Raw genomic sequence first — 57,324 nt, forward strand, 5'->3', positions numbered from 1 at the left:
GGATGCGCCCAGGAGACCATCCACCGCCGTGAGCAGCGCTGTCGCGCTACTCACGAGCGTGGTGGTTTCCCCTGAATCCATAGCTTTATTCTACCGTGATAGAACAGTCCACGGAAGACGAATTCTATTGTGATATAAAGCTATTCAGAAGGAATAGCCTTTCATTGGAATGGGTTTTCGGCTACTTGCTGCTTGCCGTCAAGGTCTCGTCGAGTTCGGCGAGAAGTCTGGCCTTGGATCGGACGCCGATCATGGTTCGGATGGGTTCACCGTTGCGGAAGAGGATCAGCGTCGGTGCCGACATGATTTGGTAATCGCGTGCGGTGCTGGGGTTTTCGTCGGTGTTCAGTTTGCGGATGGTGATGAGGCCGTCTCGTTCGGCGGCGATGGCATCCAGGATGGGGGCGATCATTCGGCAGGGCGGGCACCATTCTGCCCAGAAATCCACCAGAACTGCGCCTTCGCGGTTCAGGACCTCCTGCTCGAAGGTTTCGTCGGTCAGAGCGGTGACATTCACAGCGGGTTCTCCTTCAGCCAGGAAAGTACTTGCTCGGCATGGTGATTCGGAGGAAAGACAGGGTAGAAGACGTGCTCGATCGCGCCGTCGCGGATGATCAGGGTCAGGCGTCTGTACAGGCGGGTGCCGTCGGCTTCGAATGTCGGTAGCGACAGCGCATCGGCCAGGCGTAGCGACGGGTCGGACAGCATGGTGAAGGGCAGATGCAGTCGGGCGACGACCTCGCGTTGATAGTCGGAATCCTGGCTCGAGAGACCGAATACGCGATCGACGCCCGCGGCGATCAGATCAGCGTGATGGTCGCGAAAACCACACGCCTGCACCGTGCATCCGCGAGCGCCGGGAATGGTGTCCCACCCGGCGGGCAGGTCGGTGTCGGGACGACCGGTCATCGGAAAGAGGTAGACGACCGTTCGCCGATCACCCGATGCGGCGAGATCGATTCTCGCGCCGTCGGTATCGGGCATCGCGAACTCGAGCATCCGCATACCGGGCAGATGTGCGGCCGCCCCGTCATCCTCGGGCTCGACCAGATCATTCGGCAGCGCCAAGAGATTTGGCGCGGAAGGTGCTGCCGGGACCGCCGTATTGCGTTGGGCGGCATCGCGCAGCCGACGAACGAGCTCGTCCCGGCGCGCCGTCAGCGTCTCGATCTGGCCGGTCAAATCGTGTATAGCCCTGCGGTATTCGGCCAGTGAGGCGGGGCAGTCGTCCACATGCTCGCTGCCCGACGACAGGCATTCCAGGAATGGCCGCGTCTCCTCCACCGCGATCCCGAGGCGATTCAGCGCTCGGATCTCGCGGACCAGGCGCACGGTGTCCTCGTCGTATTCGCGATAACCATTGGGGTGGCGCGCGGGCGTGACCAGCCCCAGCGCCTCATACCGCCGAATCGCCTTCGGGCTCACCTCGGCCAGTTGGGCGAGTTGACCAATCCTCATCGATCGAATGTAAACGCTGCCCCCGGGGGCAAGGTCAAGCCGATCTGCGCGGTGAATCCGCGCGATCAGAGCTGATTGTCCAGGAACAGCGGTTGAAGAGGTCGGTGTTCAACCGCGTCCCGGCGGCGGCCCACAGATGGGCGTTCTACTGGTCCTGGGACAGGCGATAGACGACTTCGGAACCGTTCTGGCAGGCGTAGCCCTCACCGGTCTTCACCTGGTAGCCCGATTCGGTGGTCTCGGCACCGCACCCGTCGAGGTTGCGCCACATATCGCGATTGGATTCGGCGTCGGTCTGCCAGGTCAGCGGATCGTTGGCGGCCAGTATGACGCCGAAGGAGATATCGCGGCTCGAAGTGCAGTCGAAGCCGCCGGGAAAGTAGGAGGCGTAGGTGGCCGCGGGGGCCACCATATTGGCGGAGTCGCATGCCATTCGGGAGGTCATCTGACCACCGTTCGCGTGACCGACGAAATGCACGCGGTGGGGAGCGACGGAGCGATTTGGAAAGTGAAATGCTCACGTGCGCAATCGAAGCGGGCGATATCGCACCCAATCTCGACCCGGACGCGACTCTCGATGCACTCTTCGGCCCGATCCTCTACCGTGCCCTGATGGGTTCCGGCATCCCCCGAGGGCTACTGGACACCCTGTACGAAGAGCTGCTCAACCCGTAAGTCAGCGCACGCCGTCGGCCAGTGCGTTGCGCTCGACGCTGAAATAGGTTCGGTCGGCGGGCAATTGCCAGTCCGGACCGACGAAGTAGCTCTTGGCGGTCTCATCGCCGAATCCGAGATAGCGCAGCCACGCCACCGCCGTACCGGCCGAGAGGTAGTTGTCGATTCCATCGACCACCGAGAAATGGCTCACCCCACGGGCATTCGCGATCCACGCGGGCGCGTTGCAGGTCAGGTTGTACTGCCACCAGCGCACCCAGGCGAAGTCCGGCACCACGAAATCGTTGTAGCCGGTGAGGAACAGCGTCGGCACATTGATCAGCGCGCCCACCGCCAGCGGACCGGGCTGAATGGCCAGCACACCCGCCACGTGCAGTTCGGGATCGATGGCCCGCGCCACCGGCGGCAGCAGTGCGGCGATCTGCAGCGAAGCCTGCCCACCACCGGAGTGCCCGGCAAAGAGGGTGTGCGACAGATCGATTCGCCGATACAGCGGTGAGGCCGGATCGCGATCGGCCAGCATGGCCGCCGCCAACGCCGCGCCGGGCACATACGCCAGTGAGTTGAACCATTCATAGGCGATCACCACGACGAAACCATTACCGGCCCACTGCCGCGCCAGCCGGTCGTACTGGCCCGGATTGGATTCGAAGCCGCCGGTCAGCACGATCAGCGGCGCACGGCCGAGGTCGGCGATATCGGCCGGGTAATAGGTGTTCACGCCCGCCGGGGACTCCAGTCCATTGGGGAACGCCCGCGTGCAGGTCAGATCGTCGCGATTGCCGAACAGGTGCACGGCGATGTGCTGGAACATGCCGTACACCGAGTCCTGGCAGGGGTTGGTGCGCACCGTGGTCGCGACCGGATGCGGTCCTTCGCCGCCGAAGACGGTCTGTGCGGTGGCGGTGGGCGCGGGTGCATCCGCCGCGGCCACCGCCGTCCAGGATCCGGCGAGCAGGGTCGCCGCCGCCAGTACCGTCGTGACCGCACGCGGCGGTGCCATAACCCTCATCGTCGAGGTCCTTCTCCGTCTCAGCCAGGCAGAGTGAAACCGTCTGGTCTCAGAGGAGAGTAACGAAAAGTGGCCTACGACACAATGGCTTGTCGGGCGTATCGATGGGTGGTGCGAGTCCGTTCGCTGACGCGCTGCATCAGAAGTGGTTGTGGCACAGGGGTTCTCCTCGTTGGAATGGGCTCGGCCCCACGATGCCGGAGCGAATGCCCGGATTGCCTCAGACGGATTGACTGGCGGCGAGAGCCAACGTCCCGGCGGTCGCGACCGGGTGCGCGGCGCGGATTGTGCGCGCCCCCTTTGAATTCCGCGCGCCGAAAACGGTGAAAGTGAATGACGGGCCAATTTTGCTTTTCAGTGGCCTGGCACACAGTGAAAGATGCACGAACATCCCGTTAACCATTTGTTTGCGAGTCTGTGTATTGCGAAGTGCGCGAAACGGTGGTGTTCTTGGTTCGCGCCCGTTTCGGCGCCATTCCCGGCAGCGTCGCCGCCGCTCTCTCAAACTGCTCGTCAGCCCGGCCGTCGTTTCGGCGCACCGCTACACACTGATGAAGGTTCGAAAGGAATTCAGGCCATGAACGGACATATCGTCACCCGGGTTGCCGCCGTATGCACCGGCGCCGCACTGACATTCATCGCGCCTGCCCTGGCTACCGCCGCACCGGCGGGAGACGGCTCCTCGTCTCCCGCCGGTGCGGGCAATACCGGCGCTCAGTCCCTGTTACCGCAGCTCGGCACAGGTTCCGCCGCCGTCGGCACCGGGAGTGCGACGGGCGCGGGCGTGCTGGGCGCGCTCGGCACCGGCAGTTCGGCCGCGGGATCGCTGGCCGGACTCGTCCCCGGACCGGGCTCCATTCTCGGCCTGCTCGGCACCGGCAGCGGCGCGGCCAGCGGGTCGGCGCAGGCGGGCGGCACGCTCGCCCAGGCACTCGGATCGGGCAGCGCCGCCGCGGGCGCCGGCTCCTCCGGTGCGAACTAGCCAATAGCTTCCAATTCGCTCGAGGTGAACGGAAGGGTTGCGAAATTTTACGAAATACGTACGCCCCGACCGTCGAGCATTAATTCGATGAGGACATCGATATGGAATATACGCACCTATCCGAATTCGCACTGCGCCCGGGAACATTGACGCTCTGGCGGCCCGAGCTCGCCCCGGACCACGACTGGACCGCCGACCCACGACCCTTCACCAGCGTTCATATCCGGCATTGCCTGGCCACCGACCCGGACGATCCCCGCCCCGGCCGCGGGCGCTGGATCGGCACCATCTTCGAAATGGATTCGCCCTTCCAGGCCGAGCATTGGCGCGAAACCGTGCGCCGCTGGCACGCCCGGCACGAAGGGCTGCGCACCACCCTCGATACCGCGAGCGAATCGGAACCGCGCCGGATGAGCTGCGCGCCGGAGGCGGTCGAGGTGGCCGACGAGCCGGTGCCGGGCATCACCGACGCCGGGGCGATCAGCGAATACCTGTGCGACACCCTGGAACAGCGGCTCTCCGCACTGGTGTGGCCACACTGCCTGCTCGCCACGGTCGAGCACGGGACCGCGGATTTCACGGTGCTGATCGCCGCCGACCACTCCGTCCTGGACGCCTACTCGCAGGCAATCGTGATTCTCGAGCTGCGCACCCTCTACCGCTCGATTGTCAACGGCGAACCGGTGCGCGAGTCCGAGACCTTCGGCAGCGCAGCGGATTTCGCCGTCTGGGAACGCAATGCCGCGGCCGCGCTCATCCCCGGCTGCGAGGCGGTGCGACTGTGGCAGAACTTCCTGGACGGCTCCGGCGGCATGCTTCCGCGCTTCGAGCCCGCCATCACCAAGGGCAGCGGGACGTCGTCGGCGCTACCGCAGACCAGCGTCTCGCGAAAACTGCTGCCGCTCGATGAACTCGAACACATCGAGACCATGGTCACCGCGCGCGGGCATCGGCTCTCGGTGGCGGTCTTCACCGCATTGGCCATCGCCTACCGGCGGGCGTACGGCTACATCTCCATGCGGGCGATCATGCCGATCGCCACCCGCCCGGATCTGCGCTGGCTCGAATCCATGGGCTGGTTCGTGAATGTCGTGCCCATCGACATCACCCTGGACCCGGATCTGAATCTGGACAACGCATTGGAGTCCACCCGCAAGACGCTGCGCCGCTCCCGGGTCGCCAATGACGCCACCTGGACTCGAGCGCTGGAACTGCTGAACTGCACCGATCATCCGCGCTTCGGCATCTCCTTCCTGGATATCCGGGTGCTGCCCGATTACGAACTGGTGGAATCCCTGCGCGGGCACACCCTGCGCGCCGAGTCGTACTCCGGTGACGAGGTGTTCTTCTGGATCGTCCGGGCGGCCGACGGGCTGCGGTTGTCCACCCGCTTTCCGGCCGCCTTCCCGGAGTATGAGATGGACCGCTTCCTCACCGAATTCACCCGCGCCATGCGGGAATTCGCCGCCGCGGACGCGATTGTCGGTGAGCCTGACGCCTTGGTGGTCACCGCGCCCGGCGTCTCGGCGGAGGGCTTCTCGGTCGCCAGCGGCCAGGTAGCGGTCGCCCTCACCGGTTCGGCGCGGGAGACCGGTGCCACGGTCACCGCGACGGACGAACCGGAATGTGCGGTTGTTCCCGCCGAGACCGCGAACAGCGCGGCCTTGCACCGGGTTCCGGTCGCGGCGCAGGGCTGAGCCATGAAGGTGCTGCTGGCCTTCGCGGGCAGTCGGGGTGATGCGCAGCCCGGGGCGCTGCTGGGCCGGGAGCTGGCCGCTCGCGGGCATCGGGTGACGGTGGCGGTATCACCGAATCTCGTGGAATTCGCTGCCGGATATGGTGTTTCGGCGGTGCCCTGCGGGGTGGACACCGGTGAGCTGCTGCGGGCGCAGCAGCTCGACCGCCGATTCGCGAGCTGGAATCCGGTGCAGCGCATGCGCGCCCTGGTGGATCTGCAACGTCGCGGATTCGCCGAGGCGGCCCGGGATCTGCGCGCTCTGGCCGGGGACGCGGAGGTGCTCGTCACCGGTATGGCCTGCGAAGAGCTGGCCGCCGAGATCGCCCGCTCCCGGGGAATTCCCCTGGCGGCCATGCACTTCTTCCCGATTCGGCCGAATCGATCGGTGCCGGTGGTACCCGCCCCGTGGGGGCGACGGGTGCCGGACGCGATGAACCGGCTGGGCTGGCGGACGCTCACCAAGGTGCGGGCCTGGTCGCTGGCCCGGGAGATCGCGGCACTCGAGGGGGAACTCCGGGACGACAGCCGCGCCGATAGCGGCGCGGAGTTCCCGGCCCGCACGGCGATCCAGGCGTACGACATCGAGTTGTTCCCGGGTCTGGCGGAGGAATTGGCCGGTGCGCCGGTGACCGGATTCCCGGTTGTTCCCGGTGCGGACGCGGATGATCGGACGTCGCACATTCCGGCCGATGCCGTCCCGCGCCTGCTGGCGGAGTGGCTGCGGGCCGGGGACGCGCCCGTCTACGCGGGATTCGGGTCCATGCCCGTGGCCGATCCGGTCGCGGTGGAGCGCCTGGTGCGCGAGGTGTGCCGCAGTCAAGGCCGGCGAGTGCTGTTGACCGGCAGTATGTTTCCCGCCGAGATCAGCCCGCGGGCGGCGGTGCTGCCGCAGGTCGATCATCGGGCCGTGCTGCCGCGCTGCGCGGTGGCCATCCACCACGGCGGGGCCGGAACCACCGCCGCGGCGTTGCGGGCCGGGGTGCCCTCGGTGATCTGCTCGGTACAGGCCGATCAACCGTTCTGGGGACGCCAGCTGGAAACCCTCGGCCTCGGTGCGACCCTCCCGTTCGCACAGCTGACGGCGGATCGCCTGGAGCGGGCGCTGATTCGCGCCACCGAGCCCACCGTCATGCTGCGGGCCTCGGCTTACGGTCTGCGCTTCCACGACGACGGCGTCGCGCGGGCCGCCGACGTCATCGAATCCCTGCCGAGCACGGCGGAGCGGGATTCGGCTACACCACAAGCGAATTCAGTATCGCCCGAGACCGCTCCGGCAGCGCAGCCGAGCGATGTGGCGACCCTCAGGATCGGAGGTACTCGATGAGTACCGAGCTGGCTATCGAAACGCAGTCGCTGGGAAAGACTTTCGGAGCACTCACCGCCGTCGACACGGTGGACCTGCGGGTCACCGCGGGTACGGTCTTCGGACTGCTCGGCCCGAACGGCGCGGGCAAGACCACCATCGTGCGCATGCTCGCCACCCTGTTGCGCCCGGACTCCGGTCGCGCCACCGTCTTCGGGCACGATGTGGTGCGCGAGGCGATCGCCGTCCGCTCCATGATCGGACTCACCGGTCAGTACGCCGCGGTGGACGAGAACCTCACCGCGGTGGAGAATCTGCGCCTGTTCGGCCAACTGCTCGGCCTCACCCGAAGAGCCGCCGCCCGGCGGGCGGACGAACTCCTCGAACAGTTCGAGCTGACCACCGCCGCGCGCCGCCGAGTCGGCTCCTTCTCCGGCGGTATGCGCCGCCGCCTGGACCTGGCGGCGACGCTGATCACGCTGCCGCCCTTGATCTTCCTGGACGAGCCCACCACCGGCCTGGACCCGCACACCCGCGAGCGCATGTGGTCGGTGGTGCGCGAACTGGTCGATCGCGGCGCGACCATCCTGCTCACCACCCAGTACCTGGAAGAGGCCGACGCGCTGGCGGACCGCATCGCGGTCATCGATCACGGCAGCGTGGTCGCGGAAGGCACCGCGGTGGAACTGAAGTCGTCCCTCGGCGAGGAGATGCTCCGTATCGACCTCGTCGAGGCGGCCCAGCGCCCCCTCGCGGACGCGGCGGTTGAGCGCATTGTCGGGAGCACTCCGCTGCACGGGGATACGCCCACCACCCTCACGGTGCCGCTGCGCGATATGGACAGCGCCGCCGATGTCATCACCGCATGCCGCGCCAGCGGAATTCGCCTGCGCGGCTTCGCGGTCGACCGCCCCGACCTGAACTCGGTCTTCCTGGCCCTGACCCGGCATTCCGCGGACCGAAAGGTATCGGCATGACCGTCCTCGTCGAGACCTCCGTGGTCACCGAATCGCGACCGCGCATCGAGCGCAAGCCCACGGTCCATCACATCGGACCCGGTGCGGCGCTGCGGCAGTCGCTCACCATGGCCAAACGCGGCATGCTGACATTCCGGCACAGTCCGCAATTGCTGTATGACGCGGTGCTTTTGCCGATCATCGGACCGCTGCTGTTCGGCAATGTGTTCGGCACCGCCATCGCGGGGAGTCTGCACGCGTATCTGCCGACCCTGGTGCCGGGCGTGCTGGTGCAGATCGTGCTCACCTCGTCGGTGGCGACGGGAGTGCAACTGTCCGAGGACATTCGGTCGGGGGTGTTCGATCGGTTCGTCGCCATGCCGATCGCCCGCTCCGCCCCGGTCACCGGTGCGCTGGTCGCGGGCGCGACCCGGTATGTGATCGCCGCGCTCATGGTGCTGCTGGTCGGCTTCGGAATGGGTTACCGCCCTGAGCATCCCGTCGGTCTGGTGCTCGGCGCACTGCTGGTCGTCCTCGCCACCACCGCTATGAGCTGGATCTTCGCCTTCATCGGCGTCACCGTGGCCCGCCCGGCCGCCGTACAGGGCATGTCCATGCTGGTGCTGACCTTCCTGAGTTTCGCCTCCAATGCCCTGGTTCCGGTCGCGGCCATGCCCAGCTGGCTGCGGCACGTCTCGGACTACAACCCGGTCTCGCATCTGGTGGCCGCCGTGCGCACCCTCGCCGATGAGGGGCGAGCGGGCAGCGACCTGGTGTGGTCGGTGGCGGCCGCGCTGCTGGTCGCGATCGTCTTCGCCCCCTTGACCGTTCGCACCCTGCGCAATCGCTGATTGGAAGGACCGGACATGTCCACCACCGCAACCGCTCGCCCGATCCGCTTCGCCACCCCCACGCCGGTCCGAATGAACCGGCTGACGGCCGATGACGACCTGTTCCTGAAACTGCACTCGCTCTACGGCAACGCCCTGGTCAACCAGTTGGCCTGGCGTTTCGACGAGCCGGTGGATTCCGCTGTGCTGGAACGCTTGCACGCGCATCTGGCGCACGGCTTCCTGTCCCGCCGGGTGCGGACCACCGCCGTCCCGTTCGCCCGGCCCTGGTGGGTGCCCGCCACCGGATCGATCCCACTGGATATCGCGCCCGAGCCGGTACCGGAAGACGGTGTGCTGGACTGGTTCTTCGACCAGAGCCGCGTCGACTTCGATCCCGCCAGCGGCCGGGTCTGGCGACTCTCCGCCGCCCCGACCGCCGCCGGGGGCATGCTGCTGTCGCTGGTGACCTCCCATGTCGGCGCGGATGGGGGAGCGGTGCTGTACGCGGTCGGCGATGCCCTGGACCGCTTGGATTCCGGTGCGCCGGTGGACAGCACCGCCAGCTCCGGTCGCCTGGTCGGCGGCACGCCTCGAAAAGGACTGTACCGCAGGCACTTCGCCGACGCCGCGGGCCAATTGCGCGCGGCCGCGACCGGTATCCGCGCCGCCATCGATGCCCGCGCGGTGCGGGAACCGGCCCGCAATCCGCGCCCGGCCGCGCCCGCGCTGGAACTGCCCGATCGGCACACCGCCGCCAGTCTGGTGGTGGAAGTCGGGCTGGCCGAATGGAATTCGGTGGCCGCCGCGCACCGAGGCACCGCGAACGGCCTGATGGTCGGTGTGGCCGTGGGCATTCTGGGCCGCTCCGGCCGGATCGCCGACGGCTCCGAGGTGAGGGTGGATATCCCGCACTCGATGCGGGTCGCCGATGATCCGCGTGGCAATGCCACCACCGGATTGCCCATCGCCGTTCCCTACCGTGCCGGCGAACTCACCGATCTGGCGCAGGTCCGCGCGGCCGTCAAACAGGCGGCCCGTGCGTATGCCGATCCGGTCACCACCCCCGCGCTGCAACATCTGCAACCGGTGCAGATGATGCTGCCCCGCTTCGTGCTGGACCGTTTCTCCCGCACGGCGAAGGCCCCGGAATGCCTGTGCACCAATCTCGGTGAGACCGGTCAGTCGGTGGCCAATTTCGCCGGTGTCCGCGCCCGCTCGGTCCTCATGCGTCCGGTCGTCTGCGTCAATGACACCGATCTGTTCCGCCGGGTGGAGGTCGGCCTCAATCTCTCCTGGTCCAGCGATGGCGAGACCGTCACCCTCGCGGTCACCGGCGCCGATCCGGACCGCTTCCCCACCCGCGAGGCGCTGCGCGAGTGCGTGGCAAGGGAATTCGCGGCCTGGGGCCTGTCGCCGTCCTTCTGGCGGTAGTGATCTCCTGTTGACGCCTTGCCAATCTAGATGTAACCATGGGGTACAGTTATTTTGGTCACTCCCCGAGAGGCTCTGACAATGGCGTCAGCAACCACCACGACGGCATCCGTGAAGACCGATCCGGAGCTCGCGCTCGCCCAGCGGTACGCCGAGAAACTCCTGCTGCTCTCGCAGGGCTCGGTCGACAGGCATTTCGATCCGTTCACCGATATCGATTGGGACCACCCCGATTTCGCGGTCGATCCGAGCGATGGGCGCTGGATTCTGCCGAAGGCGGGCGATATCTTCGCCCGGCATCCCTGGTATCAGGCGCTGCCGCGGGCGCGCAAGATCGAGATCGGGCTGTGGCGGCAGGCCAATATCGCCAAGGTGGGCCTGCAGTTCGAGACCCTGCTCATCGGCGGCATGGTGCAGCACACCTTCAAACTCGCCAATGGTGATCCGGAGTTCCGGTACTGCACCCACGAGGTGATCGAGGAGTGCAATCACACCCTGATGTTCCAGGAGATGGTGAATCGCATCGGGCGCGATGTTCCCGGTATGGGACCGATCCTGAAGAAGCTCACCTATGTGGTGCCGCTGGCGGCCGCGACCTTCCCGAATCTGTTCTTCATCGCGGTGCTCTCGGGTGAGGAGCCGATCGACCATATTCAGAAGTCGATCCTGCGCGCGGGCGAGCAGGTGCACCCGATCATGCGGGGCGTCATGGCGATTCATATCGCCGAGGAGGCCCGGCACATCTCCTTCGCCCACGAGTTCCTGGAACACCATGTTCCGCAGGTGAATCCGCTGAACAAGTTCGTGCTGTCGCTGGCGTTCCCGATCGTCATGTGGATCGGCGGGCGGGCCATCATCATTCCGCCGCGCGCCTTCTTCCGTGAGTTCGACATCCCGGACCGGGTGCGCAAGGACGTCTTCTTCGGTCTGCCCGACTCGAAGGAGACCTTCGCCGGGTACTACGCCGATGTGCGGACCCTGGCCAAGCGCATCGGCCTGATGAATCCCATCGCCAAGACCGTCTGGAAGGTGCTCGGCATCGACGGTCCGACCGCCCGCTACCGCTCGGAACCGCAGCGTAAGGCCGCGTGAGTAGACGTTACTGTAGATAACAGATAAACTTCGGCGAACCCGGACGACGGAGCCCGGGCGCGAACAGACGAAGCGAGTACCCCAATGACGCGGCATGTCGACGTACTGATCATCGGCGCGGGCCTCTCCGGTATCGGCATGGCCTGCCATCTGACCAGGGAGAATACCGGGCGCAGCTATCTGATCCTGGAGCGTCGCACCGCCATCGGCGGCACCTGGGACCTGTTCCGCTACCCGGGCATCCGCTCGGACTCCGATATGTACACCTTCGGCTACGGCTTCCGCCCGTGGATCGGCACCAAGGTCCTCGCCGACGGACCGCACATCCGCCAGTACGTCGAGGACACCGCCGCCGAATACGGCGTCACCGACCACATTCGCTTCGGCCGCAAGATGACCACGGCCCGCTGGGACAGTGCCGCCGGGGTCTGGACCGTCGAGGCCCTGGACGAGCGCACCGGTGAGACCGAGATCTACACCAGCGATTTCCTGGTCGGCTGCACCGGCTATTACGACTATGACAAGGGCTACCGCCCCGAGTTCCCGGGCGAGGAGAAGTTCACCGGGCAGATCGTGCATCCGCAGCACTGGCCGGAGGATCTGGACTACACGGGTAAGCGCGTGGTGGTCATCGGCAGTGGCGCGACCGCCATCACGCTGATTCCGGCCATGAGCGATAAGGCCGCGCATGTCACCATGCTGCAGCGCTCGCCCACGTACATCGCCGCCCTTCCCGCCGACGATCCGGTCGCGGTCGGACTGAAGTTCGCGAGGGTGCCCGCGTCCATCGCCTACCGGGCCGGGCGGGCGCGCAATATCGCGTTGCAGCGCGCGAGTTACCAACTGTCGCGGACCAATCCGAAGCTTTCCGCCAAACTGATGTTGGCGGCGGTGCGGGCGCAGGTCGGTCCCGGTATCGATATGCGGCACTTCACCCCGTCGTACAACCCGTGGGATCAGCGGCTCTGCGTGGTGCCCAATGGCGATCTGTTCAAGACGCTGCGCGCTGGAAAAGCCTCCATCGCAACCGATCACATCGAGACCTTCACCGAGACCGGCATTCGGCTGCGCTCGGGTGAGGAGCTCGAGGCCGATATCGTGGTCAGCGCAACGGGTTTGACCGTGCAGATGCTCGGCGGCGCGACCCTCGAGGTGGACGGCGAACAGCTCGCGACGCGAGATCTGGTGGCGTACAAGGGCGCACTGCTGAGCAATGTGCCGAATCTGATGGTGATCCTGGGCTACACCAATGCCTCGTGGACCCTCAAGGCGGATCTGGCCGCGGAGTACTTCTGCCGCCTGCTGAACCATATGAAGGCCAAGGGGTACACCGAGGTCGTCGCGGTGCCGCAGGAGGGCGACCGTTCCGAGGCCTCGCTCATGGGCGGTGCGCTCACCTCCGGCTACATCCAGCGCGGTGACACCGTCATGCCGCGTCAGGGCACTCGCGGTCCGTGGCTGGTGATCAACAATTACTTCCGTGATCGCGCGATGCTGCGCAAGGGCGCGATCGAGGACGGCATCCTGCGCTTCGGTCGCGGAGCTCGTCAGGCCGAGTCGGTCCCGGCGACGGAAACACTGTCCGCCTGAACGGAATCGAGTAGCCGGGCGGTCCGGTCGGTGGCCCGACCGCCGGTCGATGGCGATGTCCCCTCCGCGCCGCCATCGACCGGCGATCAGCCCGGGGTGGTGCCGATCAACAGCGCCACCAAGACCAGACAGGTCGCGGCGGTCATGGAAGACAGGGCCCAGCGGCTGATATGTCTGCTGCCGGTGCGGATATTGGTGACGGTGGAGGCGCGGAACTCTCCCGAGCGACTCTCGTGCCCCTCGGCGAAGGCCGGATCGCCGAGATGCAGATCGGTGCCGAACGAGGGCAGGAAGTGCAGTGTCCACTGTGCGCCGGCGTCATCGGTGATGCCCAGCCGCATGCCCGTACGCCACCGAATAGGCGCGAACGCCCGCGCCGCACGCGACATCGGCCCGATGTGCGCGTTCGCCACCAGGTGGACCAGCAGCGCCGTCGCCGCGACCGCGCCGAGCGTGCCGGACATGACCTCTCGGGACAGCGGCGGCATACCCTCGAGGAGCAGCGCGGCGGCGGCGAGCAGAAACCAGAACGGTTGCAGCACCGGCATTTCCATCGGACGCGGATCCGCGGTGACGGTGCCGATCAGGCTCGACCGGCGGTAGCCGGAGGTCGGCATTGGCAGTGCCGCGATCCGTGGCAGCGGCCGTGCGCAGCCGCGGCAAAGCTCGGCATTGCCGCGGCCGGCCCAGCCGCACCGGTGACATCGGAGTGTGGCGTCGGAATGCACAGGTTCTCCTGACTGCGGAGCGTGTCGCGCTGCGCCAACCGAATCGACAGGCGCACAACGACTTCCCGGAGGGTGGTGCCCAGCTCACCGGCGCGGATGGCGGCCAGCTCCAGGGCGATGTCGCCGTCGGCCGGGGCGGGATCGCTCAGGATCTCGTCCAGCACCATCCCGCTGACGGCCTGCTCGAAGGTCAACTTCCGGTCCGGCAGCCAGCTCAATTCCCATTCGTGCTCGGAAGCGGTGGAGCGGAGGGCGATTTCGGGTGTCACATCACTGGTGATCAACCATGTGGTGAATGCGAGGGCCATGGGTGCGAACACCTCCTCGGGAGCTGCAGGCACCCTCGCGGCTGAAAGTGCCTGTGCCATAGAGGATATGTGATGTCACTCATGGCAAAAAGCGAGATGTTGTGGTGTCAGAAGCTGAATCGAATCCAGTGCAGATACTGAATAAGCATCATGCTCAACAAGTATCTGAAATCTGCTCGCAGTTAGGCGTTATCGCTTGAATTTCGAGGCGAGTCTGCCTGTCGCAGAGCATGCGTGATTGCCACACACGCTCGAAGTAGCCGCTGCCGAAGGCGATTTCGGGCACTGCAACCTTGCAAATCGAAAACTCCGTGGACACGTCTGGCACACATGACACATCGTGCTTACTATGGGTGCCGCATGGCACGTGGTGGCACGGCAATGGAAAGAGGCAGCATGTCTCGCTCAGCCGCGGACGGCGAGCAGGTCGGTGAACTGGTCCGCCGACTCCGCAAGGAACGCGATCTCACGCAGTTGCAACTGGCCGAACAGGTCGGTTGTTCGCGCAGTCTGATCCAGCAGATCGAGAACGGCACCCGCATACCGCCCCTCGCCCTACGGGAACGGCTGAGTTCGGTACTGGGCGAACGCATGCCGGTGGTCGGCACCGAGACCGCCGCCGACCTGGTCAGCAGCGATCTGCGCATGCAGTTCAATATTCTGCTCGGCAAGGATCCCGAGGCGGTGGCGCGCGTGCTGGCCATCGCGCAGAGTCTGATCGATGTGAGCGCGGCCCGCGGTGAGGTGAAACCGCTCGGCTTCATCGCCAAGCGTCAGCTCGAACGCGCCGAGGAACTTCTGACCCAGATTCCTTCGGGTAGTGCCACGGTATGGGAATGGAACACCATCAATGACTGGTTGACGGTGCTGGGCAACGCCTCTCGGGCGATCTGCGCCATTCACACCGCCGACCTCGGCGCCATCGGCGGAGACCTGGGCGACGAATACCACCTGGAGATCATGCGGCTGGCCCGCGCCGGGGTCTCGGTGCGGCGGCTCTATGTCATCGACGAGATATCCGATGTGGTGCCGTACGAGGACAAGATCTGGCAACAGGTGCGCGCGGGCGTCGAAACGGTGCTGGTGGACCGCCTGCACGCCAGCAACGCGCAGAGCATGCTCATAGTTGACGAGAGCTATGTGACCACGGGCGAATACGATTACGCGCGGCGCGAACGCGTCGCTACCCGCTTCTCCGCGCTCAAACACGATGTCCAGTTCGCGCAGAGCAGGTTCGACAAACTCTACGAACTCAGGAGTGCCGGAATGGCCCTCGTGGTCAACGAAATCATGGCGCAGCCGGCGCTGGCGCGATTCGCGCGACTCGGCCCGGAGGACAGCCGCGCGCTGTTCCGCGCCGCGCTCGCGCAATCGTGGTCCGACGGCCCCGGCGCGAGCGGGGAAGGCGGGTACCGGTGACCGAACGCACGGCAGTGCTGTGCCCGGACCCGGTGCGCCTCACCAATCGCTCCGATGAGCGCAAGCAGGCCGCCCGCGCCTACCTCGGCCCCGATCCCTGGTTCCCCGGGACGCGGGACCGGACCTATCGCGGGATCATCGACGCCTACCACGGCGAGACCGGGCTGCGGATGGACGACGCCACGGCCGAGGCGTTGAATACCGCATGGCGCGAGGTGATGACCCGCACCCAGCCCGACGAGTACCGTGATGGGCGGCTGTACGACAAGAAGCAACCCCTGGTGCTGCGAAAGCTGGCGGCGGAGCGGCTGTTTCAGCGTCTGTGCGCACCGGTGCCGGAGGTGGCCGGGGTGCTGGTCGATCCTGGCGAGGTGCTGGTGTGCCCGTACTCCAGCACGGTGCTGTTGGAGGAGGCAATCGCCACCATCGCGCGGCCCGGCGGGGTGCTGGTGTGCCCGGAGGGGTACTACAAGAGCGCCAGCGTGCATATCGCCAAGTACGGGCTGCGCATGGTCTCCAGCGGGGCGACGGCGGATCGGGACTTCAAGATCGATCCGACCGAATTGGCCCGGACGCTGGAACACCATGCCGCACAGGGGAATCTGTGCGGGGTCATGCTGACGCTGCCCGGCAATCCGGTGGTCGCGGAATACACCGTGGCCGAGCTGACCGAGATCGGCCGGGTACTGGTGGCGGCCGCGGTCCCGGTCATCTGCGATATGTCCTTCGATCTGCTCGTCGACGATCACCTACCGATCGCCGCGCTCACCGTGCCCACCCCGGACGGGCCGGTGCGGCTCTACGACCGGGTGCTGAGCATTACTGGAAACTCCAAGGCGTACAACGCCTTCGGCCCGAACAAGATCGGTGCGGCCTGCACCGGGAATACCGTGTGGCTGGAGCGGATCCGGGCGCGGCTCTGTGTCTCGTTCCAGCGCGAGACCACACACCTGGCCCGCGCCACCATCGAGCACATCCGCGCGGAACAGTTGGCGCACAACCGAACCCTGCTCCGCGAACAGGTCGAGACCGCGTGCGCGCTGCTCGCCGGAATCAATGATCGATTCGGCACGGAGCTGCTGCGACCGCTCGGCAGCCGCCAGGGCATGTTCCTGACCGTCGAATTCGACACCGAGCTGCTGGCGAACGCCGGTGTGCGCACCAGCCCCGAGCTGGAGGACCTGCTGCTCACCATGGCCGGGATCGACAGTGTCGCCCTGGGCCGCACCGGATCCCATCGGCTCGGCGTCCGCCTCAATGTGGCCGCGCCCCGCTATGGAGCCGGGCAGGAGGACGGCGCCGTCGAACTGCTGCACGAACTTTTCGACCGGCTGGAATGCCTGCTGCGACGACTGCGCGGCGGGATGACCTACGGAGATGCTTTGTCGGAGCGGCGGATTCCCGCCATCGCGTCATGATCGTCGGCGTGCCGCGGGAAACGGCCGCCCGGGAGCGGCGGGTGGCACTGACCCCGGCCGATGTCGCGCGGCTGCGGGCCCGCGATGTCCGGGTGCGCGTCCAACAGGGAGCGGGCTGGCGGGCCGATTTCACCGACCGCGCCTATGCCGAGGCCGGAGCCACGCTTGTGGCGCACCGTGCGCAGGTATTCGCCGACGCGGACGTCATAGCCTGGGTGAAGCCGCCGGCCTATGACCTGGACACCGTACCGTTGCACGCGGGCCAGTCCCTGCTCGGCTTCCAGGATCCGGTGCAGCGCGCGGCGCGCATCCGCTCGCTCGAGGCGCGCGGTGTGCACTCGGTGTCCTTCGAGCGGATCTCCGCCGAACCCGGTGCCGCGCAGCTGGATCCGCTCTCGGCCATGAGCATGATCGCGGGCGATGTCGCCTACCGCGCCGGCCGGGCGCTGCTGCCCGAGCGCGTTCGGGTGCGCCCGGTCCGCTCGCTCGTGATCGGGTGCGGCCGAGCCGGACTGGCCGCCATCGGCGCCGCGGTGCGCTGCGGTGACGATCGGCCCACCGCGATCGGCATCCGCGCCGCACAGCGGGAATCCGCGATCGCAGGTGGCGCAGCGCATTTCCTCATATCGCCGACCCCCGGCGCGATCGTCGACCTCATTACCGCCACCGATCCGGAGCTCATCGTCTGCGCGGCGGGGCATCGCGGCGACCAGGCCCCGATCCTGCTCGACCACTCGGCCCTGAACTCGCTCACGGCCGGTGCCGTGGTGGTCGATCTCACCGCCAAGGCGGGCGGCAATTGCGTTGCCACCGTGGCCAACTCGACGGTGCGGCTGCCAACCGGGATCACCGTCGCGCATCGCTCCAACTATCCGGCCGATCGCCCGCATGCCGCCAGTCGCGCCTACGGTGCGGCCACCGCGGCCGAGATCCTGCGTCTCGCGGCGGATTTCAACCGGCCGCAGTCGACTGCTCCACTCCCGTGAGGAATCGGTCTTACCGGCCGCTTGCGTGCCCGGGCGCTCAGCTTGCGTCGCCGGATATCGCGGGCGGGTCGAAGGTCAAGACCTCGTGCAGCGGGCGGCGCAGCGCGCGGGCCGAGGGTGGGGCGGCGTGGGCGAGGCGGAAGAGCAGGACCTCGGCGCGATTGGCGGGGGCCTCGAAAAGGGCGCGGTAGCGCTTACGCAGCGTCCGGAGCTGATCGCGTTCCTCGTCGGCGAGGCCGAGGCCGCCACCGCGTTCCAGGCGGGCGAAGAGCAGGGGCAGGGCCGTCATGGGTTGCAGGGCTATGCCCTCGCGGGTCGCGGTGAGCCAGAGGCGCTGCATGATTCGGCCGCCGTGCAAATAGCTTTCGCGGGACTGGCGCGGCACGGTCAGCAGGCCGACGGCCGAGGCCGCGGCCACCGCGCCGCGGGACAGATCCTCCAGGGCGCGGCCGCCGCCGATCTCGCGCAGGCAGCGCATGACGGACCAGTCGCGCATGAGGGCCAGGGCGGTGCGTTCGGCGGCGGTCAGCTCGGCGGTGGCCAGGTCCAGGCCGTGCCGGTGGGCGCGGACCTCCTCGGCGGTCCAGCGGTAACCGCGCATGGTCTCGTGATGCATAGCCTCGTTCAGCAGGGTGAGGCGATCGGCCGCGCCTATCAACGCGCCGATTTCATCGAGTTCCTTTGCGGTATCCAGCAATTGCAGTCTGCCGCCCGCTTTCGCGGCCATCCGGGTGAGCTGTTCGGCAATGGCGGGCTCGAGTTCGCGGCGTTCCTGGCGCACCCGATTGGTGACCCGGGAGGTGAGGTGGGTGGCCAACCGGTCGGAGCTGGATGAGCCCGCGGCAGGACGCAATTCGACCGTGGCGATCAGGGCGTCGTCGGCGGGATCTGGCCAGGGCCGGATATCGGCCCGCACGCCGAGCTGTGCGGCGGCGAGATCCACGTTCTCGAGCAGGGCCCCGAAACCCACCCAGGTCGCACAGTTCTCGAAATCCAGCGCCGGGAGATCGCGGGCGGGGTTGTGGCGGCACTCCAGGCGGGCATGGTCGCGCCGCCAGCGCAGTGCCCACGGCTGCGCATTGTGGGCGGAGGGGGCGAGGGTGCCCATGGCGGCTATCCAGCGCACCGCCTCCTCCGAGAGCGTGTCGCGGTCGGGGAGATACACGCGCGTGCCGGGATGCGGCGGCAGTGCGGGGATAGCGCGGGCCTCCGGGGCGATGGTGAATGGCGTTGCGGCGGTTGCGGGTTCACCGATACGGCGGTGCTCCGCGGTCACCAGCTCACCCGGATCGACGTGGTAGCGGCCGGACGGGACCGATTCGCCGAGCAGCAGTCGGCGGGCGGTGTCGGTGATTATCGCACCGCCGAGGGCCACGGCCGAGGCCAATTGCGGCCAGCCGCCGATGGTTCGGCCCACCTCCGGGAGCGAGGCGGCGGCGCGCACGCTGGGTTCGCCGAGAATCGCCATGATGTGCGGCATCTTGTCCTGTGCGGACAGTCCCCGAAGCTGTTTCGCGCGAACGGCTCCCAGTAACCCGTGCAGCAGTGGCCGATCCGGCTCCAGATCGAAGCGTTCGACATCGAGCATGCCGCGATCGCTGGTCCCCATGAGCACCGGAATACCGTGCGCGCGTGCGCGTTCCCGGAGCAGTACCTTGGTGTGCAGATCGTCGCACTCCTCCACCAGCAGATCCAGCCGACCGCCGCCGAGTAGGAAGTCGTCGACCAGTAGATCCCGGATTCCCATGCTGTGCAGTTCTATTCGCACGAAGGGATCGATCTCGAGCAGTTGCCGTGCGGTCAGCACCGTTTTGTCGACACCGAGGTCCGCTACTCGCGCCCGCAGCCGGTTCAAATCGGTGAGGCCGATCCGGTCGAAATCGGCGAGTTTGAACACCCCGCCGATGCCTTCGGTGGCGAGGGCGATCGCGGCCGCGTTGCCGACCGAGAGTCCGACCACGCCGATACGCGTTCCGGCCAGTCGCCGCTGCTCCTCGGCGGTGATCCGGTAGCGATTGCGATCGGTTCGGACCGCGCGAAAGTCCTGTTCCGGCAGCAGATGTACCAAATCCCCGGTCCATGGATACCAGACCCACACCCCGTATTCCGCCAGATCGCAATTCGGACCGGGGCCGCGCTCAATTCCGAGTTGTCGTAATTGTCCGGTAATTGTGTCGTGTACGCGAGGATTCACCGTATCCCGAAGCTCGGCGAGCGCCTCCCGGTCTTTCGCACTGGCCGCATTGAAATGAACCGGCCGCCATTCAGAATTGTCCCCACCGTTCCGGGTCCGCATGGAAAAGGTGTACACCCCGGACCGGCGATCATGGCGGGGATTGGCGCAGGATCAGGGTGAATCGAACCGGAAACCATGTCAGTTCCTGTGCCGGTGGATATTTCACAGCGCCCGGGGCGCGCCCACACTGGGAATATGACCGGTGTGCCCGCCCCCCGAGACGCTGGAAGCGGCTCCGCACGGCGCGGGTGATCGGGGCCGTGCGCGCCGGGCGGTTGCGGCTGGGCTGCCATCTCTACAACACCGAGGCCGATATCGACCGGCGCTGAATGTGCTGACCGGACACTGATTCACGAGCGCCGCAAGCCTCAGATGGGCTGGAAGCCCGAGCCGATGTCATCGGTCGCGTCCACGGCCGCCCGCACCGCGTCGAAGGAGACCGCGACCACCGGCGAGTGCAGCGGATTCATCGGACTCGTACAGCTGAATCGCAGTCCCACCGTGTCATTGATGAGCGGCCTGGAGACCAGCCCGACCAGTTGGTCGCCGATGGTCAGCGGCCCACCCGAATCGCCGTAACCCGAACACGCCTGATCGAGGAAGCCGCCCGGTCCCGCCGACCACACCGTGCCGCAGGCGAATCCGCTGGTGCGACCGTTCTGGCAGGCCACATCCCAGGCCGCGGGCAGTTCGCCGACGCCGGTGATGGTGGTCGCGCCGACCGTGCGCAGCGGGGTCACCGCGGTCGGATCGAATTCGATGACGGCGTAATCCAATTCGGCATCGGAGGTGCGCACCACGCCGATCACCCCGGCGTCCGGGAAACGCTCACCGTGCACCGGGGTGCCGGCCTCCCCGCAGTGTCCGGCGGTGAAGCCGACCAGTCGCCCGGCGGCATCGTGGCCGATGGTGGTGAGACTGCATTTGGTGGAGCTACCCAATACGATCCCGGATCCGCCGCCGAGCGCCGCCCGGGTGTCACCCGGCTCCGCCTGCGCCTGCGCGGCGGGCAGACTCAGCGTGGCCACGACTACGGCGGGCGCGACCCACCGGCGAAATCCGAGCATAGGGAACCACCCATCCGTCCCGACACCTCCGATTCGGAGTTGCCATCAGTTTGCCGTTGTCGTACACGAACGGTGGCATACCCGGTACGCGGCCCGGTAACGCTCGCCGGTGGATATTCGTCGCGGGCGGGGGTTTCGGTTGGTGGCCGGTTATCGCGGCCGCCGATGAGCGCTCAGCGTAGCCACAACGCGCGCTGAGCGGCGAAGGGATCGGCCTGGACCCGCGGTGATTCGGACCAGATCATGGTCTGCCGCCGCTCGGCGGTGTAGCGCGGCCAGTCGCCGCCCGGATCGCCATGGGTGACGAAGGACACCCATGACCGGTGCACCGCATCCGCCAGCGATTGCGGCGGATTGTCACCCGCCACCGCCGTCACGCCCTGCGCCTTCAGGCAGTCGAAGGCGAACGGCACATCCAGGCAGTGGAACGAGGTGCCCTGGAACTTCGGCGCTTTCGAGGCCCAGGTGAATTCGTAGAACCAGGTCGGCTGATCGCGCTTGGCGCGATCCTCGGCCAGCTTGTACGAGGGTGCGCGCAACAGCAAGTCGCTCTGAGCCTGGCCGAGCAACTGCGCGGCATTGTCTGCCGGATACGCGGCGCGGAAAGCGTCGACGGCGTCGGGCGGCAGGCCCATCGCGGCGAAGGCGGCGGGCAGGGCCGCATCGGTGACCGGCTGGTCCTGGGCCATGGCATTGAATTCGTCGCGGGTGAAGCCGAGCAGCAGCGGAACATTGGTCGCCCCACCGGATTTCAACAGCTCGGCGGTATCGAGCGGAATCGTGTCGCCGTCGGCGAAGGGCGCCAGGGCCAGCGCCGAACCGCTGTCCGGGCCGATCGCACGCAACGTGTCCTCCAGATCCTGAATCCGGTCGCCGGACAGGTCACCGAGCGCGGCGGCGGTGGCGGGCAGACCGCTGCGCTTGGTGAACAGCTCCGCGAGCGCCACGGCGGTGGCCCGGTCATTGGGCTGGGACACCGCACCGGAGGCCGAAATGCCCGCGCGGAAAAGACCTTTCGCCGCGGGCGCGGCCATGAGGGCCCAGACCGCACCGCCGCCGGCGGACTGACCCGCGACGGTGACCCGGTCCGGATCGCCGCCGAAGGCCGCGATATTGTCGCGCACCCATTCGAGCGCCGCGATCCAGTCCAGCACCCCGCGATTGTCCGGTGCGCCGTCGAGGTGCAGGAAGCCCTCGATGCCGAGCCGGTAGCCGATCGACACCACGATCACACCGTCGCGATTGAAGGCCGCGCCGTCATACCAGGGGCTGGCCGCACTGCCCGCTACGAAGCCGCCGCCGTGAATCCACACCAGTACGGGCAGTTTCGCGTTCTCACCGGTATCGGGGCTGAAGACGTTCAGGTTCAGCACGCCGTCGCCCGGAATGCTGGGCTCCGGTATCGCGGTCACCTCGGAGAGCTGTTTGCGCTGCGCCGTCGGCCCGTACCGGGTGCAGTCGAGCGTTTCGCGCCACGGCGTCGGCGGTACGGGGGCCGCGAATCGCAGCCGGCCGACCGGGGGCTGGGCGTAGGGGATGCCGAGGTACGCCGTCCCGGTATCCCGCCGGACGCCTCGCACCGGACCGTAGGCGGTGGTGACGGTCTCTGCCGAGGTGGCGCTCCCCTTCCCGGGTCCGCCGGTGGAACAGGCCGTACCCAACGCCAGTACGCCCGCTCCGAGCAGTAGGGTGCGGCGGCCGATATGCGGTACTGGCATGCGAAACCTCTGCTCCAATATATAAGTCAACTGTTGAAATAATTCAGGGCCAGCATAATGTCGAGCTGTGGATCATGCACACGTGGGCAGCCCCCAGGACTCCGCCGCCGTGCGCCGTCGCAATCTCGGCCTGGTGCTCCGGCATATCGCCGCGGCCGGGCCGTGCGCGCGCACGGAGATCGCGGCGGCCACGGGGCTGGCGCACGGGTCGGTGACCGCGCTCGTCGGCGATCTGGTCGAGCGGGGGCTGGTGCGCGAGGACGATGCGGTGCGCGGCGGCGGGCGCGGCCGGCCGGGCCGGCCACTGCGCTTGGCTCCGCGGCGGGCGCTGTCGGTGGCCGTGCAGATCACCTCCGAGCAGTTGCGCGTGGTGGTGGCCGATCTCGCGGGCGAGATCGTATGGCGTGAATCGGCCGCGCACCACGCCGTGCCCGGCCGGCCCGAGAGTATGGCCGATGCCGTGGCGGCCGCCGTCCGGCGGGCCGAAAATGCCTCCGAGTCAATGGCTTCGCCGGGCCGGCCCGCCGGGGTTCCGACCGCGCTGGCCGGTCCGGCGGCGAACTCCGTACTGGTGCGAATCGTCATCGCCATGGCCGGGCCGGTGCGCGATGACGCCGCGCAGACGGTCATGGCGGCGGCGGACTTCGGATGGTTGGGGCCGGTTCGGCTGGGGGAGTTGGTCGGGGAGCGGCTGCCCGGGGTGGATTGTCCGATCGATGTGGTGAACGACGGGAATGCCGCCGCGTTCGCCGAGTATCACGCGCGGGAGCGAAGGCGCGGACTGGTGCTGATCGAGGCCGGGACCGGCATCGGCGGTGGGGTGGTGTTGCACGGGCGAATTCAGGTCGGCAGCCACGGGATCGCGGGGGAGCCCGGGCATATGCCGGTGGCCCTCGACGGTCCGCTGTGCCTGTGCGGTGCGCGCGGATGCCTGGTGCTCTATGCCGGACCGGAGGCTGTACTGGGTGCGGCGGGGTTCGGGGAAGTGCTCGCTCGCGAGGGGCTCGAGGCCGCGTCGGGGCGACTGGTCGAGGCGCTCACCGCCGGTGACGCGCGGGCGCTGGCCGCCGTCGCGACGGCGGCGCGGGCGCTGGGCGCGGTGATCACCGCCATCACCGCGCTGCTGGATGTGGACGAGATCGTGCTGGGCGGACTGCTCGCGCAGTGGTTTCCCTGGTTGTCGCCGACCATCGAAGCTCGCCTGGCGGGGCGGCGGGCACTGGCCAGGGGGCTGGATATCGGGATCGCGCCGGGGGTGCTCGGCGCCGAGGCCATGCTGGTCGGCGCGATCGAATTCGCCAGGCGCACAGTGCTTTCCGATCCGGCCACGGTACCGCAGCTGGCGGTCGGCGGACGGCGCGCGAACACGCCTGCGGGCGCTTGACGTCGCGGTTCAGTAAAGATCGCCGTAGATTCGCTGATCTCACTACGCGGGGTGGTTCTATAGCGTAATGGATCTGCGTCAGGACCTGCGTGGCACTGTCGGCGACCTCATGCCCGAGCTGAAAGACCTGCTCGAGCAGCTCGTCGCAATCCCGTCCATCGCCTTTCCGGATTATCCGAAAGAGAACGTGCGGCGGGCGCACGATCTCGTAGCGGAAGAATTGCGGAAGTCCGGTGTCGACGATATTTCGGTATTGGACCTGCCCGATACCTCCCCGGTCATCTACGGCCGCATCCCCGCGCCACCCGGTGCGCCGACCGTACTGCTGTACGGGCACTACGACGTTCAGCCTTCCGGTGATGAAAGCCTCTGGAACACACCGCCGTTCACGCCGACCGAGAAGGACGGTGCGATCTACGGTCGCGGCGCGGCGGACTGCAAGGCCAATGTGGTCGCGCACATCGGCGCACTGCGGGCCTACGGCGGTAAGCCGCCGGTCGGGGTCACCATCGTCATCGAGGGGCAGGAGGAGTACGGCTCCAGCTTCGACGATTATCCGGGCGAGAAGCCGGATCTCTTCCAGGCCGACGCCCTGCTCATCTGCGATGCGGGCAATATCCGGGCGGGCACCCCCACCCTGGTCACCGCATTGCGCGGTGTCGCGGACGTTTTCGTCGAGGTGCGCACGCTCGCGGCCCCGGTGCACTCCGGTCAGTTCGGCGGTGCGGCCCCCGACGCCCTGCTCGCGCTGGTGGCCGGGCTCGCGACCCTGCACGATGCCGACGGCAATGTGGCGGTCCAGGGTCTGCGGCGGGACACATGGACCGGCGCGAACTACACCGATGCGGAATTCGCCGAAATCACCGGTATGGCACCGGGAATGCCGCTGCTGGGCACCGGGCCGATCGGTGAGCGGATCTGGTACGGACCCGCCGTCACGGTCATAGGATTGGACGCGCCGCCGGTGAAAACCGCTGCGTCGGCGGTGGTTCCGTACGCCAAGGCGTATCTGAACGTCCGCGTGCATCCGGAACAGGATCCGGCCGAGGGTCAGCGCGCGGTGATCGAACACCTGAAGAAGGTCAAGCCCTACGGCATCGAACTCACCGTCACCGGTGGTGATGTCGGGGCCGGATTCGCCGCGGGCACCAGCGGTCCCGCGTATGCCGCCATGCGCGAGGCCATGGGTAAGGCGTGGAATACCGAGGTGGTGGACTCGGCCATGGGCGGTTCGATTCCGCTCACCAACTCCATGGCCGCCGCCAATCCGAACTCCGAGGTGATCATGATCGGCGCGGAGGACTCGAAGTGCAATATGCACGGCTTCAATGAGCGAGTCCTGTTGAGCGAGTTGAGCAATACCGCCCTCGCCGAGGCCGAATTCTTCCAACTGTTCGCGAACAGGATGCGCAAATGAGCGACACCACGGTGGCCGATCCGGCATCCGCGCCCAAGCCCGCGCAGCATAAGAAGAAACGCGGCTTCCCCTCCACCTACACGATTCTCGCGGGCGTCACGGTGGCGGTGTGGTTGGCCGCCTTCGTGATTCCGCCGGGCGCGTATCAGGTGGACGACAAGGGCCACACCATCGCGGGGTCCTATCACCGCATCGAGGGTGCGAAGAACATCGGCGAGCGGATGCGTGATCTGTTCCTCGCCCCGATCAACGGCCTCTACGGTATCCGGGGTGAGAACGGTCAGGTCGCGCCCGACAGCTCCGGTGCGCTCTACGGCGCCGCGGCGGTCTTCCTCTTCGTGCTCGCGGTCGGCGCGTTCATCACCGTCGCCTTCGCCACCGGCGCGCTGGACAGCGGAATCGGGCGGCTGGCATACAAACTGCGCAGCCGGTCGTTCCTGCTCATCGTCGGCATCATGGTGGTCTTCGCCGTCGCGGGCACGGTCGAGGGGTTCGCGGAGGAGACCCTCGGTTTCTACGCGCTGCTGGTCCCCCTGACCCTGGCGCTCGGCTACGACCGCATGACCGCGGTCGGTGCGATCATCGCCGGGGCGGGTGTGGGCGTGCTGTGTTCCACGGTCAACCCGTTCGCCACCGGTACCGCCTCCTCGGCCGCGGATGTGCCGATCGGTGACGGCATCGTGCTGCGCCTGGCCATGCTGGTCGTGCTCACCGCGGTCACCGTCGCCTATGTGCTCTGGTACGCGCGCCGGGTCAAGAACGATCCCGAGAAGTCTTGGTCCGGTTGGCAACCCGGCGATCGGGAGGTGAAAGCCGATGAGCACGAACCGGATCCGCTGACCAAGCGGCAGATTCTGGTGCTGTGGCTGGTCGGTCTCACCTTCGCCTTCATGATCTTCGCGATCATTCCCTGGGCCACGGTCATCAATGGCCCGGACGCGAAATCCTTCGGCTGGGAACTGGATTGGTACTTCCCGGAGCTGACCGCGCTGTTCCTGGTCGGCGCGGTGGTGATCGGACTGGTCGGTGGCCTCGGCGAGAGCAGCATGTCCGAGGCGGTGGGCAAGGGCTTCGGCGATTTCGTCGGCGCGGGCATTGTCATCGTGCTGGCCCGCGGCGTCACCGTGATCATGAACAACACCCAGATCACCGCCACCGTGCTGCATGCCCTCGAAGGCGTGGTGACCGGCACCTCCTCGGCCGTCTTCGCCGTCGCGGTCTTCCTGGTGAATGTGCCGCTGGCATTCCTGATCCCCTCCACCTCGGGCCACGCCACCCTCGCCATGCCGATTATGGCCCCGCTCGCCGATTTCGCGAATGTGCCGCGCTCCCTGGTGGTTACGGCTTGGCAGTCGGCCTCGGGCTGGGCGAACCTGGTCACCCCCACCACGGCCGTGGTCACCGGCGGCATCGCCCTGGCCAAGGTGCGCTACGACCGCTACGTCAAGTTCATCGCCCCCCTCATGGGCATCCTGTTCGTCCTGATCTGCGCCTTCCTGGCCATCGCCGCCTGGATCGGCTGATCAGCGAATCAGATTGCCCCGGTACCGCTCCAGCTGCGCCGTCATATCGAAGCTCGGATCGATGAGCCAACGCGATTGCAGGCCGTCGGCCAGGGCGAAGAGCGTGACGGCGGCGGCAGCGGGATCGACATGTGCGGGTAGCCTTCCGGCATCGCGCATGTCGCGCAGCGATGCCGAGAAGCCCTCGACGCCAATGCGATAACGCTCCCGCATATAGCTCTCAGCGAGTCCTGCGCGGCCCCGGATCGGGCAGGTCGGCGGGGGCGAGCACCTTGGTGAGCGCGGCGGCGACCGTCTCCAGTTCACCCCGCTCCAGCTGTCCGCCGAAGCGCCGCTCGATACCGGAGAGGTAGTGGGGGGCGGCCTCGCGGAACCGTTCCCGGCCCCGGTCGGTAATGCTCACGAAGGCCGAGCGCCCGTCGTCGGGATTCGATTCGCGGCGCACCAGGCCCTGTGCTTCCAGTTCGGTGACCAGGCGGCTCACCCGGGTGCGGCTCAGCACCACCCGCTCGCCCAGATCGCTCATCCGCAGGCGTTGCGGCCCATCCAGTTCCAGCAGGACGTCGTACCAGCTCAGCGGAAGTCCGGTGCTGCGCCGCAGTTCGGCGTCCAGCTCCGGGACCAGTCTGGCGTGCACCTGGAGCAGGGCGGCCCAGGCGGAGACGGCGGGGTGGGGTTTCGGTGCCACCTGTTCAGCATAACCGGTTGCGTGCGGGCGCACATAAGTAGTAGCGTGCACACGCACATACTTTTGTGCTCGGGAAAGGAAAACCCATGACCACGTTGATCACTCGCGAAGAACTCCGCAAAGAGATCGAGGCCGGAACGGTGACGGTGCTGGACGCCCTCGGCGGCCAGTACTACGCCAAGGCGCATCTCCCGGGTGCGCTGCCGTTGATCGAATCCGAAGTCGACGCCCGCGCACCGGAACTGCTCCCCGACAAGGCGGCCGCCATCGTCACCTACTGCTCCAACGCGGCCTGCGGCAACAGCCAGAATGTCGCCACCGCACTGGAGCGACTCGGCTACACCAATGTCCGCAAATACCGTGACGGCATTCAGGATTGGAGTGAGGCGGGCCTGCCAATCGAGAGCTAAGCCCGGAGAAATCGTCCCAGACGCATTAAGATCCGCAGCAGTCATCATTCGGTGTTCGCAGACTGCGGAGGGGGCTCGTCGATGAGCTCAATGCAACTGGACGCGCCCGACGGGCCCATCGAGGCCTACCTCGCCACACCCTCCGGGGAGGGGCCGTGGCCCGGGGTGGTGGTACTGCACGACATGCTCGGAATCGGCAGCGCCGTGCGGGAATCCGCCCGCATGCTCGCCGATCACGGTTACCTCGCCATCGCACCGGACCTGTTCTCGCGCGGAGCGGTCCGGTGCGTGCCGGGGATGATTCGCGATCTCATGGGCAATAAACGCGACAGCCGCGCGGTACGCGATATCCTCGCCGCCCGCGCGCAGCTGACCGGCGATCCGCGCTGTACCGGCAAGGTCGCGGTGGCGGGCTTCTGTCTGGGCGGTGCGTTCGCGCTACTGGCCGCCACCGAGGGGTTCGACGCCGCCGCGCCGTTCTATCCGGCGGGCCGTGGCAATTACGACGAGATACTGCGCGGGTCGTGCCCGGTCGTGGCCAGTTACGGTAGTCGTGATCCGCAGAATATCGGCCGCGGGCCGAAACTCGAGCGCACGCTGACCGAGGCCGGAGTGCCGCACGATGTGAAAACCTATCCGAAATCAGGACATTCGTTCGCCGACAACCATCCCGGCCAGCCGCTGCTGAAGGTGCTGGGCCTGGGCTACAACGCCGAGGCCACTTCCGATGCCTGGCAGCGCATCTTCGCCTTCTTCGACACCCATCTCTCGTCGGGCGAGCCGCAGGTATAGTCGAACAGCCGGATCTCAGCCGCGGCGGCAGCGCGCGACCAGCGCCAGACAGCCTGCCGCCGCCACCGCCACGACGGCGAACATGGCCGGGTAGCCGATGCCTGTGCCGTCGTGCGTCATCGCCATGACGACCGGGACGCCGAAGCCGAGATAGCTGACCGCGTAGAAGACCGCGGTCAGACCCGCGAGATCGTCGGGCCGGGCCATGCGCTCGATCTCCAGGAGTCCCGCGACCAGGCCGATGCCGAAGCCCATACCGAGAACGGCGGCCGTGGCAATGGTGAGCCAGAGCGTGAGCGTGCTGGAAGCCGCTGCGGCCGAACCCATTCCTGTGATGACCAGGAGCAACGCCAGCACCGGCAGTCGGATGGTGCCGGGCCGATCCAGGCGGCGCGCCACCGACTGGATGGCGAAACCGCAGCCCAGTGTGATGACGGTGATGAGCGCCGAGAAGGCGATGGGCGCACCGTGCACCCGCGGCATCATGAGCGTCGGCATGATGGCGTAGGCGGTCGCCGACGAGGTGAACAGCCAGAGCGAGATCGGCAGCGCGACCAGCCGGAAGCGTCGATGCGCGGCGGCCGGGACCTTCAAGTCATCCAGCAGTCGGGCCGTGGTCCGCTCCGGCGCAAGGGTTTCCGGGGTACGTGCCAGCGCCGCCGCGGCCGCCAGGCACAGCCCGACATTGATCAGATAGGGGAGCACACCCGGGAGCGGCCCCCACTGCGCCATGACACCCGCCACGCCCGCACCCACGCCGAAGCCGCCGGTAAGGCTCATGGCCGAGCGGCGCGCACCCGCCCCCGACGCGGTCTCCGGCGCGAAGGGCGGCTGCGACAACTCCTTGAGCCAACTGCTGCCCACCGCCATGGCCAAGCCGATGGCGACACCGCTCAGTACGCGGCCCGCGGAAAGCATTGGGACAGAGGAGGATCCGAACGCCAGCAGCAGCGACCCCGCCGCCGCGACGAGCGGAGCAGGTCGCATGAGCGGCCGCCGTCCATACCGGTCCGAGAGCGGCCCGCCGATCAACAGCGCGGGCACGATCCCCAGTACGTATTCGAACAGCAGCAGATCAACCGTGGTGACCGGCAACCCGTCCCGCTTGTACATCACCAGCAGCGGTGTGAATTCGTTTCCGCCCCAGGCGATCGCGAAGATGGCGGCGGACACGGCCGGCCAGGCGCGGGGGTGCGTCGCGGTGATCGCCGCCGGGCGGTCCAGGACCGCGGCCGCGGCTTCGCGTTCGCCGCCGGTGGCCGGGTTCGCCATCACAGTCCTCTCAATGTCACGCCGTGCACGTCCATCAGGTGCTGGGCGAGGGCGGCGGCGAAGCCCGCGGTGTCGCCGGATTCGATGAGGTCCGCGAGGCGGGCGTGCTGGGCGATGATGCGATCGGTTTCGATCGCGCCATGGCGCAGCGCGACGCTGTTCATGCGGCGCTGGCGTTCGCGTAGGGAGTCGTAGAAGCCCGCGAGCAGCGGGTTGCCCGCGGCCACCACGTATTCGCGATGGAAGTCGGCGTCCACCACGGCGAATTCGTCGAGGTCACCGGAGGCGGCCAGGGCCCGCTGGCGTTCGAGGGAGGCGCGCAGTCGGGTCATGAGCGCCGACCGGTCGGTCTCGGCGAGGGCTCGCACGGCCCCGGTCTCCACGACGTAGCGCGCCTGCGTCACGTGTTCGGCCTCATGCGAGGGCACCGGCACCACCAGCGCACCGCGCTTGGGGTACAGCTTCATCCATCCTTCGGTCTCCAACCGCAGGAAGGCCTCGCGGACCGGGGTGCGCGAGGTGCCGAGCGCGGTGGCGATCTCGCCCTCGCTGATCAGCTCGCCCCCGGGCAGTTCCCCGTTCAGGATGCGTTCCTTGACCTCGCGGTAGGCCCGTTCGGCGGATGAATACGTCATAGACACAAGTCGCATCCTAGGTATCCGACCGGTCGGATTTGCTGGGGTGTGGCCGGTCTCACCGCCGCGCCGACGGCGGGACTTGCGCGCGCCGAACCTTTACCCCGATGATTTGTCCTGTTGGCATGCTGCCAGTAAGTGAGACATGGAGGTCCCGCATGGCGAATGACGCCACCCCGCCGCTGAACGAGATCGTGAACGGCGCGCTCGAATTCACGATTCCGATCGCGTACAAGATGGGCGTCCAGGTCACCGAGGTTCGCCCCGGCTACGCCGCCACCAAGGTCCCGGTCGAGGGCAATGGCAACCATTTCGGCGTCATGTACGCCGGAGTGCTCTTCACCGTCGCGGAGATTCTGGGCGGCGCGCTGGCCGTCGCCAGCTTCGACAGCGCCCTGTACTACCCGCTGGTCAAGGATCTGCACATCTATTTCCGCAAGCCCGCCGCCACCGATGTCACCGCGGTGGCCGAGCTGTCGGAGTCCGAGATCGCCCGCATCGCGGAGGAGGCTGAACACAAGGGCAAGTCCGACTTCGTGCTCGAGGCGGTCGTCACCGATGCCAACGGCGTGGTGGTCGCGGAGACCGAGGGGCTGTATCAGCTTCGCGCCCACCGCAAGTGACCGGGCGCGAATAACCGAATCGGCCCGGCATCGATCCTCGATGCCGGGTCGATCGGTATTGCCTGTGAACCGTTATCCGTTGTGCGGCAACCGAACCAGCATCTTGCCGGTATTCGCGCCGCTCATCATGGCGGTGAAGGCATCCAGCGCCTGATCGATGCCGTCGACCACCGTCTCCTCCGCGTGCAGTGCGCCCTCGGCCAGCCAGCCCGCCGCCTTGCCGATCCACTCCGGGGCCTGGTGCAGATGATCGCCGACATTCATTCCGCGCAGGGTGATCCGCTTACCGATGGCCAGCGGCAGCGAGGACGGGCCGGGGGCCGGTTCGGTGTCGTTGTACACCGAGATGGCACCGCACAGCGCGATGCGCCCGCGCAGATTCATGGTGCGCAGCGCGGCGTCGAGGTGATCGCCGCCGACATTGTCGAAGTACACGTCGATGCCCTCGGGCGCGGCGGCGGACAACTGCCCCACCAAATCTCCCGCGCGGTAATCGATGGCGTGATCGAAGCCGAACTCCTCGAGCAGCCGGGCGGTCTTGGCCGGACCACCCGCCGAGCCGATCACCTTGGCCGCACCGAGCCGCTTGGCCACCTGTCCCGCAATGGAACCCACCGCACCCGCCGCGCCGGAGATGAACACGACATCACCCGGTTTGACCGGGGCGACCTCGGTGAGGCCCGCGTACGCGGTGATGCCGGTGGTGCCCAGCACACCCAAATACGCCTGGGCGGGCGCGATCTCGGTATTCACCACCTGGACGGCGGCGGCATCGAGCACGGCGTACTCGCGCCAGCCGTAGAAGTGGCTGACCACCGCGCCGACCGGCACGGTGTCGGCGGCGGAGGCGATGACGGTGCCGACCGCACCGCCGGTCATGGCCTCACCGAGACCGAAAGGGGGGATATAGGATTCGACATCGTTCATGCGCCCGCGCATGTACGGGTCCACCGACAGCCAGTCATTGCGTACCAGCACCTGTCCAGGTGCGGGATCGGGCGGCGTCACGGTGGCGAGTTCGAAATCCGCGGGCTCGGGCTCGCCGTGCGGGCGGGCGATCAGACGCCATTCACGGCTGTCGACGGTCATTGCTGTTCTCCTTCAAGTCTTTTCGTTCCGAGCCCGGTGAGCAGGGCATCGGTCGCGGTGCGCAGTAGATCGGTGCGGCCCACCGCAAGCAGGCCGATGGTGGTGGCGAGAATGATTCCGGCGGCCTCGGCGGGGCGTTCCCGGCCCGCCTCGGCGAGGACGGCGGTGAGCAGTCCGTGCAGATCCTCGGTGAAGGTGCGGCAGATATCCCCGCAGAGCCGGGCCTGCTCGTCGATGAGCTCGGCGGCGTGCGGTGAGTCCGCGAAAGGCCCCGAGGCCAGTAGCACTTTCGCGGAGGCGATGCCGAAGACCCTGTCCGCCAGCGGAACCGGTGCGGCGGCCGCCTCCCGCGCGGCGGCCATCGCCTCCGCGTGCAGGCGATCGGCGAGCCGCCGCACGGCATCGTCCTTATTGCGTACGTACTGGTAGACCGCCGACCTGGAAACCCCTGTCTCGGAGGCGATATCGTCCATGGTCGTACGACGTGCCCCGTACCGCAGCAGGCAGCGCAGGGTGGCGTCGAGTACGTCGACGGTCCGGTCGGCCATCGGCTCAGAGCGCCTTCAGCAGCTCCGCCGCCAGCGGGGCGGAGGAGGCCGGGTTCTGCCCGGTGTAGAGATTGCGATCCACCTCGGTATGCGGGGCCCACGGATCACCGGCCCGGAAGTCCAGACCCAGGGCGACGAGTCGATCCTCCAGCAGCCACTTGGCCTTGTCCGCGAAGCCGGCCTGGGTCTCCTCGGCATTGGTGAAGCCGGTGATCCGGTAGCCCGCGAACGGCGATTTCCCGTCGGCATCGGCGGTGGCCAGCAGGGCGGCCGGGGCATGGCACACCACCCCGAGCGGTTTGCCCGAAGCCAGTGCGGCATTGAGCAATTCGCCGGAGACGGAATTGACGGCCAGATCCTCCATGGGACCGTGCCCGCCCGGGTAGTAGACCGCGTCGTAGTCGGCCAGATCGACCGCGCCGAGGTCGATGGGATGGCTCAATTCGGTTGCCTTGCGCAGGGTTTCGGCGACCCTCTCCGCGCCCTCCGGCCCGCCGTTGGCCTCGGGGGCGAGGCTGCCGCGGTCGACGGGCGGCACCACCGCGCCGGGGGTGGCGACCACGATGTCGTGCCCGGCCGCGGTGAATGCCTCATAGGGTGCGGCGAACTCTTCGGCCCAGTACCCGGTGGGGTGCTGGGTACCGTCGGCCAGCGTCCAATGGTCGACGCCGGTCATGACGAACAAGACCTTGGCCATGATGCTCCTCGCTCAGAACGTGCTGTTTCCGATGAACTGACACTCCGTATGCGAAATGTCAGGTTGTCGGGTTCAACCGTATGTACGCGAACATAGATCGACCAATAGACTCGCCTATATGAGACATAGACAGATCGATGGCTCTGTGGATTTGGCGCAGCTCCGCACGTTTCTCGCCGTCTACCGGGCCGGATCGCTGACCGCGGGTGCGAATCAGGTCGGCCTGTCCCAGCCCACTGTGACGACGCAGCTACAGGCGCTGGAGCGCAAGCTGGGTCCGCTCTTCGAACGACTGCCGCGCGGGGTCGCCCCGACCGCCGCCGCCCATGATCTCGCCGCCCGGGTGGCCGGCCCCCTCGATGCGCTGGAGTCCGTGGTCGGTGACTCACCGCGGGATGACACCCCTGAGCCGCCGGTGCTGCTGGGCGGTCCGGCCGAATTGCTCGCCTCGCTCACGCTGCCCGCGCTGGCCCCGCTCATCACACAGGGCATCCGATTCACCATTGCCACCGGTCTGGCCGATGAGCTGCTCACCGATCTGCGGCTGGGAAAGCTGGATCTGGTGCTCTCCACCATTCGCCCGCGCGGCCGCACCGTGCTGGCCGATCCGCTGGCGGATGAGGAATTCGTCCTGGTGGCCGCACCGCCGGTGGCGGCGCGGGTCGATATCGATCGGTTGCGCGGCAATGATTTCACGGGCGTGCCGCTGATCAGCTATGCGGCGGATCTGCCCATTGTGCGCCGCTATTGGCGGCATGTATTCGACACCCGGTTGGAAGCCGAAGCGGCGCTGGTGATTCCGGATCTGCGGGCGGTACTGGCCGCGGTGGTCGCGGGTGCGGGTATCTCGGTGCTGCCGCGTTATCTGTGCGCGCGTGAACTCGATGCGGGATCGGTGGTGACACTGCTGGATCCGGAGGATTCGCCGATCAATACCGTGTATCTGGCCCGCCGGGTCGGCGGTTCGGCCCGTCCGCATATCGAACGGGTGCGCGCCCATCTGCTGGAGGCTGCCGAGGAATGGCGGGCCTGCGTGCACTGAGCGCGCGGACCCGCCGATACCCGTCGAAAGCCCTGGGCGACAGGCTATTTCCCGGAGACCAGCCCGAATTCGGTGAGCAGTTCTCCGACCTCGGTGGCATCGAGTCGCTTCATGATGCGCTTGCGCAGGATCTCCGGCCCGGGCAGATCGATGGCCTTCCCATCGCGCAACCTGCTGGTCGCCGCCAGCAGCGAGCGAATGTCGTACGTGGAGTTGAAGACCTCGGGTACGCCGCGCTCGATATTCAACAGCTGATACGCGGCCTCCATACCGGTGCGCACCGAGTACTCGGTGGTGAAGATGCAATCGCGGCTGGTCTCGGAGAACTGTCCGATGAAGGCGAAGTTCACCGATCCCTCGGGCACCACATTGGGCCGGTCACCGGCCTTGCGCGGCATGAAGAACGAGGTCACGTACGGCATCATCACCGGTACGCAGGTGGCGGCGTTCGCGGCCAGGTCCGCAATGTCCGCGACCGGAACACCCATGTGGTACAGCCACTCCCGGGTGATCTCCTCACCGGTGCACTCCTGCATGGTCTTCTTCACGTAGTCGCCCGGGACATCCGCGAACAGTGAATACACCCAGACCACGATCTGGTCCTTGGGCTGCTGTTTGAAATGCGGCTGCCGGTTCACCGTCCAGCTCATCAGCCAGCTCGAATCCTGCACCGTGACAATGCCGCCGGTGACGACCTTGCCGCTGAACGGATCTCGCTTACAGATCTTCTGAATGTATTCGGGGATGCGCTGATCCAGCGTGGTGACCGTCGCCGATTCCCATTTGGTCTTCTCGATATCGCCCGCGAAGACCTCGGGCCGCCCGAAGGCCGGATCCTTGGCCGCGATGGTGCGCCACAGATCCCAGGCGGGTGCGGGCCCGGTGTTCAGCGTGGCGGGGGTGTGCTGATCGCCCTCGTCGGAATTCTCGGTGAGCGAGCCGATGGTCATGAACAGCAGATCGTTCTCCCCGAGGTCGACGCCGCCCTCGACGCCCTCGGACACCCAGTGAATCCGCGTGGCCTGCTTGCGTTTCGCGCTCAGGTCGAAATCCACATCGGTGACGGTGGTATCGAACCTGAAGGTGACGCCCTGATTCAGCAGCCACCGGTACAGCGGCAGCACCAGCGATTCGTACTGGTTGTACCTGGTGAACTTCAGCGCCGAGAAGTCCGGCAGCCCGCCGATATGGTGGATGAAGCGATGCAGGTACAGCTTCATCTCCAGCGCGCTGTGCCACTCCTCGAAGGCGAACATGGTGCGCCAGTACAACCAGAAGTTGCTGCGCAGGAAGTCTTTCGAGAAGACTTCGTCGATCCGCTTGTCCTCCATCTCCTCCCGGGTGGCGAGGAAGACCTTCACGATCTCCTTCTGTGCCTTGTCATTCAGGGTGAAGAGGCCGTCGGTGTGCGCGTCCTGGCCGCGTTCCACCGTGGCGCGTTGCAGCGAGAAGTTCGGATCGTCCTTGTTGAGCCAGTAGAACTCGTCCAGGACGCTGGCCCCCTCGATCTCCATGGACGGAATGGAGCGATACAGGTCCCACAGGCATTCGAAGTGGTTCTCCATTTCGCGTCCACCGCGAATGACGAAGCCCTTCTTGGGTTTACGAATTCCGTCCAGCGCACCGCCGGGCAGCTCGAGCTCCTCCAGAATGGTGATCCTATTGCCCGGCAACTGACCGTCGCGGATGAGGAACGCCGCTCCGGACAGCGAGGCGAGGCCGGATCCGACGAACCAGGCCGTCTTGGCGTCGACGCCCTCGGGCTTGCGCGGTCGGGCGAAGGCTTCGTAATTGCCACTGCTGTAGAACATAGAACTCCTATCGCTGGTGTCAGAAGGTCGGGCGGATGGCGCGGTGGCCCGTCAGGCCGAGTACTTGTAGAAGCCCTCGCCGCTGGCGATGCCGAGCTTGCCCTTGTCGATGTAGTTGTCCTGCAACCACTTCGCGAGCTTCTTACCGTTCTCGTCGCCATTGACGAGAATGTTGTAGGGCGTGGTCAGCCCGATGATGTCCAGAATCTGGAACGGCCCCATGGGCGCACCGGTGGCGATCCGCCAGGTCTTGTCCACCGCCTCGGGTTCGGCGTAACCGTTGGCGCTCAGATCCATGGCGGCGTTGAGCAGCGGTACCAGCAGCGAATTGAGGACGTAACCCGCCTTCTCCCTGTGCAATTCGATCGGCACCATGCCGATGGCGGCGGCGAAGTCGACCACCGCCCGATAGACCTTCGGATCGGTGGCGGGTGTGCCCATCACCTCGGCGGTATTGAACTTCCACACCTGATTGGCGAAGTGCAGCGCCAGGAATCGATCCGGGCGACCGGTGAAGTCGACCATGGCGCTGGGCAGCAGGGTGGAGGAGTTGGTGGCGAAGATGGTGCGTTCGGGAGCCAGCTTGCCGAGTTTCTCGTAGGTGTCCTGTTTGATGGCGAGCACCTCGGGCACGGCCTCGATGACCAGGTCCGCGTCCCGAACCGCCTGTGCCAGATCGGATGTCAGCGTGATACCCGCGGCGGTCTTGTCGGCTTTGCCGTCACCCGCCCCGTCGACCTCGCCGGTGTAGACGGCGGCCAACTTGGTGAAGCGCTCACTCGCGGCCTTCAACGCGTCGTCATTGATGTCGTAGGCGGTGACCTCGAACCCGCTGAACGCGGTCTGGAACGCGATCTGCGAGCCCAGCACCCCGGTGCCGAGCACGGTCACCTTGCGAATATCGATGCTCAATTGCCTCTCCTCTGTTCGGAATTGGCGGCAGCGTGCAGCGCCGCGAAGAAGCCCGCGACAATCTGCGCGATCTGGGCGCGCAGGTCCGCGAGCGGGTCGTAGCCCGGATGCGCCCCGGTGGCGGGGCGGGCCAGGGTGAGGTGCAGCACCGCGAAGACGCTGCGCCCGGCCGAGCGGGAGAACTCTTCCAGCCGAGCCGAGTCCAGCCCCCGGGCGCGGGCGTCGACCGCGAGCCGGTCGGCGATCATGGCCTCCAATCGGGCGACCAGGGCCAGTCCTTCGGCGCGGTACTTCTCACTCGCCGTACCGAAGAGCAGTTCGCGCTGATACGCGATGGTGTTCTCGGCATTGCGCGCGGCGGACCGCACGGTCGGCCGAATGATCTCCAGCACCGTCTCCACCGGATCGTCGTGGGCGCGGGCGCGATGTTCGGCCAGATCCAGGGCGGCCCGAAAGTCCGCGTTGTAGACCATGAGCAGCAGTTCGCCCTTGGAGGAGGCGTATCGGAACAGTGTGCCCGCGGCGATATCGGCGCGATCGGAGATCTGCTGGGTGGTAACTCGTGCAAAGCCTTTTTCGGCGAATAGTGCGGCGGCGGCGTCGAAGATACGGCTCTGCTTATCCTGCATACCGCGTGCACGCCGTCCGACCTGGGCCGATCGTTGTGACGCGGTCATGCAACACCTCCGGATTGCCTGGAAAAATGAGCGGACTCATTTCTGAGCGTACCTCTGGCTACTGAAACCGCAACCCTCCGCCGCAAAATTGAGACCGAGCAGTATGTTGTGAGGGTGCGTCGTCTGCGCGACCTCCTGGAGGTGGTGACCGCGTTCCTTGCTGCCGCGGTCGCCTGCCTGTCCGTCATGATGCCGGTGGATTTCGGCCGCGTGGCCGGCAGTTCGGCACTGCACCAATATCTGCTGGTCGTGAACGTGCCACGGGCCGATACCGCAGGCGCGATCTCGGCGGTGGTGGCGGTGGTGCTCGCGGTCTCCCTCGGCGATACCCGGCTGACCTGGATCGCCGCCAGCGTCACCGGTGTGGCCCTGCTGGCCAATGCCGTACTGAGCCGAACGCTCGACACCGATCTCTCACTGACGACGGTGAACTACATCGACTCGATTTTCGGCGGTGTGCTGCTCGGCCTGATCGGTGCGGCGGTACTGCGCAAACGGCCGACGGGGACGGCGTTCATGCTGGGCGCGATCGCCAGCGCCGTCCTCGGCGATCTAACCGAATTACCCAGTGCGGACAGCACTTACAGCGGTCTCAGCACCGACTCCCCGCCGCTCTGGCTGATTGTCCTGGTGGTCCTGCTGATCATCCTGTCGGCCTGCTGGCACAAGCGCCGGCGGGTGGAGGTGGTGCTCGATCGCGACGCGCCCTTCGGCTCGGTGGTCGCCGCGGCCGTCATCTCGGGCTCGACCCTGCTGGCCGCGGAATGGTTCGCGGACCATCAGGCCGGCACGCTGCCCGCGGTGCTGGCGGTGGCGGCGACCATCCTGATCACCGTGGTGTCGGCCTTCATTCTCACCGGCCGGGACGGCTGCATCGTGCTGATCGGGGTCGCCTACGCGGCGGCGGCCAGCGCCGTGGTGGCGGTGCCGCGGCCGAGTTGGATGCTGCCCATTCTGTTCGTCGCGGTGGCCGCGGGTCTGTGGGCGGGTGATCGCTGGCGTTCGCCACCGGCCGCGATCGGCCTGGTCGGTGCGCTGGCGCTCTTCGCTGCGGTGGCGCCGATCTCCGCGACGGGGCAGTGGATTCCGTCGATCGGGGCGGTGGCGCTGGCCGCGATCGCGGGCTACAGCTACGGGGCGACACCGCCGCGCCTGATTCAGAATCGCGTGGTCGGTATCGCGGTGCTGTTCGTGCCGTCGGTGGTGCTCGCGATTCGCGGGGCCGATGACAGCGTGATCGGATACTCACACCTGTGGTACCGGTCGCCAGCGACCGAACACAACCCCGTCGCCGGATGGGTGGCGCTGGCGATTGCCGGCGGCTGCGCGCTGGGGCTGCTCTGGTTGCGGTCGGTGCGTCCGGCTGTTCCGCCGCGCCCGATGGATTCGCTACGGTCGCAGCGGGATTCGGTCGTGCGGGATCAGTAGCGCAGCACCGCGATCGAGGACGGCGCGATCTCGCTCCGGAACAATCCGGCCAGCGCCTCGGGCGGCAGCAGGTAGACCGAGCCTTTGTTCTCCAGCGTCTTCACCGTCGCGTACTCGGTCAGGTCGATCACCGAAGTGCCCGGCTCGGAATGGGTTTCGACGGCATCGGTCATTTCGTCGAAGCGACCCCATTCGGCCGCGCCGTCGGTGAGCAGCAGCGCGTCGACCCGGCCCTGAAAAGCCGCGCGCACCACTTCGCCGATGGTGACGGCGACCTTGGTCGGACCGTCGGCCAGCAGCAGGGCGGCGCGTTCCAGGGCGGCGCGCTCACCGGCCTCGAAGTGCGGCCGAATCACCTGGTACGCGGTGTCGTGCAGTTTGCCGTTGGCGAGCGCGGCCGGATTCTTCTCGACCGTGCCGACCAGCAGCGGACCCAGTGTGCTGCGCTTCTTGAACTGACCGGACAACTCCGGATCGGCGATCAGCACCAGCGGAACGGCCTGATCCGACAGCTGCCGCTCGACCGCGGAGGCGACCTTGCCGACCCAGTCGTCGAGCACAGATTTGCGCCAGTCCGTAGAGGTTTCGCCGTACGCCTGCGTCGAGGTGGTGGCCTTGCCGCCGGTGTGCGGACGGGCGGCCGGGCTGGCGAGCACGCGGCTCTGTTTATCGTCGTCGAGGTTCTCGGTCGGGCCGCCCGGGAGTGCGGCCGTGTGATCGCGGGTGAGCGCGAACTTGGAGCCGTCGTACAGCGTCGCGCCGTCGGCGGTCAGGGTGAGCACCGCGAATTTGCCGTCCGCGGACAGCAGCGGCAGCAGCGGCTTCACATAGAAGCCGGGCTCGATGTGCACCTGTTCGGTGAAGGTGAGCGGCACAGTGAACCGGTACTGCGAGCCGTCCGCGCCGAGGAAGAGCGCCAGGCCCTGATCCTGGTACTGCCAGAACGGATAGTCGTCCAGCAGGGCTACGCCGGGGGCGAGCAGGGCGTCGGCCTCGCGTTTGCCGACCCCGTCGGCGACGAGCTTGGCATGCGCCTCGGTGAGCAGATTCCGCAGCCTGATCGGGTCCTGACGTTTGTCCGGGCCGCTGTTGTGCGTGGGCAGATAGAGGGAGACACCGCGCCCGGGCGCGGCGGAAATAAGCGTCGACAGGTCGGACTGATTGAACATCGGCCGTCCTTCGGTTGAGGTTGGCTGGTCGATCCTCATGCAGGTTTCGCCAGCCTACGCTCACTCCACTTCGAACGAGATGGTCGCCGCTATGGCATCGGTATGGGTGTCCACGGCCGCCAGAATGATCGGGACGCGCTGATTGTGCAGCAGCTGATCGCGCGCGTGGCGCGGTTCGATCCGGGGCAGCAGCACCACCACCTGGTGCTCGGGGGAGCAGAGTTTGCGGGTGTAGCCGACGATCGGATCGACCATGCTGCGGTGCGGGCTGGGCAGCACCCGCAGCTCGATGCCCGGATTCCAGTCGTGCCACTCCCGGGTGAGCCGCCGGGTGCTCTCCACATCGATGGCAATGGCGATGGGGTGCACCTCGTCGCCCATGCGCATGGCCGCCGAGAGCGCCTTCTCGGTGAGTCGGCTGATGGCCGTCACCGGCACCACGACGATTACGCGGCGACGCGAATCCGCGTGCGGGCGCGGGATTTTCGTGCCGAAGCCGAGCTGGACACCGATGCGCACGTAATAGCGTTCGATCCGGTCGAAGAGCAGGATGAGCGCGGGCACGATGACCAGCAGCAGCCAGGCGCCCTCGGTGAACTTCTCGAACAGGAAGACCACCGCGGCGACGGCGGTCAATATCGCGCCGAAGCCGTTGAGCAGCATCTTCCACACCCAGCCCCGACCGTGATCGGTGAGCCAGTGCCGTACCAAACCCGTTTGGCTGATGGTGAATCCGATGAAGACGCCGATGGCGTACAGCGGCAGCAGCCGGGCGGTATGGGCCTGCGAGAGCACCAGCACCAGTGCCGCGACCATTGCCAGCGCCACCACGCCGTACCGGTACACCGGGCGCTCGGCGCGCAGCGCGAACAGGTGCGGCAGCCGATTGTCCTTGGCCAGCAGGCTCAACAGCACCGGCAGCCCACCGAAACTGGTGTTCGCCGCCAGTCCGAGCACCAGGGTGATCACCAGACTCGTGGCGTAGAAGAGCCAGCCGGTGCCGAAGGCCGCCGCCGAGAGCTGCGACAGGATGGTGACCTGTCCGCGCGGCAGCACATGATGGTGGCGGATGAGAATGCCGAGACCGATCAGCAAGGAGCCCAACAGGATTCCCAGCGTCATCTCGGTGTGCTGGGCGCGCTTGACCGCGGGCGCGCGGAAGGTCGGCACGCTGTTGGCAATGGCCTCGACACCGGTCAACGAGGAGCTGCCCGCGGCGAACGCCTTCAATAGCAGCAGTGCGCCAAGGGTTTCGGTGGCCGGGAAGCCACCGGGATCGGCGCCGATCACCGCTACCGGATGACTCCGGATCAGCCCGACCACCACGATCGCCGCCACCGAGACGATGAACAGCAGCGCGGGCAGCATCAGCACCTTGGCGGATTCGGCGATGCCCACCAGATTCACCACGGTGAGCACGGCCAGCGCGATGAGCGTGCACGCCACCAAATGCTCTGCCACGAAAGGGAATACGCTGCCCAGACTGGCCGCGCCCGCCGCCAGGCTGACCGCGACGGTCAGCACGTAGTCGACCACCAGGCCCGCCGCGGCCAGCAGGCTCACCGGCCGCCCGAGCCTGGTCTTGGCCACCGCGTACGACCCGCCGCCCTCGGGATAGACCGCGATCACCTGGCGGTACGAGACCACCAGCACCAGCAGCAGAACGGTGATCGCGATCGTGATCGGCAGGGTGTACCGCACCGCCGCGGCTCCGGCCGCCGTCAACGCGCCCACAATGGCCTCGGGGCCGTAGGCCACGCTCGACAGCGCATCCAGTGACAGCGCCGCCACCCCGCCGAGGGCGGTCAATCGAAAAGCGTCGCCACCCTGCAATCGCCGCAGCCGCGGATCGGCCACCGGCACCAGCCGCGGCAGCGCGGGCTCCGAATCGTCGGTGTTCCGCTTGCCATCGGCGGTCATGGTTATGAGACTAGCGGCCGCCGCCCCGACCGGGATGCGACACGTTCGACGGCGGCGGCCGGCGCAGCACCCCGGCATCGCCGAGGTGGCGGCCGATGATCTGAAGTCCCACGGGCAGGCCGTCTTCGGTGTGCCCCGCGGGGATGCTGAGGGCGGGCTGGCCGGTCAGATTGGCCGGATAATCGAAGCCGATCCAGGTCGAGTCGGCGACCGGGCGGCCGTCGATCTCGGTGGGGCCGTCACCGCCGACGGGGAAAGCCGGGACGGCCGAGGTGGGGGTGATCAGCACATCGAAACGAGTCATCGGGCGGGCCATGGCATTCACCACCCGCTCGCGCATAATGTTCGCGACCACCGGGTAAAACGGCGGGGTCGAGGTCAGTCGCCGATCGGTGTGGGAGCGGTTGGGGCGAGCAGGAACTCGCGCAGAATCTCGGTGAAGCGTTGCGGGGTCTCGATATTGGGACTGTGCCCGGCGGTGTCGATGAGCTCGAAGCGCGCACCGGCGGTGGTGTACCGGTCGCGGGTGGTGGCCCAGTCGTACATGGAATCCAGGCGGCCGTGGATGACCAGGCTGGGCAGAGCCAGTCTGCGGAGTTGACGATCCAGGGGATCGGCGGCCAGGGCCCGGCGGCGCACGGTGCTGACCTCGCGGTAGGCGCGCCAGGACATGGCGCGGTGATCCTGGATCATCTGGCGCATGCTCGGCACGATGCCGGAGGTGTTGAAGCCTGGCGCGAAGCCCTCCCGAAGGGCTTGGCGCACCATGGCTTCGGGGGCGAAGCGCTGGATGAAGCGCGCGATCGGGCCGAGCGTGAGCACCGGGGTGATGGCCGGAACGCGCAGGTAGCTCAGGTCCGGGGCCTGGTCCAGGATGATGATCTCGGTAATGCGCGGCGAGCGCGCGGCCACCGCGAGGGCGGCGTCCGCACCCCAGGAGTGCCCGCAGACCGCGACCTTGGCGAGGCCGAGCTCGTCCAGGACGGCGGCGAGCATACTGCCCTGACCGTCCTGGCCGAATCCGGCTTCGCCTCCGGTGCAACCGAATCCGAGCAGATCCACCCGGATCACCCGGTAGGTGTCCGCCAGCAGCGGGGTGACCGCGTCCCACCAGTGCACCGAGCCTTCGAAGCCGTGCAGCAGCAGTATGGGTTTGCCGTCGCAGGGGCCGTCCTGGCGGACGTGTACGCGACGGCCCTGCACGGTGATGAGGTCACCGATCCGGGCGCGCGCGTTCGACTCGGTAGACGTCAGGTCCTCACCATCGGCTCTCTGTCTCATACGGGCGAGGCTGATCCTCTCATTTCTGACAAACTGCGTGGAACCTCCCAGTGGGTCTGTAATCCGGCGCGTCGCGGCGTCATGCGGCAACTGTCCCAGACGATGAGGCGTCCGGTCTATCGGAGTGCCCAGCGATGCGGCGCGCTTGGAGTTCGTCTCCGGGAACGATCAGATCATCAGTCCGAAGTCGGAACGGTCCCTCGCCGAGCGGATGGGAGCCGAGACCACGGTCGTGGACGGGCCGAGCCATTCGGTGATGGTGTCCAATGCCGATGTGGTGACCGGTGTGATTCTCGCGGCCGCGGCTGGTTGAGCACCGGGGGATGCAGCAGGGTCGCCACGGCCAGGAGCGCGGTGGCGACCAGCGCGTCGAACCAGTAGTGGTTGCCGGTGCCGACCACCACCAGGGTGGTGATGAGGGGGTGCAGCAGCAGTAGCCAGCGCCACGGCGTGCGGGTGGCGGCGATCAGGCCCATGGCCAACAGGAGTGCCCAGCCGACGTGCAGCGAGGGCATGGCGGCGAACTGGTTGGACAGGGTGTCGGTATCGGGTGGGCCGTAGACGGATTGGCCGAATTCGGCCGCCAGATCCACGAATCCGTATTCGGGCAGCATGCGGGGTGGGGCCAGCGGGATGAGCATGTGCAGGGCCAGGGCCGCGGCGGTGAGGGCGACCATGAGGTTGCGGGTGACGCGGTAGTACATGGGGCGGAAGGTCCACAGCCAGAGCAGGGCGCAGATGGCGACCGCGAAATGCGCTGTGGCGTAGTAGAAGTTGGCCGGGATGGCCAGGAAATCATGTTTAAGGAAGACCGACTGCACCGTCTGCTCATTCGGTATTTGCAGTCGGTCTTCCCAGGTCAGCAGGGTGCGGGCATTGGTGAGGGCGCGGGTGGCCTCGTCGGCGGCGAGCATGCGGCCGGTGCGATAGACCAGATACAGCACGGTGATGACCGCCAGCTGAACCAGGGCTTCGCGCCCGCGGCCGTGTACCGCCGCGCGCGTTCGATCCAGGACGCCGGTTCCCGACTGCGAAACGCGTACGGGTGCATCGAGATCCAGTGCCACCATTGGCGCGGCCTCCTCCTCACTCGGCTGACCGCCCTCCGGAAGTTAACCGGAGTGATATCCTCCGGTTAACCTAGCACCACTCTCCCGTCACCAGAAATGGGGCGTGATCCAGGCAACATCGATCCGTCACACGGCCGCCGATTCCGGTAGGCCCGCAGCCGAGGCGACCGCCTCGGCCAGTAGGTCTGCGCTCGAAATCAGTTGTGACTCAGTGTGTTCGGAGGTGATGAAGAAGCGCAGCCGCTCCTTGCCGATCGGCACCGCGGGCGCGGAGATCGCCCCCGCGTACACCCCGCGCTGGAGCAGCGTGGCCGAGACGAAGCCGGCGCGAACCTCACCCGGCACGATGACCGGGCAGATCGGCGTGCCCTGCGATTCACCCAGGTTCAGACCGCGCTCACGCAGGGCGCTGTGGAAAAGCCGGGAGTTGCGCCACAGCCGGGCGACCCGCTCCGGTTCGGCGTCGAGCACCTCGAGCCCGGCCCGCGCCGCCGCGATGGTCGAGGGTGCGGGGCCGCCGGTGAGCATGGCGACACCGGGCGCACTGGCCTTCATGGCCCCGATCAACTCCGCATCGGCGGCGATGAAGCCGCCGCAGCTCCCCAGGGCCTTGGAGAGCGTGCCCATCCAGATGTCCACCTCCGCGCCCGCCATACCGTAGTGCTCGCGAATACCGTGCCCGTGCGCACCGAAGACGCCGAACGAATGCGCCTCGTCGACCATTACCGCACAGTCGAATTCCCGTGCGACGGCCGCGAGTTCGGCGACCCGGCCCACGGTGCCGTCCATGCTGTAGTGGCCCTCGAGCACCACCAGCGCCCGATCGAATCCGGCGCGCGACATGCGCAGTACCGCACGCAGTGAGTCGGGATCATTGTGCCGGAAGTTGATTCGCCGGCACCCCGCCCACCGGGTGCCCGAGACCACGCTGCCGTGAATGAGGGAATCGCAGATGGCCACATCGCCCTCACCGAGCAGGAAGCCGATCACCCCGGCATTGGTGAGGTAGCCGCTGGTGGTCACCATGGCATCGCCGGTGTCGTAGATCTCGGCGAGCCGCCGCTCCAACCGGCCGTAGAGCGGGATCTCCCCGGAGACGATCCGGCTGGCCGAGGCCGAGGCGCCGTACTGATCGAGGGCGTCCTTGGCCGCCGCGATCACCCGCGGATGGCTCGACAGCCCCAGATAGTTGTAGGCGCTGAAGTTCACCAGCTCGGTGTCATTGGCGTGAATCACCGTGTCGTTCGGGCCGGTTCGCGGCAGGAACAGCGGATTCACCAGTCCCGAGTGGGCGGTGATGGCCGCGATGGCGGCCTGTTTGGCCACCGTGGCCGCCACCTCCGGATGGTCGGCGAATTGCCGACCGGGTCCGCGCACCGGCCGTGCCGCCGGTGCGCTCGGCGCGAGCCGCGTGATCGAGGCCGCCGGGCGCGGTGCGGTGGCCACGCCGCCGCCATTGCCCGCGCCCGGGGTCTCGGCCCCATTTCCATTGCCCGCCAGAAGTTTCCGGGCCAGTTCACGTGCGGATTCGGTCATGCGGTCACCTCCGTGGCTGCCGGTGCCGGTGCGGCGACCGGGGTCGAATCGGCGGTGGACGCGCCGATGAGGAATTCGGCGGCGCGGGTGCCCGCCTGTTCGAGGGTGAAGGTGCGGCCCATCTTGAGCGCGGTCAGATCGATGCCGAGCGATTTGCCCACCAGCGCACCGAATTCCACTGCCATCAGCGAGTCGAGGCCGAGGTCGGGCACCGGCACGGTCAGATCGATGGAGTCCGGGTCGACGCCCATCACCACCGCGAGCTGTTCGGCGAGCATATGCGCCACCACATCGCCACGCTTCTGCGCGTCCAGCGCCCGCAGCGCCGCCACCAGCTGCGAGGCGGCGGAGTCGTCCTCGGCCGCGGCCGCGATCTGCTCCTGCACCCGCCCGACCATGCTGAAGAACGGCACGCTCGCGGCGACTTTGCCCCAGTCCACCGGAATGATGGCGACCTGATGGTGGATCCCGAGTTCCAGTGCCTTCTCCAGGAATTCGGTGCCCTCGTCCATATCGATGGAGTCGAATCCGGTGGTGCGCAGATAGCGCGCCACATTCTCGTCATCGGCCATACCGCCGCCGGACATATGTCCCCAGCCCACGGCCAGTGCGGTGCCGCCTTCGCGCACCACCACATCGGCGATCGACTGGAGCGCGAGATTGGCTGCCGTGTACGAGTATTGGCCGATTCCGGCGAAGATGGAGCTGCCGGAGGAGAACAGAATGAACAGATCCAGTTCGGCCCCGGCCAGATCCAGGCCGTTGCGCAGTGCGCGGGCGCCCTCGATCTTGGGCCGGTACACCGAGGCCAGGCTCCCCCGGTCCATGAGTGAAATGCGCTTGTCGTCAACGACTCCGGCGGTGTGGATGACACCGCGCAGCGGATGGTCCGCGGTATTCGCGCGGGCGATGACCGCGGCCATCCCCTCGACATCGGTGACATCCACGCGCTCGGTGACGATGTCGATGCCCTCGTGCTCCCAGGCCGCCAGCTGATTCCGGGCCGCCTCGGTGGTCGCGCCGGAACGTCCGAGCAGCGTGAGATGCCTTGCGCCCGAACGCACCAGCCAGCGCCCGATCGCCAGGCCGAACGCGCCGAAGCCGCCGGTGATCAGGTAGCGCGCCGACGCGTCCACGCTCACCTGCGGAATCTGCGGTCGTACCAGTGGAGCCGCCGCCTCCATGCTCACCGCGATCCGGCCGAGCTGGGTCGAGCGTGCGACATCCTCGAAAGCCCGTGCCACATCATCGGTTTCGTACAGCTCGAACGGCAGCCGCCGGTATCGGCCCGAGGCCAGCGCGGCCTCCACCCGCTCCATGAGCGCGATGGTCCGGGTCCGACGCAGCGCCAGCATGCGGTCCAGATCGAAGGAATGATACGAGATGTTCTTGTCGAAGTACCGCATATCCAGGACGCCACCGCCGTAGATATCGGCCTTGCCGATCTCCACGATGCGCCCGAACTCGGCCACCGCCTTGAAGTTCCGTCGCAGGATCTCCCCGGGCGCGGTACTGATCACCACATCCGCCCCGCGCCCGCCGGTGAGTCCGAGCACGTCATCGGCGAAATTCAGTGAGCGCGAATCGAGTACATGATCCGCGCCCTGGCCCAGGACGTAGGCGCGCCGGTCCCCGGTGCTCGCGGTGCCGATCACAATGGCCCCGTGCAGCTTCGCGATCTGCACCGCGGCGGTGCCCACACCGCCCGCAGCACCGTGCACCAGCACCACATCGCCCGCGCCGACCCGGGCCAGCTCCAGCAGCGAGTACTCCGCGGTGGCGAAGGCGACCTCGCTGGTGCAGTAACCGGGTTCGGCATCGGGGGAGACCGGGCTGACCAGGGTGCGGTCGGTGGTGTGGAACCGGCTGATCATGCCCTTGGAGGAGAGCATGACCTTGTCGCCGACCGCGAGATCGGTGATATCCGAACCGATTCGGGTGACGACGGCATCGCCCTCCATACCCGGGGTACCGCCGAAATAGGTGCCCGCGAGTTCCTCCTCGTTCAGCACCCCGAGCACCTTGAGCGGATCCTTGTAGCCCAGGCCGACGGCGCGCATGCGCACCTCGACCTCACCCGGTCCGGGTTCGCGGCGGTCGCAGCGCCGCCAGCCGAGTTTGGACAGCAGCCGGGATTTGGGCAGCTCCAGGGTGAAGTTGGCCTCCGGATCGGTCAGCGGGACAGCCTGATCCAGGGCCTCGATGCGATCGGGCAGCGAGGCGTCGACCACCGGCACCCAGCGCAGGCCGTTGCGCAGGAAGATCTCATCGGAGTTGTCGTAGCTGAACGCGCCGGGAATGGCGAGTTCGGCCGCGAGATCGACCGCCGTGACGTCGGAATCGATATCGACCAGTCGCCAGCGCAGTCGCGGCTGCTCGTTCAGCAGCACCCGGCGCGCGCCGGCCAGTGCCGCATGCCCCGGATTGGGCGCGGCCTGCTCCCGCGGATGGGCGAAGGCGCGCTCGGTCACCACGCTGACGTGCAGGGAACCGTCACCGGTCATGGGGATCTCGACCCCGCGCCGCTCCAGCCAGGTGTCGAAGAAGTCGTCGATGGTCAGGGCGATCCGGCGCAGTGCCCAGAGATTGTCGAGATCCTCGTACTCGGACCCGGCGACCACAATGACGTGCAGCCGGTCCACGCTCCCCGCGGTGGAATGCCGGAGGTGTTCCAGGACAAGGGATTCCAGGTCCTCGCGGTTCGGATCGCCGAGCGTGAGGATCTCCCCGCCGCCGACCGCGGCGGCGATCCACGCGGCTCGCGCACCGGGCCGCACGCCGAGCTCCAGCAGGAGCGCGCACGCGTTCGCACTCTCCGGCAGCGCGTTGGGATCGATCGGATCCCGCATATCCCAGCGATCCTCGTAGAAGAACTCCGTCATGCGTTGCAGCGCACCGCGACCCGGTGCGATGGAGCCGAAGCGCATACCGATGATCTGCATGACCACCCGGCCCTCGGGATCGAGCAGATCGATATCGGCGACCGGGTCGGCGCTGGTATCCAGCCGCGCGACCACGGTGACGTGCTCCGGAATCGCCTCGAACGCACGGACTTCGGCGACGCCGATGGGCACCATGGCCCCGTCCTCCGGACCGCCGGTGCCCGCGAGCAGGGCGGCAACGCTCTGGAGCGCGGCATCGACCACACACGGATGCGCCAGATGACCGGGCGCTGCGGCCCCGGACCCGTTGAGCGCCTCGGGCACGGTTCCGTCCAGGGTGGCCAGCACGGTGGATCCGGAGATGCGCACCGAGGTGGCCCGCTGGAACGCCGGACCGTATCGCAGTCCGCGCGCGGCCAATCCGGCGTAGAACGCGGCCGGATCGATGGCGTGCATCTCGTCGGTGGCGGGCAGGTCCACCTTGGCGGTTTCGAAGGCGCCCTCGACCAGTCGGCCGGTGGCGTGCACCGTCCACAGGGCGTCGACCGTGGCCCGCGAGCGAATGGTGAAGCGCCGGGTCGATTCCTCCACGTGCAGTTCGAGGGTCGGCGCGGTGCCGTCGTCGATAATGAGTGGCGCGATGAACCGCACCTGTTCGACCGCGACGCGGTGGGTCTCGGTGCGCAGGGCGGCCGCGCTCAGCGCGGCGTCCAAATAGGCCGCACCCGGCAGGATTCGGGCTCCGCCGACGACGTGATCGTCCAGCCACGGCATGGCTCCGAGGCTGAGTTGAATCCGCCACGAGGTCGAGGAGTTGTCCCGGTCCGCATCGCCGAGCATGGCGTACACGCCGGGCGTCCCGTGCTGGAGCTGTGTGAAGACCGGCAATTCATGACGCAGATGGGTGCGCTGCCACGGATACCGCGGCAGATCGATATGCGGGGTGACGATATCCCCGAACAGCGTCTCGGTATCCAGTACGCCCGCGCTGTACAGCCCGGCCAGGGTCTGGCGAATGCTCTCCGCGTCGGCTTGCTTGCGGTTCAGCGTGGCGATGGAGGTGCCGGTTTCTCCCGCGCCGATGAGGATTTCGCGGATATTCGCACCCAGCACCGGATGCGGGCCGATCTCCAGGAAGACCCGATGGCCCGCACCGACGAATTCGGTGATGGCATCGGCGAACCGGACGGGCTGCCGGACATTGGCGCACCAGTACTCGGCGTCCCAGTCGCCCGCGGTCACCTCGCGGCCGGTCACGGTGGACAGCAGCGGCAGCGTCGGCTCGCGCAGCGTGAGATCGGCCAGCACCGAGCGCAATTCGTCGAGGATCGGCTCCATCAGATAGCTGTGGTACGGGACCTCGACCTGTAGTCTGCGCGCGAAAATGCCCTGTGCGGTGAGGTTTTCCGCGATCTCGTTCAGGTGCGCCTCGGATCCGGCGAGGGTGACCGCGCTCGGACTGTTGACGGCGGCGATATCGACCAGGTCGTCACCCTCGATCAATTCCAATGCGGCGGACAGGGGTAGTCCGATGGCCAGCATGCCGCCGGAGCCCGCCGTGGTGGCCTGCAGTCGCGCGCGGTGATAGCTCACCAGTAGGGCATCGTGCAGCGAGAGCATGCCCGTGACATAGGCCGCGGACACCTCGCCCACACTGTGGCCCACCACGGCGGCCGGATGGATGCCCAGCTCGCCGAGCATGGCGAACAGCGCCACCTGCACCAGGAAGTTCGCGGGCTGCGCCACCGCGGTGGCGGTGACCCGGGATTCCGCCTCGGGCCGCAGCAGCTCCTCGATGATCGACCAGCCGGAGATGCGCTGGAACTCCTTGTCGACGCGCCGCGCCTCGGCGGCGAAAGTGCCGTCGGCGGTGAGCAATTCGCGACCCATGGCCCACCACTGCGGTCCCATGCCGGTGAAGACGAAGACCGGTTCGGCGACCTTGCGCGGTATCACCTTGGTGGCCGCGCGACCCCCGCCGTTGGCGTACTCGACCAGGGCGTGCACCAGTTCGGTGTCATCGCCGAAGGTCAGCCCGGTGCGGAACTGATGATGCTGGCGGCGGGTCCACGCCGCCTCGGCCAGCAGACCCGGATTCGCGCCCTCGGCAATGCGTTCGGCATAGCCGCGCGCCAGTTCCCGCGCGGCCTGATCGGTGCGCGCGGAGAGCGGCAGCACCCCGTAGTGCCGGGGCTCCCGGTCGATGCCCGCGGCGGGCACGTACTCCTGGAGAATCGCGTGCGCATTGGTGCCGCCGTAGCCGAAACCGTTGACCGCGACGGTCATTCGCTCGACCTCGGGACCGACCGGCTCGGCCTCGAGCTGGAGTTCGATACCCAGCTCATCGAAGGGGATATCCGGATTCGGGGTGTCCAGCCACCCCTGCGGGGCGATGGTGCGCTTGGAGATGGCCAGCGCCGATTTGATGACGCTGGCGATGCCCGAGGCCGCCTCGGTATGTCCGAGCTGCGCCTTCACCGAGCCGACGCCCACGGGTGCGGTGCGCCCCTCGACCTGTCCGTAAGCCCTTCCGATGGCGCGCAATTCGAGCGGATCGCCGACCGGGGTGCCGGTGCCGTGCGCCTCCACATAGGTGATCTGGTGCGGTGCGATGCCCGCGCGCCGGGAGACCGATATCGCCAGCGCCTCCTGCAGATCGGCGTTCGGCACCGTGATGGCCGAGGTGCGCCCGTCCTGATTGGAGCCGGTGGCCTTGATGACCGCGTAGACCCGATCCCCTTCGCGTTCTGCGTCTTCCAAGCGCTTGAGCACGACCATGCCCGAGCCCTCGCCGCGGCCGTAGCCGTCGGCGGCGGCATCGAAGGGCTTGCTGCGGCCGTCGGCGGCCAGGAAGCCGCCCTTGCACATGGAGACGAACGCCTCGGGCTGCAAGAGCATGGTGACCCCGCCCGCGATGGCGACCTCGCAGTCGCCGTTGGCCAGTCCCTGGCAGGCCAGATGCAGTGCGACCAGCGAGGACGAACACGCGGTGTCGACGGTGAGCGCGGGTCCGACCATATTGAGCGCGAACGCGATTCGGTTCGACAGCATGGTGTACGACGCACCCGCGGCGGTGTGCATATCGACGTACGGCAGCGCGGTGCTGGTGCCCGAGATGGCGAGCTGGTCCAGGGTGAACGCGCCGACGTACACCCCGATCGGGGCCCCGGAGATCCGACCGGCGATACCGGCGTCGTCCAACGCCTCCCAGACGACCTCGAGCACCAGGCGCTGCTGCGGGTCCATGGCGGCGGCCTCGCGCGGCGAGATGCCGAAGAAATCCGGATCGAAGGCCCAGGGATCGCCGGTCATGAAGGCGGCGCGTTTGGTGTACATCCGGCCGGGCGTGCGCCGGTCCGGATCGTAGTAGCGGCGGTAGTCCCAGCGCTGTGCGGGTATCTCGGTGACGCCGTCACCCTTGTTGATGATGAAGTCCCAGAAGGATTCCGGTGAATCGATACCACCCGCGTATCGGCACCCGATTCCGACAATGGCAATGTCAGACACTACGACTCCTCGGCAAAACTCAGATCGACAGGTGATCCCCCCCGAGAAGGCTGTTGCCGGAATTACTCCGACGGCACCGGAACCGGTTGCCGCAGAACGAAGTTCATCTCAGGTCCGGTACTCCCGATACGGACCCGGCGAACCAGTTCATAGCCGAAGGTGGCGTAGTACGGCATATTGCCGTCCTTGCAGATACCGCCCACGGTCTCGCCGCGCTGATCGGCCAGGGCGTCGAGCCAATTGACCAGTGAGCGACCGACTCCCGAGCGCTGCACGGTGGGGTCCGCGCCCAGATACACCATGAAGTGATGACCCTGTTCGGGGCGGACCTCGGCGATGGCGTTGTCCACGTGTATGCCCCGCGTGGTGCCCGCGCCCATGGCCCACAGCAACAGCGGACCCGAAATCGCCTCGCGCCATATTGATTTGCGATACCCCGCCGGATACCACAGCAGTGCGCCCACGATTTTCCCGTCCACCGTGGAGACCGCGGCGCCGCCGGCGGGCAGGAATCGATACCGAATCATGATGCGCAGCATGCGCGGTGATCTGCGATGCCGATTTCCCACGTCTGGGAAGACGTACTCCTCGATGGGATCATCGGACGCGAACGCCCTGGCGATGATCCGTGCCATATCCGCTATGTCGTGCTCGGTAGCCCGGCGGATAACCGGTACACCCGACTGATCCAAGATTTTTCCCTCTGCCTTGTAATGCTACTGACCAGTAGGTTACATGCCTGGGATTATCCCGCACCCCGTTCGCGTTGTGGCATAAAACAATTCATCACACCATTGCAGGGGGTGCGGTTTTGATTTAAGGTGTCGCGCTCAAAAAGCTTGGCGCACAACAGAATCGACTGAGACAGTGGTGATGTCCGACGATCAGGACATCGCCTGAAAAGCGCTGTAGCTCAACAGGGTGGCGCCCAGTCCGGCGATCACGCTCACCACGATATTCGTGGCCGCGTACAGATACGCGCGCCGTTCCGCCAGTCGCACCGTTTCGAAGCTGAAGGTGCTGTACGTGGTGAGCGCACCGCAGAAACCGGTGCCCGCGAGCGCGTACACGGGTGCGGACACCGCCGCCCCGGTGAGGCCGCCCAGGATCAGGCAGCCGATCAGATTCACCGTGAAGGTGCCCCACGGAAAGATGCTGTCGTGCTTGGTCTGCACCGCGCGATCGGTGAGATAGCGCAGCGGTGCGCCGACCATCGCGCCGAGGGCGATCAGCAGGGTTGTCATCGCGCATCCCCCGCGCTCAGCGTCGAATGCAGGCCGCGGGTGAGCGCGACCGCCGCGAGCGTGGCCAGCAGTGCGCACAGCAGGGTCGCGGCCAGATAGCCGAAGGCGGTCGTGGCGGTGCCCGGTTGCAGCAGGCCGCGCGTCTCGTTGGCGTAGGTGGAGAAGGTGGTGAAACCGCCGAGAATTCCCACGCCCAGGAACGGCCGGGCCAGCGGATGCGCCGCGCGGATCTCGGTGATGACCACCATGAGCACCCCGATCAGGAAGCAGCCGAGCACATTGGTGGTGAAGGTGGCCCACGGGAATCCGCCCGCGGGGGTCGGCCAGAGCCGGGCCAGTCCGTAGCGGCCCAGCGCCCCGAGTGCACCGCCGACGGCGATCACCGTGAGCACGGTCACCGGATGGTCGCGCAGTTCGCGGCGCTGGGCGGGGGCGTGCACGTCGATATCGGAATCGATCGTGCCACCGAGTGGTTCGATCGATTCGGGTGCGGCGTCCCCGTCCGCCACTTCGCTACTCATCGTGGTCTCCGCATCGATCGACCAGCCTAGTGGAATAACCCGCCGGAACCCCTGGTTCATTTGGTTGCCATATCCACTAGCATGGCCTTTCGATCCGAGGAGGACTCGTGCAGTTCGGAATCTTCACCGTCGGGGACGTCACCACCGACCCCACCAACGGTCGCACCCCGACCGAGGCGGAGCGGATCCAGGCGATGGTCGCCATCGGCGAGAAGGCCGAAGAGGTCGGCCTCGACGTCTTCGCCACCGGCGAGCACCACAATCCGCCCTTCGTCCCGTCATCGCCGACCACCATGCTCGGCTACCTCGCCGCACGCACCGAACGGCTCATCCTCTCCACCGCGACCACGCTGATCACCACCAATGATCCGGTCAAGATCGCCGAGGACTTCGCCATGCTCCAGCATCTGGCGGGCGGGCGCGTCGACCTCATGATGGGACGCGGAAATACCGGGCCGGTCTACCCCTGGTTCGGCAAGGATATTCGCGACGGCATCCCGCTGGCGGTGGAGAACTACCACCTGCTGCGGCGGCTCTGGCGCGAACAGCGCATCGACTGGCAGGGCAACTTCCGCGGACCGCTGCAGGGCTTCACCGCGACGCCCGCACCGCTGGAGAACACCCCGCCGTTCGTCTGGCACGGGTCGATCCGCTCGCCCGAGATCGCCGAACAGGCCGCGTACTACGGCGACGGGTTCTTCCACAACAACATCTTCTGGAACAAGGAGCACACCGAGCAGATCGTGCGCCTGTACCGGCAGCGCTTCGAGCACTACGGGCACGGCAGCGCCGATCAGGCCATTGTCGGACTCGGCGGACAGGTGTTCATGGCCGAGACCGAGGCCGAGGCGAAGAAGCGGTTCCGGCCGTACTTCGACAACGCGCCGGTGTACGGGCACGGACCCTCGCTAGAGGACTTCTCGGAGATGACGCCGCTGACCGTCGGCACGCCGGAGCAGGTCATCGAGCGCACCCTCGGCTTCGCCGATTACGCGGGTGACTACCAGCGTCAGCTGTTCCTGATGGACCACGCCGGACTCCCCATCGACGTGGTGCTGGAGCAGATCGAGATCCTGGGTCGCGAGGTGGTTCCGGTGCTGCGCAAGGAGTTCGAGCTGCGCCGCCCCGAACATGTGCCCAGCGATCCGCCCACCCATGCCAGTCTGGTCGCCGCCGGGCCGGACGCCCCGCACCACCTGGTCGATCCTTCGCGTGACCGGCTTCCGGTCGAATCGAATTGAGGCACAAGATGAGTCGTACAGTCGTCGTACTCACCGCCGGGCTGTCCCAGCCCTCCTCGACGCGCCTGCTCGCCGATCAGCTCGCCGCCGCCGTGGACGCGGCGATCGGCGGGCGCGGGGAGAGCGTGGAGTTCGAGGTGATCGAACTGCGGGAGCTGGCAACCGAACTCGCCGCCACCATGGCGACCGGTGGCATTCCCACACCCGCCATCACGGCCGTGCGGGAGCGAATCTCGCAGGCGGACGGGCTGATTGCCGTCACGCCGGTCTTCGCCGCCAGTTACAGCGGTCTGTTCAAGATGTTCTTCGACATCCTGGACCCGGATGCCTTGAACGATATGCCGGTGCTGATCGCGGCGACCGCGGGCACCCCGCGCCACTCGCTGGTACTGGACTACGCCATGCGCCCGCTCTTCACCTACCTGCGCGCGGTCGTCGTCCCCACCGGCGTCTTCGCCGCCACCGAGGATTTCGGCTCCGCCGGTCTCAACGACCGGATTCGCCGCGCCGCAGCCGAATTCGCGACCCTGGTGGTGGCCGAACCCGCGTCCGTCGGCGGCTTCCTCCAGGACACCGAGCCCCGCGAACGCGTCTCCGGAAACTCCCTCGCCGCGGTAACCCCCTTCAGCAGCCTCCTCGCCGGACACACCGGAAACGGTGCCGTCCGCCGCTGATCGGCCGCCGGCGCTGAGCTATTCCGCGGCCCGGTAATCTTCGCGCTGCTGGTGATCGGCGGCACCTGGGCGCTGGTGCGCCGTCTCTCGCCGCACCGGGGAATCCTGAGCGCTATCCGGTGCTGTCGGCCAGTTCGACCAGGCGGGCGCGGACCAGGTCGGGGCGTTCGTCGATGATGAAATGTCCACAGCCGCTGACACCTTCGAAGGTGTAGTCGTCCGCACGGGCGGTGGCGGGATCGGCCATGGAGTGGTGCACCGCCGCATCGTCGACGCCGAACAGGGCGTGGATCGGGACGGTGCCGCGACGGCGTTCGGGATTGCGGGCCGCCCGCGGAATCTCCTTCAGCCAGAAGGTTCGATAGGTGTCGGTGGCGGCCT

General features: G+C 67.3%; 52 protein-coding genes (1 of these 52 only partly in view). 22 read left to right on the top strand and 30 right to left on the bottom strand.

The features are described from left to right. Positions 1–181: 181 nt before the first annotated feature. The 3 genes from trxA to NA10_RS18890 form a co-directional block, all read right to left on the bottom strand. Positions 182–517: a thioredoxin gene (trxA, locus tag NA10_RS18880; RefSeq protein ID WP_067569787.1), complete on the bottom strand. Its 336-nt coding sequence runs from the start codon at positions 515–517 to the stop codon at positions 182–184. Continuing rightward, a complete protein-coding gene (locus NA10_RS18885; protein ID WP_067569789.1) occupies positions 514–1,458 on the bottom strand; it encodes a redoxin family protein in 945 nt (314 codons plus the stop codon). The genes trxA and NA10_RS18885 overlap by 4 nt, the downstream gene beginning before the upstream one ends. Positions 1,459–1,603: 145 nt before the next feature. Next, positions 1,604–1,903 carry an alpha/beta hydrolase family protein gene (locus tag NA10_RS18890; RefSeq protein WP_157556610.1) on the bottom strand — a complete coding sequence of 100 codons (300 nt, stop codon included), beginning with the start codon at positions 1,901–1,903 and terminating at the stop codon, positions 1,604–1,606. Between NA10_RS18890 and NA10_RS35720 the strand changes: the two genes are divergently transcribed. Then, on the top strand, positions 1,885–2,133 hold the full coding sequence (locus NA10_RS35720) for a TetR-like C-terminal domain-containing protein (RefSeq protein WP_084514928.1): 249 nt from the start codon (positions 1,885–1,887) through the stop codon (positions 2,131–2,133). The two genes, NA10_RS18890 and NA10_RS35720, sit on opposite strands and share 19 nt — an antisense overlap. A gap of 1 nt (position 2,134) precedes the next feature. Here the strand turns inward: NA10_RS35720 and NA10_RS18895 are convergent, their stop codons facing one another. Further along, positions 2,135–3,136 (bottom strand): poly(ethylene terephthalate) hydrolase family protein, encoded by a 1,002-nt coding sequence (locus NA10_RS18895; protein ID WP_067569793.1) that lies wholly within the window; start codon positions 3,134–3,136, stop codon positions 2,135–2,137. 586 nt (positions 3,137–3,722) lie between these two features. On the opposite strand from NA10_RS18895, the gene NA10_RS18900 reads away from it, so the two are divergent. The 8 genes from NA10_RS18900 to NA10_RS18935 all read left to right on the top strand — a co-directional run bounded on the left by NA10_RS18900 (position 3,723) and on the right by NA10_RS18935 (position 13,070). Continuing rightward, positions 3,723–4,127, top strand: coding sequence for a hypothetical protein (locus NA10_RS18900; protein WP_067569795.1), 405 nt, complete (start codon positions 3,723–3,725; stop codon positions 4,125–4,127). Between the two features lie 101 nt (positions 4,128–4,228). Next, positions 4,229–5,824, top strand: coding sequence for a condensation domain-containing protein (locus tag NA10_RS18905; protein ID WP_067569797.1), 1,596 nt, complete (start codon positions 4,229–4,231; stop codon positions 5,822–5,824). A gap of 3 nt (positions 5,825–5,827) precedes the next feature. Then, complete coding sequence (locus tag NA10_RS18910; protein ID WP_067569799.1) at positions 5,828–7,189, top strand: glycosyltransferase; 1,362 nt, start codon at positions 5,828–5,830, stop codon at positions 7,187–7,189. Beyond that, a complete protein-coding gene (locus tag NA10_RS18915; protein ID WP_067569801.1) occupies positions 7,186–8,145 on the top strand; it encodes an ATP-binding cassette domain-containing protein in 960 nt (319 codons plus the stop codon). The genes NA10_RS18910 and NA10_RS18915 overlap by 4 nt, the downstream gene beginning before the upstream one ends. Then, positions 8,142–8,975 (top strand): ABC transporter permease, encoded by an 834-nt coding sequence (locus tag NA10_RS18920; protein ID WP_067569803.1) that lies wholly within the window; start codon positions 8,142–8,144, stop codon positions 8,973–8,975. Before NA10_RS18915 ends, NA10_RS18920 begins: the two co-directional genes overlap by 4 nt. A gap of 15 nt (positions 8,976–8,990) precedes the next feature. Beyond that, positions 8,991–10,388: a hypothetical protein gene (locus NA10_RS18925; RefSeq protein WP_067569805.1), complete on the top strand. Its 1,398-nt coding sequence runs from the start codon at positions 8,991–8,993 to the stop codon at positions 10,386–10,388. An 81-nt stretch (positions 10,389–10,469) separates the two neighbouring features. After that, on the top strand, positions 10,470–11,480 hold the full coding sequence (locus tag NA10_RS18930) for an AurF N-oxygenase family protein (RefSeq protein ID WP_067569807.1): 1,011 nt from the start codon (positions 10,470–10,472) through the stop codon (positions 11,478–11,480). A gap of 84 nt (positions 11,481–11,564) precedes the next feature. Further along, entirely contained in the window at positions 11,565–13,070 is a 1,506-nt protein-coding gene (locus tag NA10_RS18935) for a flavin-containing monooxygenase (protein ID WP_067569809.1), read from the top strand. A gap of 86 nt (positions 13,071–13,156) precedes the next feature. Here NA10_RS18935 and NA10_RS18940 read toward each other — a convergent pair whose 3' ends face one another. After that, complete coding sequence (locus NA10_RS18940; protein ID WP_067569811.1) at positions 13,157–13,687, bottom strand: hypothetical protein; 531 nt, start codon at positions 13,685–13,687, stop codon at positions 13,157–13,159. After that, positions 13,654–14,106 (bottom strand): hypothetical protein, encoded by a 453-nt coding sequence (locus NA10_RS37955; protein ID WP_067569813.1) that lies wholly within the window; start codon positions 14,104–14,106, stop codon positions 13,654–13,656. Before NA10_RS37955 ends, NA10_RS18940 begins: the two co-directional genes overlap by 34 nt. Positions 14,107–14,502: 396 nt before the next feature. Here NA10_RS37955 and NA10_RS18950 point away from each other — a divergent pair, with 396 nt between their 5' ends. From NA10_RS18950 to NA10_RS36865, 3 genes are read left to right on the top strand one after another with little or no spacing between them, the layout of a single operon-like run. Next, positions 14,503–15,525, top strand: coding sequence for a helix-turn-helix transcriptional regulator (locus NA10_RS18950; protein ID WP_067569815.1), 1,023 nt, complete (start codon positions 14,503–14,505; stop codon positions 15,523–15,525). After that, a complete protein-coding gene (locus NA10_RS18955; RefSeq protein ID WP_067569817.1) occupies positions 15,522–16,943 on the top strand; it encodes an aminotransferase class I/II-fold pyridoxal phosphate-dependent enzyme in 1,422 nt (473 codons plus the stop codon). Before NA10_RS18950 ends, NA10_RS18955 begins: the two co-directional genes overlap by 4 nt. Positions 16,944–16,951: 8 nt before the next feature. Next, entirely contained in the window at positions 16,952–17,929 is a 978-nt protein-coding gene (locus tag NA10_RS36865) for a Rossmann-fold NAD(P)-binding domain-containing protein (protein WP_169812606.1), read from the top strand. A 37-nt stretch (positions 17,930–17,966) separates the two neighbouring features. On the opposite strand, the gene NA10_RS18965 is transcribed toward NA10_RS36865, so the two are convergent. From NA10_RS18965 to NA10_RS18975, 3 genes are all read right to left on the bottom strand, one after another. Then, positions 17,967–20,225: an Rv1355c family protein gene (locus NA10_RS18965; RefSeq protein ID WP_067569821.1), complete on the bottom strand. Its 2,259-nt coding sequence runs from the start codon at positions 20,223–20,225 to the stop codon at positions 17,967–17,969. 308 nt (positions 20,226–20,533) lie between these two features. Next, on the bottom strand, positions 20,534–21,232 hold the full coding sequence (locus NA10_RS18970) for a S1 family peptidase (RefSeq protein WP_067569823.1): 699 nt from the start codon (positions 21,230–21,232) through the stop codon (positions 20,534–20,536). A 173-nt stretch (positions 21,233–21,405) separates the two neighbouring features. Beyond that, positions 21,406–22,950, bottom strand: coding sequence for a carboxylesterase/lipase family protein (locus NA10_RS18975; RefSeq protein WP_084514932.1), 1,545 nt, complete (start codon positions 22,948–22,950; stop codon positions 21,406–21,408). A gap of 82 nt (positions 22,951–23,032) precedes the next feature. Between NA10_RS18975 and NA10_RS18980 the strand changes: the two genes are divergently transcribed. The 3 genes from NA10_RS18980 (at position 23,033) to NA10_RS18990 (ending at position 27,274) form a co-directional block, all read left to right on the top strand. Continuing rightward, complete coding sequence (locus NA10_RS18980) at positions 23,033–24,334, top strand: ROK family transcriptional regulator (protein ID WP_067569954.1); 1,302 nt, start codon at positions 23,033–23,035, stop codon at positions 24,332–24,334. Positions 24,335–24,401: 67 nt separating this feature from the next. Next, positions 24,402–25,751, top strand: a complete 1,350-nt coding sequence (locus NA10_RS18985) for a M20/M25/M40 family metallo-hydrolase (protein WP_067569825.1) — start codon at positions 24,402–24,404, stop codon at positions 25,749–25,751. Further along, the gene (locus NA10_RS18990) at positions 25,748–27,274 is read left to right on the top strand and encodes a YfcC family protein (RefSeq protein ID WP_067569826.1); all 1,527 of its coding nucleotides are present in this window, start codon (positions 25,748–25,750) and stop codon (positions 27,272–27,274) included. Before NA10_RS18985 ends, NA10_RS18990 begins: the two co-directional genes overlap by 4 nt. Here NA10_RS18990 and NA10_RS18995 read toward each other — a convergent pair whose 3' ends face one another. Both NA10_RS18995 and NA10_RS19000 read right to left on the bottom strand, forming a co-directional pair. Further along, positions 27,275–27,487, bottom strand: a complete 213-nt coding sequence (locus tag NA10_RS18995; protein WP_067569827.1) for a TetR family transcriptional regulator C-terminal domain-containing protein — start codon at positions 27,485–27,487, stop codon at positions 27,275–27,277. Between the two features lie 7 nt (positions 27,488–27,494). Then, positions 27,495–27,962: a MarR family winged helix-turn-helix transcriptional regulator gene (locus NA10_RS19000; protein ID WP_067569829.1), complete on the bottom strand. Its 468-nt coding sequence runs from the start codon at positions 27,960–27,962 to the stop codon at positions 27,495–27,497. Between the two features lie 86 nt (positions 27,963–28,048). Between NA10_RS19000 and NA10_RS19005 the strand changes: the two genes are divergently transcribed. Both NA10_RS19005 and NA10_RS19010 read left to right on the top strand, forming a co-directional pair. Further along, the gene (locus NA10_RS19005) at positions 28,049–28,372 is read left to right on the top strand and encodes a rhodanese-like domain-containing protein (protein WP_067569831.1); all 324 of its coding nucleotides are present in this window, start codon (positions 28,049–28,051) and stop codon (positions 28,370–28,372) included. Positions 28,373–28,453: 81 nt separating this feature from the next. Next, the gene (locus NA10_RS19010) at positions 28,454–29,164 is read left to right on the top strand and encodes a dienelactone hydrolase family protein (RefSeq protein ID WP_067569833.1); all 711 of its coding nucleotides are present in this window, start codon (positions 28,454–28,456) and stop codon (positions 29,162–29,164) included. Positions 29,165–29,179: 15 nt separating this feature from the next. Here the strand turns inward: NA10_RS19010 and NA10_RS19015 are convergent, their stop codons facing one another. Continuing rightward, entirely contained in the window at positions 29,180–30,436 is a 1,257-nt protein-coding gene (locus NA10_RS19015) for an MFS transporter (RefSeq protein ID WP_084514934.1), read from the bottom strand. Beyond that, positions 30,436–31,071, bottom strand: a complete 636-nt coding sequence (locus NA10_RS19020) for a GntR family transcriptional regulator (protein ID WP_067569835.1) — start codon at positions 31,069–31,071, stop codon at positions 30,436–30,438. The genes NA10_RS19015 and NA10_RS19020 overlap by 1 nt, the downstream gene beginning before the upstream one ends. 158 nt (positions 31,072–31,229) lie before the next feature. On the opposite strand from NA10_RS19020, the gene NA10_RS19025 reads away from it, so the two are divergent. After that, on the top strand, positions 31,230–31,694 hold the full coding sequence (locus tag NA10_RS19025; RefSeq protein WP_067569837.1) for a PaaI family thioesterase: 465 nt from the start codon (positions 31,230–31,232) through the stop codon (positions 31,692–31,694). Between the two features lie 72 nt (positions 31,695–31,766). Here the strand turns inward: NA10_RS19025 and NA10_RS19030 are convergent, their stop codons facing one another. Genes NA10_RS19030 through NA10_RS19040 form a run of 3 tightly spaced genes read right to left on the bottom strand, consistent with a single transcriptional unit; the run spans position 31,767 to position 34,028 of the window. After that, positions 31,767–32,783 (bottom strand): NADP-dependent oxidoreductase, encoded by a 1,017-nt coding sequence (locus NA10_RS19030; protein ID WP_067569839.1) that lies wholly within the window; start codon positions 32,781–32,783, stop codon positions 31,767–31,769. Continuing rightward, complete coding sequence (locus tag NA10_RS19035; RefSeq protein ID WP_067569841.1) at positions 32,780–33,331, bottom strand: TetR/AcrR family transcriptional regulator; 552 nt, start codon at positions 33,329–33,331, stop codon at positions 32,780–32,782. The genes NA10_RS19030 and NA10_RS19035 overlap by 4 nt, the downstream gene beginning before the upstream one ends. A gap of 4 nt (positions 33,332–33,335) precedes the next feature. Then, complete coding sequence (locus NA10_RS19040) at positions 33,336–34,028, bottom strand: type 1 glutamine amidotransferase domain-containing protein (protein ID WP_067569843.1); 693 nt, start codon at positions 34,026–34,028, stop codon at positions 33,336–33,338. Positions 34,029–34,146: 118 nt separating this feature from the next. Between NA10_RS19040 and NA10_RS19045 the strand changes: the two genes are divergently transcribed. Continuing rightward, a complete protein-coding gene (locus NA10_RS19045; RefSeq protein ID WP_067569845.1) occupies positions 34,147–35,070 on the top strand; it encodes a LysR family transcriptional regulator in 924 nt (307 codons plus the stop codon). A gap of 44 nt (positions 35,071–35,114) precedes the next feature. Here NA10_RS19045 and NA10_RS19050 read toward each other — a convergent pair whose 3' ends face one another. The 3 genes from NA10_RS19050 to NA10_RS19060 are packed head-to-tail and all read right to left on the bottom strand — an operon-like array spanning position 35,115 to position 38,470. Further along, positions 35,115–36,881, bottom strand: coding sequence for an oleate hydratase (locus tag NA10_RS19050; protein ID WP_067569847.1), 1,767 nt, complete (start codon positions 36,879–36,881; stop codon positions 35,115–35,117). A 51-nt stretch (positions 36,882–36,932) separates the two neighbouring features. Beyond that, complete coding sequence (locus NA10_RS19055) at positions 36,933–37,793, bottom strand: 3-hydroxyacyl-CoA dehydrogenase (RefSeq protein ID WP_067569849.1); 861 nt, start codon at positions 37,791–37,793, stop codon at positions 36,933–36,935. After that, the gene (locus NA10_RS19060; protein ID WP_067569851.1) at positions 37,790–38,470 is read right to left on the bottom strand and encodes a TetR/AcrR family transcriptional regulator; all 681 of its coding nucleotides are present in this window, start codon (positions 38,468–38,470) and stop codon (positions 37,790–37,792) included. Before NA10_RS19060 ends, NA10_RS19055 begins: the two co-directional genes overlap by 4 nt. Before the next feature lie 114 nt (positions 38,471–38,584). Here NA10_RS19060 and NA10_RS19065 point away from each other — a divergent pair, with 114 nt between their 5' ends. Then, positions 38,585–39,898, top strand: a complete 1,314-nt coding sequence (locus NA10_RS19065) for a hypothetical protein (RefSeq protein WP_067569853.1) — start codon at positions 38,585–38,587, stop codon at positions 39,896–39,898. Here NA10_RS19065 and NA10_RS19070 read toward each other — a convergent pair. From NA10_RS19070 to NA10_RS19115, 10 genes are all read right to left on the bottom strand, one after another. After that, complete coding sequence (locus NA10_RS19070; protein ID WP_067569855.1) at positions 39,892–41,067, bottom strand: baeRF3 domain-containing protein; 1,176 nt, start codon at positions 41,065–41,067, stop codon at positions 39,892–39,894. The two genes, NA10_RS19065 and NA10_RS19070, sit on opposite strands and share 7 nt — an antisense overlap. A 60-nt stretch (positions 41,068–41,127) precedes the next feature. Then, entirely contained in the window at positions 41,128–42,987 is a 1,860-nt protein-coding gene (locus NA10_RS19075; RefSeq protein ID WP_067569857.1) for an APC family permease, read from the bottom strand. 10 nt (positions 42,988–42,997) lie between these two features. After that, positions 42,998–43,342: an amidase family protein gene (locus NA10_RS19080; RefSeq protein ID WP_067569859.1), complete on the bottom strand. Its 345-nt coding sequence runs from the start codon at positions 43,340–43,342 to the stop codon at positions 42,998–43,000. A gap of 23 nt (positions 43,343–43,365) precedes the next feature. Further along, on the bottom strand, positions 43,366–44,268 hold the full coding sequence (locus NA10_RS19085) for an alpha/beta fold hydrolase (protein WP_067569861.1): 903 nt from the start codon (positions 44,266–44,268) through the stop codon (positions 43,366–43,368). Between the two features lie 176 nt (positions 44,269–44,444). Continuing rightward, positions 44,445–45,338, bottom strand: a complete 894-nt coding sequence (locus NA10_RS19090; protein ID WP_067569862.1) for a phosphatase PAP2 family protein — start codon at positions 45,336–45,338, stop codon at positions 44,445–44,447. A 126-nt stretch (positions 45,339–45,464) separates the two neighbouring features. After that, positions 45,465–46,874: an aminotransferase class I/II-fold pyridoxal phosphate-dependent enzyme gene (locus NA10_RS19095; RefSeq protein WP_067569864.1), complete on the bottom strand. Its 1,410-nt coding sequence runs from the start codon at positions 46,872–46,874 to the stop codon at positions 45,465–45,467. Next, complete coding sequence (locus tag NA10_RS19100) at positions 46,871–53,263, bottom strand: type I polyketide synthase (RefSeq protein ID WP_067569866.1); 6,393 nt, start codon at positions 53,261–53,263, stop codon at positions 46,871–46,873. The genes NA10_RS19095 and NA10_RS19100 overlap by 4 nt, the downstream gene beginning before the upstream one ends. Before the next feature lie 62 nt (positions 53,264–53,325). Further along, positions 53,326–53,898, bottom strand: a complete 573-nt coding sequence (locus NA10_RS19105; protein WP_067569868.1) for a GNAT family N-acetyltransferase — start codon at positions 53,896–53,898, stop codon at positions 53,326–53,328. Between the two features lie 249 nt (positions 53,899–54,147). Next, positions 54,148–54,507, bottom strand: a complete 360-nt coding sequence (gene crcB / locus NA10_RS19110) for a fluoride efflux transporter CrcB (RefSeq protein ID WP_067569869.1) — start codon at positions 54,505–54,507, stop codon at positions 54,148–54,150. Then, positions 54,504–55,028 (bottom strand): FluC/FEX family fluoride channel, encoded by a 525-nt coding sequence (locus tag NA10_RS19115; protein WP_084514938.1) that lies wholly within the window; start codon positions 55,026–55,028, stop codon positions 54,504–54,506. The genes crcB and NA10_RS19115 overlap by 4 nt, the downstream gene beginning before the upstream one ends. Before the next feature lie 107 nt (positions 55,029–55,135). Between NA10_RS19115 and NA10_RS19120 the strand changes: the two genes are divergently transcribed. Further along, entirely contained in the window at positions 55,136–56,269 is a 1,134-nt protein-coding gene (locus tag NA10_RS19120) for an LLM class flavin-dependent oxidoreductase (protein WP_067569871.1), read from the top strand. 8 nt (positions 56,270–56,277) lie between these two features. Further along, positions 56,278–56,943 (top strand): FMN reductase, encoded by a 666-nt coding sequence (locus NA10_RS19125; RefSeq protein ID WP_067569873.1) that lies wholly within the window; start codon positions 56,278–56,280, stop codon positions 56,941–56,943. Positions 56,944–57,055: 112 nt separating this feature from the next. Here the strand turns inward: NA10_RS19125 and NA10_RS19130 are convergent, their stop codons facing one another. Continuing rightward, positions 57,056–57,324, bottom strand: the 3' portion of a protein-coding gene (locus NA10_RS19130) for an alpha/beta fold hydrolase (RefSeq protein ID WP_067569875.1). The gene runs 628 nt beyond the window's last position; 269 of the gene's 897 nt are visible here — the last part of the coding sequence; the start codon falls outside the window, past its right edge — the gene reads right to left on this strand; the stop codon is at positions 57,056–57,058.

The organism is Nocardia acidivorans NBRC 108247, from assembly GCF_001625085.1.
GTDB classification, from domain to species: domain Bacteria; phylum Actinomycetota; class Actinomycetes; order Mycobacteriales; family Mycobacteriaceae; genus Nocardia; species Nocardia acidivorans.

Bases quoted from the DNA above. Each gene is read 5' to 3' on its own strand.
- NA10_RS19045 (WP_067569845.1), top strand. From the start codon at position 34,147: ATGAGACATAGACAGATCGATGGCTCTGTGGATTTGGCGCAGCTCCGC.
- NA10_RS18995 (WP_067569827.1), bottom strand. From the start codon at position 27,487: ATGCGGGAGCGTTATCGCATTGGCGTCGAGGGCTTCTCGGCATCGCTG.
- NA10_RS19050 (WP_067569847.1), bottom strand. From the start codon at position 36,881: ATGTTCTACAGCAGTGGCAATTACGAAGCCTTCGCCCGACCGCGCAAG.
- NA10_RS19005 (WP_067569831.1), top strand. From the start codon at position 28,049: ATGACCACGTTGATCACTCGCGAAGAACTCCGCAAAGAGATCGAGGCC.
- NA10_RS18890 (WP_157556610.1), bottom strand. From the start codon at position 1,903: ATGACCTCCCGAATGGCATGCGACTCCGCCAATATGGTGGCCCCCGCG.
- NA10_RS19090 (WP_067569862.1), bottom strand. From the start codon at position 45,338: ATGGTGGCACTGGATCTCGATGCACCCGTACGCGTTTCGCAGTCGGGA.
- NA10_RS18910 (WP_067569799.1), top strand. From the start codon at position 5,828: ATGAAGGTGCTGCTGGCCTTCGCGGGCAGTCGGGGTGATGCGCAGCCC.
- NA10_RS18975 (WP_084514932.1), bottom strand. From the start codon at position 22,950: ATGCCAGTACCGCATATCGGCCGCCGCACCCTACTGCTCGGAGCGGGC.
- NA10_RS35720 (WP_084514928.1), top strand. From the start codon at position 1,885: ATGCCATTCGGGAGGTCATCTGACCACCGTTCGCGTGACCGACGAAAT.
- NA10_RS18885 (WP_067569789.1), bottom strand. From the start codon at position 1,458: ATGAGGATTGGTCAACTCGCCCAACTGGCCGAGGTGAGCCCGAAGGCG.
- NA10_RS19030 (WP_067569839.1), bottom strand. From the start codon at position 32,783: ATGACCGTCGACAGCCGTGAATGGCGTCTGATCGCCCGCCCGCACGGC.
- NA10_RS19060 (WP_067569851.1), bottom strand. From the start codon at position 38,470: ATGACCGCGTCACAACGATCGGCCCAGGTCGGACGGCGTGCACGCGGT.
- NA10_RS18905 (WP_067569797.1), top strand. From the start codon at position 4,229: ATGGAATATACGCACCTATCCGAATTCGCACTGCGCCCGGGAACATTG.
- NA10_RS19105 (WP_067569868.1), bottom strand. From the start codon at position 53,898: ATGGCACGGATCATCGCCAGGGCGTTCGCGTCCGATGATCCCATCGAG.
- NA10_RS18930 (WP_067569807.1), top strand. From the start codon at position 10,470: ATGGCGTCAGCAACCACCACGACGGCATCCGTGAAGACCGATCCGGAG.
- NA10_RS19125 (WP_067569873.1), top strand. From the start codon at position 56,278: ATGAGTCGTACAGTCGTCGTACTCACCGCCGGGCTGTCCCAGCCCTCC.
- NA10_RS18925 (WP_067569805.1), top strand. From the start codon at position 8,991: ATGTCCACCACCGCAACCGCTCGCCCGATCCGCTTCGCCACCCCCACG.
- NA10_RS18970 (WP_067569823.1), bottom strand. From the start codon at position 21,232: ATGCTCGGATTTCGCCGGTGGGTCGCGCCCGCCGTAGTCGTGGCCACG.
- NA10_RS19075 (WP_067569857.1), bottom strand. From the start codon at position 42,987: ATGACCGCCGATGGCAAGCGGAACACCGACGATTCGGAGCCCGCGCTG.
- NA10_RS19020 (WP_067569835.1), bottom strand. From the start codon at position 31,071: ATGACGTATTCATCCGCCGAACGGGCCTACCGCGAGGTCAAGGAACGC.
- NA10_RS19085 (WP_067569861.1), bottom strand. From the start codon at position 44,268: ATGAGACAGAGAGCCGATGGTGAGGACCTGACGTCTACCGAGTCGAAC.
- NA10_RS18965 (WP_067569821.1), bottom strand. From the start codon at position 20,225: ATGCGGACCCGGAACGGTGGGGACAATTCTGAATGGCGGCCGGTTCAT.
- NA10_RS18915 (WP_067569801.1), top strand. From the start codon at position 7,186: ATGAGTACCGAGCTGGCTATCGAAACGCAGTCGCTGGGAAAGACTTTC.
- NA10_RS18950 (WP_067569815.1), top strand. From the start codon at position 14,503: ATGTCTCGCTCAGCCGCGGACGGCGAGCAGGTCGGTGAACTGGTCCGC.
- NA10_RS18990 (WP_067569826.1), top strand. From the start codon at position 25,748: ATGAGCGACACCACGGTGGCCGATCCGGCATCCGCGCCCAAGCCCGCG.
- NA10_RS19095 (WP_067569864.1), bottom strand. From the start codon at position 46,874: ATGACCGAATCCGCACGTGAACTGGCCCGGAAACTTCTGGCGGGCAAT.
- crcB (WP_067569869.1), bottom strand. From the start codon at position 54,507: ATGACAACCCTGCTGATCGCCCTCGGCGCGATGGTCGGCGCACCGCTG.
- NA10_RS19115 (WP_084514938.1), bottom strand. From the start codon at position 55,028: ATGAGTAGCGAAGTGGCGGACGGGGACGCCGCACCCGAATCGATCGAA.
- NA10_RS19040 (WP_067569843.1), bottom strand. From the start codon at position 34,028: ATGGCCAAGGTCTTGTTCGTCATGACCGGCGTCGACCATTGGACGCTG.
- NA10_RS19070 (WP_067569855.1), bottom strand. From the start codon at position 41,067: ATGTTCAATCAGTCCGACCTGTCGACGCTTATTTCCGCCGCGCCCGGG.
- NA10_RS18940 (WP_067569811.1), bottom strand. From the start codon at position 13,687: ATGCCGACCTCCGGCTACCGCCGGTCGAGCCTGATCGGCACCGTCACC.
- NA10_RS19015 (WP_084514934.1), bottom strand. From the start codon at position 30,436: ATGGCGAACCCGGCCACCGGCGGCGAACGCGAAGCCGCGGCCGCGGTC.
- NA10_RS18920 (WP_067569803.1), top strand. From the start codon at position 8,142: ATGACCGTCCTCGTCGAGACCTCCGTGGTCACCGAATCGCGACCGCGC.
- NA10_RS18935 (WP_067569809.1), top strand. From the start codon at position 11,565: ATGACGCGGCATGTCGACGTACTGATCATCGGCGCGGGCCTCTCCGGT.
- NA10_RS19025 (WP_067569837.1), top strand. From the start codon at position 31,230: ATGGCGAATGACGCCACCCCGCCGCTGAACGAGATCGTGAACGGCGCG.
- NA10_RS18985 (WP_067569825.1), top strand. From the start codon at position 24,402: ATGGATCTGCGTCAGGACCTGCGTGGCACTGTCGGCGACCTCATGCCC.
- NA10_RS18895 (WP_067569793.1), bottom strand. From the start codon at position 3,136: ATGGCACCGCCGCGTGCGGTCACGACGGTACTGGCGGCGGCGACCCTG.
- NA10_RS19010 (WP_067569833.1), top strand. From the start codon at position 28,454: ATGAGCTCAATGCAACTGGACGCGCCCGACGGGCCCATCGAGGCCTAC.
- NA10_RS19035 (WP_067569841.1), bottom strand. From the start codon at position 33,331: ATGGCCGACCGGACCGTCGACGTACTCGACGCCACCCTGCGCTGCCTG.
- NA10_RS18900 (WP_067569795.1), top strand. From the start codon at position 3,723: ATGAACGGACATATCGTCACCCGGGTTGCCGCCGTATGCACCGGCGCC.
- NA10_RS37955 (WP_067569813.1), bottom strand. From the start codon at position 14,106: ATGGCCCTCGCATTCACCACATGGTTGATCACCAGTGATGTGACACCC.